The organism is Brucella pseudogrignonensis (assembly GCF_032190615.1).
GTDB lineage: Bacteria > Pseudomonadota > Alphaproteobacteria > Rhizobiales > Rhizobiaceae > Brucella > Brucella pseudogrignonensis_B.
Genome location: NZ_JAVLAT010000002.1, coordinates 555514 through 605000, shown reverse-complemented (window position 1 = coordinate 605000; position 49487 = coordinate 555514). Strand labels below are relative to the sequence as shown.

Genomic DNA, 49487 nt, shown 5'->3' with positions numbered 1-49487 from the left:
CGCGCAGCGGGATAGTTTGCAGGGCGCACTGGCATTGGCCCTGCAAGGCAACTCGGTTTGAAACAAAATACTCTTTGTGTCACCGCATGCGACGCGAAGGTAACTTGTCCCGCCCCGCTTTCCTGCCTAATTCTTTTAAAAGAGAGAAACAGAGTTTAGATCGTCCGCCGGATATGACAACAGGGATGCAATGCTAACGAAAAAAGGCAAATACGGCCTGAAAGCTATGGTGCATCTCGCAGGTGTCTCCGATGGCCAGTTGGTTTCAGCAAGCGAGATTGCTGAGCGTCATCATATTCCGCGCAAATTTCTCGATAATATATTCACCGAACTGCGCAATGCGGGCTTTGTCCTTAGTCGTAAAGGCAAAGGCGGGGGGTTTTGTCTGGCGCGTCCAGCCAATGAAATTCACATTGGCAATATTATCCGTGCGTTGGACGGTGCGCTTGCGCCGATCGCCTGTGCCAGCAAGACCGATTATCAACCATGTGACGACTGCGATGAGACGGAATGCGAAGTTCGCCACATGATGCTGGATGTGCGTGAAGCTATCGCCAATGTGCTCGATCATCGTACACTTGCCGACAGCAGGGCCTCGGAACTTGCCATACTTTCGGCTGAGTAAGATTTAAGCTGCAGCAGACCAACTCGGAAACGGATCGTTGAGTCGTCGCCAGCTTTCCGGCTTAAACACCTCTTCCGTCACCAGACAACTATCAAGCTTGGCAATGATCGACGCTTTATCCATGGGATCGACGCCGATAAAGACAATCTCCTGCCGACGATCACCCCATTCAGCGTCGAGATAGTCCTGCATCGCACGATGCCATTCGGGTTCCTGAGGCCAATAGCTGCGCGGAATTGCCGACCACCAGCGCCCGCGCTTGTTTGTTCGAACCAATGCACCGGCCTGGCTCAGTTCACCCACATAATCAGGACGCGTTGCCAGCCAGAAAAAGCCCTTGGTGCGGACAACACCCGGCCAACTTTTGTCGATGAAAGCTTGGAAACGTGCCGGATCAAACGGTCGCCGCGCCCGATAGACGAATGAGCGAACACCATATTCTTCTGTTTCGGGAATATGGTCATTGAAGCCGTATAGTTCTTTATACCAAAGTGGATGCTCATGTGCGCGATTGAAATCAAAGCGCTTCGTATTGAGAATAGCATCCAGCGGAATCTGGCCGAAATCGACTTCTTCAATCCGGGCATCAGGATTAAGCGAACGGATCACTTTACGCGCTAGGTCGAGTTCTTCTGTGGACGCAGTCGAAACCTTGTTAAGTATCACGACATCCGCAAATTCGATCTGCTCGACCAGCAGATCGACCAGCGTGCGCTCATCTTCGTCACCAAGCGACTCGCCGCGATCCCGCAGAAAATCGCTGGAGGAATAGTCTTTGAGCAAATTGGCGGCGTCAACGACCGTGACCATCGTATCAAGACGCGCGAGATCAGACAGGCTTTCGCCCTTCTCATCGCGAAATTCGAATGTGGCGGCAACGGGTAAAGGCTCGGATATGCCAGTCGATTCGATCAGCAGGTAATCGAACCGATCTTGTGCAGCAAGTTGCGCCACTTCTTTGAGAAGATCATCTCGCAAGGTGCAGCAAATGCAGCCATTGGTCATTTCAACAAGCTGTTCTTCAGTGCGTGACAGGTCGGCCCCACCTTCGCGGACCAATGCTGCATCAATATTGATTTCGCTCATATCATTGACGATCACTGCAACACGGCGATTCTCACGATTATTGAGAACATGATTAAGAAGTGTCGTCTTACCGGCACCGAGAAAGCCGGATAAAACAGTGACGGGAAGCCTTTTCATGACAAATCCTTCGCTGGCGTTTGTAAGATCAGCTGCGCTTGCAGCATTGCTAGCTAATTTAATGTTATATCATTACATCAGTTTAGCTGAAAAGAGGCAGCAAAGCCACCTTTAAGCATGATATTCAGCAATCGAACCAAACTCGATGCGCCCCATGGAATGAACGCAAAATAAGTTCCTTATTGGTTTAATCAGCTTTCACTGATCAGTTATGCCGGACCATCATTTAAGACGGTCCGGCACAACAACTGGCCACTTCCGGGTGGGGTCCCGGAATGAAGGTGTGACCAGTGCTATTTCGACAAACAATTTTTCAGTGAGTCAGCCAGATTACGAATAAGCTGCGGATAAAGGTCCGGGCCGTCTTTCAATTCCGCACCAAGCGGATCTAGAACGCCCGTCTTTGCGTCTGTTCCATCAATAACGGTATTGACCAGCTTGGGTTCGAATTGCGGTTCAGAGAAAACACAGACAGCACCCAGCGATTTGATTTTCTCGTGAATGTCTTTGATGCGCGCCGCACCCGGTGCCTTTTCCGGGCTGACCGTGATTGATCCAGCTGCCTTAACGCCAAAACGATTCTCAAAATACTGGTATGCATCGTGGAAGACGATGAACGGCTTGTCTTTGACAGGCTGAAGTTCCGTTTCAATATCCTTATTCAACGCATCCAGCTTGTCGGCATAATCAGCAGCATTCTTTTCATATTGCGCTGCATGTTCCGGATCGCTCTCGCTCAAAACCTTGGCGATATTACCAACCAGCACCTTGCCATTCTGCGGATCTAGCCAGAAATGCAGATCAAACTCGCCATGGTGATGATCATGGCCCTTTTCAGCGGCCTCATCGGCGTGATCATGCTTATGATCGTGCCCGTCATCATGCTTGTGATCATGACTGTCATGGGAATGCGCTTCAGCACCATGGTCATGTCCGTGATCGTGTGCCTCAAACGGTCCACCTTCACGGAATTTTAGCTTCGTCAAACCATCTGTTTCACCAAGCGCGACCACTTTTGCGCCTTCGCCCAGTGTGTCGATTGGCTTATCGAGAAATGTTTCCATCGAAGGGCCTGCCCAGAAAATAACTTTTGCGCCCTCAATCGCCTTCGCATCAGAAGGCTTGAGACTATAAGAGTGCTCCGATCCCGCCCCCTGAACGATCAATGTCGGCTCGCCGACACCCTGCATCACTGCAGAGACCAGCGAATGCAGCGGCTTTATCGACACAACGACGCCTTCGCGCTCGGCGGCAAAAGCCGCTCCGCTCAGAACAGTCATAAAGGCAGATGCTAAAAGCAGGGATTTCAGGTGTTTCATGATAGCTTTCTCAAAATCTCTCTTGAACGTCCGTTGAAGCGCAACAACATATGTGAGTGATATGTTATTTTATTACATCGTTTGCGTTATGCTATAACGTCTGCAATAAGGAGACACAACCTCTTTTTGGAGAATTGTTCACAGTACGAAAGCGTCAGACGCAAATGATCGCGAATCGGCATATCGTTCACGCATCTTGAGACAAGAATTTCGGGAGCAGCTATTTATCGGCAGATAAACAGGCTCATACTCTCAAAAAGGCAGCGAAAGCTCATTTTATATGGCCCATAAGACCGCACTCCCCGCAGATGCCACGCGGGAGCCACTGATAGAATTAAAAGGTGCCGGCGTTCATCGTGACGGTCGCTGGCTGGTGCGCAATGTCGACCTGACGATTCATCGCGGAGAAATTGTCACGCTCATTGGTCCCAATGGTGCGGGGAAAAGTACGACGGCCAAAATGGCACTTCGTATTCTGAAGCCCGATGAAGGTGAAATCCACCATCTCAAAGGCTTGCGCATCGGATATGTGCCGCAGAAGATCAATATTGACCGGACTATGCCGCTGTCTGTTGAACGCCTTATGACGTTGACCGGACCACTTTCCAAAGCCGATATTCTCCACGCGCTTAATGCAGTCGGAATCGCGCATCTTCTCAAGGCTGAACTTGCAAACCTCTCTGGCGGCGAGTTTCAGCGCGCACTGATGGCGCGCGCCCTCGCCCGCAAACCAGATATTATGGTGCTCGATGAGCCCGTACAGGGCGTCGATTTTTCCGGTGAAGCTGCCCTTTATGAACTGATCGCGAAGCTGCGAGACGATACCGGCTGCGGCGTGTTGTTGATTTCGCATGATCTGCATTTGGTGATGGCTGCAACCGACCGCGTTATTTGTCTCAATGGCCATGTCTGTTGCAGCGGCACACCCCGCGACGTGACAACAAGCCCCGAATATGTGCGCTTGTTCGGAAGCCGTGCCGTTGGTCCATTGGCCGTTTATGAGCATCACCATGATCACACGCATCTGCCGGATGGCCGCGTTATGCATGCCGATGGCAGCGTGACAGATCATTGCCACTCTGATGACGGTCATCATCATGATGGTGAGCACCATCACCACCATGAGGGAGATAAGCCACATGCTTGACGATTTTTTCACTCGCGCCCTCATTGCCGGTATCGGCCTTGCACTGACCACAGGTCCGCTCGGCTGCTTTATAGTGTGGCGACGTATGGCCTATTTCGGCGATACGATGGCGCATTCGGCCCTGCTGGGGGTTGCTTTAGCGCTGATCCTCGACATCAACCTTATGATCGGCGTGTTTGCAGTCGCAGTTGCAATCTCGGCGATCCTGCTTCTGCTGCAAAAGCGGCATTCGCTTTCGGCAGATTCTCTTCTGGGCATTCTGTCCCACGCAACTCTGTCACTTGGGCTGGTCATCGTAGCCTTTATGACATGGGTGCGTGTTGACCTGCTATCGTTCTTGTTCGGCGATCTGTTGGCTGTCTCGCGACTGGATATTGCCTTTATTTATGGCGGCGGCATTCTGGTGCTCGCAGTACTGGCGTGGCTTTGGCGACCGCTGCTTGCTGCAACACTGAGCGAAGATATTGCGCGCGCTGAGGGCCTTAACCCGGCCTTATCTCGCATTATCTTTATGCTTTTGCTGGCAATCGTTATCGCAATTTCTATGAAGATTGTCGGAATCCTGCTGATTACATCGCTTCTGATTATTCCTGCTGCCACCGCACGGCGCTTCGCATCGACACCGGAGCAAATGGCCATTATGGCATCCGTCATCGGCGCGCTTGGCGTTATCGGCGGGCTTTATGGTTCGGTAGAATTTGATACGCCTTCCGGCCCATCAATTGTCGTTGCTGCACTAGCTATTTTCATTTTAAGCCTCTTACCACTACATAAGAGACAGGCTTCACCGAAACGGACCGCTGGACAATGAGCAATCATCACGATCACAACCATGCCCATACGCACGCAACGCATGACCTGACGCGCAATCAGTCGCTGGTTTTTGATGTGCTGTCCAAAGCGGATGGCCCGCTCAGCGCCTATACGATCCTTGATCAGCTACGCGATGATGGCTTTCGCGCACCGTTGCAGGTCTATCGTGCACTGGAAAAGCTACTGGATTACGGGATGATTCATCGTCTCGAAAGCCTCAACGCTTTCGTTGCCTGCGCGCATCCACAATGCCATGAGCATGGCTTGATTGCTTTCGCCATTTGCGAGCAATGTGGGCAGGTGACGGAGTTCTCCGATTCAGCGATCGAGAACCTTGTGAGCGCCTGGAGCGTGCAGAGCGGTTTCAAATCACGCAAAACGACGCTGGAATTGCGTGGTTTGTGTGAAAAATGCGGCACGCACTGAAGTTAGGTAACGCTTACTAAAGCGATCCCTGCTATATTTCTTCTTCAAGGGGAACAAGCAGGCAAAAACCTATGGTGCGCAACAAGCCGTCTCATGAGCGACGTAAGGAGGAGCGACAGCGCACGCGTTTGCGATCCGGGAAAATTATTGATCTTGATGGTCGTTTCATTATCGAATGCCAATTTTGCGATATTGCTCCGCACGGAGCGCGATTGCGGGTTATAGAGGTTCCAAATCTTCCTGAACGGTTTTGGCTCTTCGACGATCATTATGCACGGGCGATTCTGGCGCAGATAGTCTGGCGTCAAAAACGTGAAATTGGCGTTCGTTTGATAACCGATGCATTAATTCCAGAGCTTGATGAGGAACGCCTCAATCAGCTCGCAGGAAAATATTACTCACTATGAGCTGTGGCTTGTTTGCCGGAAGCTTGCTCCGGTGGTGCACTGCTGCCACGCATATTCATGGCGCGGATTTCTTCAGCGGAAATATAATTGAATTGTTCGACAAGCAGGTCCTTTATGACCGGTTCCGGAAAGCGTGCATTTAAGTCAGTGATAATTGATGCCCGAACATCCTCGAACTTCACCTTCTCGACGTCTTTCGTATCCGAATAGCTGCCATAGAATTTACGAAAAATCTCGTCACTGATGAAAAATTCGAGCGGAACCGTGATCTTTTTCCGGATATTCGAATCAATCGTATAAACCAGCTGCGTCACGACATAGCCCGCAACGCTACCATTGGAGATGATCGGAACGCTCATCACATCCGTTTTGACGTAATCGAGCCCGCCGAATCCTCCTGCCTCCGCTTTCACCTCACCAGATGAGCCATCATTCTGGCGAACGGCGAAAAACAGCGAGCCCAAAGCGACTGCACAGATCCAGAGACCGATTACGATTGTGCGGATCATCTTGCGTGACCGAGCCTCGCGCTCTGCATGCTGTAAGTGCCGTCGGCATCCTGCGTTTCAAGCGCGCCGCGAATAAGATCGGCCAGCTCGCCAACAGCGCGCAGATGCAACTGCAGCGCTTCGCAATTCTTCTCAAGCTTCTGCTTGAGGCTATCCAGCAATGGCTGCAATCCCTTCATCGTCGCTGGCTCTGCAAGGCTTGCAGCCTTTTTGATTGTCTTGTTGAACTCGTACAGGCCCCGGCTCTTGCGTGAATTAATCTCAGCGAGATCCGGATGTCCGCCTTCAAGCAGAAGCCGAGTTTCAGTATCAATGACCTCCTCAAGACGCTGAATTGCACGCACGACCGGCGATAGTACAGGCTGCTGTTCCAGTTCCTGAACCGGGTCTGCCTCCAGTGCTGCTTCCGCCACTTGCGGCAACAGGCTGATTTCGGAGCTTGTGTCAGTCATTTTCGGGTTCCTCAATTATACGTATAAGCAGGTCGCGATGTTATTCGCCGGTCAGGCCTTGGAAGGGTTTGCTGTCCTGACCGCTCGATTCTGCGCTTGGTGTTCAGCATCAGCTACGAGCGCGATCTCCACTTTCATTGTTTCCCAGTTGTTTCTGAATGAGCTGCCGTTCAAATCCGTGAACGATATCTTTTGAAACTGCGTCTGTGTTCATTCCCTGTCCCAGATCGTCGATCACGCCTCCTAAGGCCAAGGTTGACGCGTTTTCCGCGCGCACCTTTTGCGCTGCCTGCGCTTCAAGCATTCTAGCGATACCAACGCCGCCGGTATCAGCCATCTTGTTCGCCATCGCTTCGGCCATCATCGATTTCCAATATTCGCCTGCGATGCCCTTGCCGAAGGTAGCTGTCGTATCGCTGGTAAACATCGACTGAACGAAAGATTGCAGCATGAAAGCTTCAAACTTCCGATAAGCCGGATTGACCGTGTTCGCCCCTTGCGGATTGAACCGAACGCCTGAAGCCAGGCTTTCAGAAAAACTGACGAAGTTTGATCCCGTATCCGTATCAGCGCTCACCGGACCAGTGCTTGCCGATATAGATTTCAGACGCTCTGCCGCAAGGCGATAGGCCTGCGGATCAGCCGCACGCGCCACGTCCATAACCAGATCTGACGGCGGATTAATCGCCATACAACTTGCCTTTCTTCATCTCTTGATTGCACATTAATCTGTCAAACTTGACTGAAGCTTGCGGTACGAATCAGTTTCAATTTTAAGACAAAGCCTTGGTCAACGCGGCTGGTGCAAACTCACCAGATTTATTTCAATTAACTGATTTTATTTACTATTTTTCTATTTTTGTCGCGACTTATAGCCTTACGACGCGGTGGTTTTCCGACTAACAAACTCTTCAATCAGGCTTGCAAGCTCTCGTCTTTCGAAATCATTGCGAACAGTTTCCAGCCGATCTTCCAAAAGTTCTACCCGACGTTGTTCTTTCAAAAGCCCGCTGCGTTCTGATTCGAGCTGCTGCTCAATCTGTTCAGTTGCGAGCGCATTCGCCCCCAGCCGTTTGATGAGCAGAGATGGATCGACAGTAAAGGGATCGCCGTCATAACGGCGATCCTGCATGGCGATCAGCGCGTCACGTTCTTCATCCAGAACAGTCTTGCGGTTGCTGGTAACAGCCAGCGAGGCTTCCAGCCGTGCAGCGCCGAGCTTCTGCAAGGTGATGAGCTTTTTCAGATTACGGGCATTGGTTTGAGCCATGCAATCCTCAGAACAAATCGCGTAACTGCGTTGCAGCTTCGCCGGTAAAAAAACGCAGCAATTCGGGCAGGATGAAGTAGACAACCAGAAGACCGCCGCCCAGCACGAAGGGCATCGACACAAAGTAGACCGGGATCGTCGGCGTCAGCTTATTGATAAGACCGATGGCGAAATTGACCAGAATCGCAAACACAATAAAGGGTGCTGCGATGCGTAACGTCGCCAGAAATGCTGCAGAAAGTGCATCGCTGATGTCGATCATCGCAGCATCAGGCCTGAAATGCCCCTCAACAGGAATAGCCGTATAGGAGCTCAGCAGCGCTCGCAGAATTTCAAGATGCATATCCGTGACGAAAAACAAGAATAGCGCGCTGAAAGTAACAATGGTCGCAAGCGTTGCCTGTGGTTCTGCTTCTGTAATCGCGTCTGCCGGGGTGCCCGAATAGCCAACAGCCATCGCCATCATGTTGGCCATGAACTGCAATGCCCAGAAATAGATATGCGCCAGAATTCCGATCACCCCTCCGACGAACATTTCGCTGAGCATCAGACGAAACAGCGCCAGCGGATGGCTGCCATTTAAGCTCGGAACAATATTCTGGATCACCAAAGGCAAGACTGCGAAAGAACAGGCCAGCGCGATAAACAATCGGACCTGCAAGGGAATGCGTCCGCTTGAAATGCCGGGCATCAGCATCAGACATGCGCCAACGCGGCAGAATGCAAGCATGGCCGCGAAGACAAGTTCATTGATCGGCAGTTGCGTGATGGGCAACGGGTTCACTCCCCCGTCAGGAAATCGCGCCGAGCGATTTCACTTCGACACCACGCGCAATCTCCACATGCGACAGCACGGGAAGCGTTGCAAACAGCCGCTCGATAATCATGCGAATGTAAGGGCGCGCTTCCGGCGAAGAAACGAGGACAAAACGCTCGCCGCTATCGAAATGTTTGCGGATCGCTGTGGTTGCTTCTGTGCCGAACTGCTCAAGCTGGCGCGGGTCGATATCAAATTCGACGATTTCGCCCTTATTGTCGCGCTTGAGGCTCTGGTGGAACACGAGGTCCCAACGATTGCCAAGACGAAGCACGTTAAGAACACCATTGTCTGAAAGATCGCCGCATATCTGCTGCGCCATCCGCATCCGAACATGCTCGACGATCATCTCAGGCCGGCGGACCAGAGGCGCAATTTCGGCGATGGATTCAAGAATAAGATGCAGATTACGGATCGAGACTCGCTCCGCAAGCAGCAGTTTCAAGACTGCCTGCAGCCCCGAATAGGAAATATTGGCCGGGCAAATATCTTCCAGAAGCTTGCGATATTCCAGACCAAGGCGGTCCAGCAGAATACGCATATCCTTGTAGGAGAGAAGCTGCGCCAGATTGTTGCGCACGATTTCGCTGAGATGGGTGAGCAGAACCGACAAGTTGTCGACAGTCATATAGCCGTCGCGGCGAAGATCTGAAGCAAAAGTCTCCGGCACGGAATAAGCACGCATACCGAAAGCTGGTTCACGTACTTCTTCACCCGGAATAGATGGCAATGGACGCTCGCCCAGCACCACGAGAATTTCACCAACCCGCAATTCATGGCTCGCAACGGCGGTACCGTGAATTTTGATGCGATAGCTCTTTGGCGGCAGCGAAATATCGTCAGTAACTTTGATCTCTGGAATGACGAAACCATATTCCTGAGCAAACTTCTTGCGCATCTTGGCGACGCGATGCGCCAGCTCCTGCTGCGAAGCGATGAGACGTGCGGAAAGCTGCTTGCCCAGGCAAAGTTCGATCTGTGTGGTCTCAAGCGAAGCCTTGACCGAGTTGCGCTCCTGCTCTTCTGCGTCACGCTGCTTCGACTGTGCTTCTGCCTCTTCCGCCTCGCGCTGACGCGCCTGACGGCGTGGCACGGCAATACCGACAAATGCCATCGCACCACCAAGCAGGAAGAACGGGAAAGCCGGAAGGCCTGGCATGATACCGAGAACGAACAGAAGGAAGGCAGCAATCAGAAGCGCCTTGGGATAAGCACCGAGCTGACCAAAGATTGCCTGATCAGCGGAACCGCGCGTCCCGCCTTTGGACACAAGAAGACCCGCTGCGAGCGAAACGATCAACGCAGGAATCTGCGTAACCAGACCGTCACCAACCGAGAGCTTGGTGAAGACGTCAGCAGCTTCCGAAATATCCATACCATGGCGGGTAACGCCAATGATGATCCCGCCGAAAATATTGACGGCGGTAATGATCAAACCAGCAATCGCATCACCGCGCACGAACTTGGACGCGCCGTCCATCGAACCGAAGAACGAGCTTTCCTCTTCCAGTTCACGACGGCGATGCTGTGCTTGCTTTTCGTCGATCAGACCCGACGAAAGATCAGCGTCAATCGCCATCTGCTTGCCGGGGATAGCATCGAGCGTGAAGCGGGCACCCACTTCCGCAATACGCGTCGCACCCTTGGTGATGACGAGAAAGTTGACGATGATGAGGATCGCGAAAACCACAAGACCGATGACAAAATCACCGCCCATCACAAACTGCGAAAAGCCATGAATAACATGGCCTGCAGCTAAATATCCTTCGTCACCATGAGTCAAAATCACACGCGTCGTCGCAATATTGAGCGATAGACGCATCATGGTCGCAATCAGCAGCACTGTCGGGAAGACCGAGAAATCAAGCGGACGTTGAATCCAGAGCGAAACCATGAGGATAAGGACGGAGAACGCAATCGAGAAAGCGAGGCCGATATCCAGAACAACCGCTGGAACAGGCAGGAAAAGCACTGTCAGAATAATGACGATACCGGCAGCAAGACCCATGTCGCTACCGGTCAGAATTCCGCGTTTTGTCAATGGCTTAGCTGCTGCCTGCTGCACGTCCGTCTCCTGTTGTCAGACGCAACATATACGACGAAGCTTGCGCGAGGGCTGCGTTAGAGCAAAAGTCTTATCGGAGTGAACCGAAGATCGATAAGATTATGCGTCAAATTAAAAGGCTTACGGCGCCGATCTGATCCAATCAGATCGAAACGCGCTCTAGAAACCCTTTTCGATGCGCGAATAGGCAAGCAGCGTGAAAGAGTTGATCTGCGCACCAACAAATGGCGCGGTGAAGGCAAGCACCACGAAAATAACGATGATCTTCGGCACGAAAGTCAGCGTCATTTCCTGAATCTGGGTCAAAGCCTGAAAAAGCGCAATGCCGATACCTGCAAGCATCGCCGCAAGCACGGCTGGTCCGCTTGCCATAAGCACGGTCCAGATCGCCGAATTGACGATATCGAGCGCATCAGCTTCGTTCACAGGTAAGGTCCTCAGCGCACAGCGCTTTTGCACAGTTTCGGTTCAGTTAAACTATCGAAACTGCGTCTCAATCCATATTTTAGCACATGCCATTGTCTCCAAACCCGCACCCGGCTTTGGAGACATCGTTTAACTGATCTTGACGCCCTGACCGATCAGCATCGTCTTGCCGTCTTCGAGTTCAGCAAGCATCCCCGACGACTGAATCGTGACAGACTTGACCACACCCGTAACTGTACCGTCAGCACTGGTCAGCGTGCGGCCAATCCAGCCTTCAGCCTGCGAAAGCGAGGAATTGGCGATCAGTGTTTCGAGCTTGCTGTTCATCTGCACCGCCTGTTCGACATTGGAGAATGTCGCAAGCTGCGAGACATATTGCGTCGCATCCATCGGCTGTGTGGGGTCCTGATTCTGCATCTGAGTGACGAGAAGTTTCAGAAAGGAATTGTAATCCACACTCGCCTTTGCGGCAGCAGAACTGCTGCTTGATGACGAATTTGCCGTGTTGTTGGTCGTATTGTTGGTGCCGACTGTCGATGTTGTCGTCATAGACTTGCCCCTTAGAGCGCTGTTTGTCCCAAAAGACGCTCTAGAGCATTTCCTGTTGAAACTGAATCATAGGAAATACTCTATCTGTTTGTTTTTACGCGGATCTGGTTCCAAAAACCGACTTAGATTCTTGGGCCGTTGCCATAGGCTTTTCTGTTTGTATGGCAGGCACCGACAGGTCTTTTTCACCCATCAGCTCTGCCTCACGCTTATATTGCGTGCGAATTGTTTTCAGTGCATCGAAGACGCGCCCGTTATGCACCAGCTCATCAACGAGCTTGAGCGCATTGAGGATTTCCGCATCCTTGAACGTCGCAAACATGCCCTTCAGCATCTGTGCAAACGTGTTGCGCGCCTGTTCCCTCAGAGCCGGCTCAATCAGGATCATCTGCGCCGCAAAATAGAGCTGGCGCAGCGGGGATGTCGTCTCTTCCGGCTGCAAAACATGGTTTTCCAGAAGGAATGTCGCGTCGTTCAAAAGCTCCAGCGAAACCTTGCGGTCAGCTTTCAAAACCGCGCCGTTGATATAAATCTTTTCGCCTGCGCGCAGCGAAAGACGGATCGCTGATTTGCCGTTCGTCGTCATGTCACAGACCGTCACGGATAGATTGAGTAATCTCGATCAGCGTGTCGTAATCGGTGCTTTCACCCTGCCGAATTTGCTCGATCTCTTTGAGAATGAAGATTCCAACCGAAATGATTGCGGCTTTCAGTTCTTTTGGAAGCACATTCTCTTCCGAACCAAGATCTTCAATGATTGTCGTCCACAGCTTGGTTGTGAAATAGGAAGCGTCAATGCCTTCGCGCGATCCGGCACCATGGGCTTTCGCGGCGGCGAGCATTTCAATCGAGCGATCAAAGAGCATCCGCTCGCGTTCCTTGGCGCTCGCCATATCATCATTCATGACGTCTTCATAGCGCAGCTGATACATGTAGTCTCCGTTTTCCGGCACCATCAATACGAACCGCATCATGCTGCCCGATTTGTGATGTTCTTCTTCGAGCGCGAACAGCACCCAAATGGTCTTACTTCAGATAATTAAGCAAACTCATATTCTGCAATTGGACCGTTAGTGCATATGACGTCTCAATCTGCGACATCAGTGCGTTGACGCGTGTTGCAGCCTCATAAGGATCGACCGATTCAAGATCCAGAACCGATTCATTGAGGATCTTCTGCTGTGCGCCAATCCGGATTGTCGCGGCATTGGTGCGCTGCTGAGCCAGACCCAGCGTTGTCTGTTCAGACGTCGTCTCGGTAATTGCCTGAGTTGTGGTCTGCATTGCCTGACTTGTCAGCGCCTGAAACGCTGAATTACTCAGACCAATCGTTGCGAACTCGGACACCATCACTGCAGACATGATGGTCTTGCGGAAACCATCAGCATTTGCCGAAATGGAGGTCGAAGCCGTTTCAGTCGGCGAAATACGGCTCTTGATCACCGTATCGGAAGCATTCGACCAATTGGCATCCCAGTTGGCATCATTGAACTGCTCGGCGAAATCACCTTCGAGGAAGGACTTCATCTGGTCGCCAGTGATATTGGCAACCTGCGGATCATTCATGGGAAAACCGAAATGATCTTCAAATGCCTGGCGAACCGCATTCTGTGCCTGGCTGCCTTCCGTGTAGTCAGCAATCGGCTTCACATCCGTATTCACGCCTGAGAAGATATATTCGCCGTTATAACTGGTGTTGAGCAGGCCCGTGACTGAATCCAACAACGACTTTGCCGTCTTCGCAGCAGTCTGCGCACTTTCAATAGTGCTGTTTGCGCCCGTCAGATCACCCAGAAAATCCTGCGTTTTTTCGATAATAGTTGTCGTTGCGCTCTGCGTTGTCGTCATGCGCTGCTGCACCAGCTTGTTCATGTCGGTCAGAACGGTAAGGCGATCATATTCCTTGCGCAGCGATATGGTCTGTCCAGACTTGGAACCAAGCGACAAACCAACATCGAAAACCGTACCTGTGGTGGACTCCTGCTGCGCCTTTGCAAGCTCGGCCTTCGTCTTTGCGACGAGAACCTTGAGGGCTGAAGCTGCACCATATGTAGAAATAGATTGCGCTTTCATAAGCCTCACACCGCTCTGAGAAGTTCGTCAAGCATGGCGTTGACCGTCGTCAGTACCCGGCTTGATGCCTGATAGGAATGTTCCAGATCGAGAAGCAGTGCCATCTCGGTGTTGATATCGACACCGTTGGCATTGGACAGAGCCTGATCCGCCTGCGTTGCTAAAGTCTGATTGTAATAGAAATTGGCATTCGCAGTCTTGCGCTTGCCTTCAAGCCAGCTGATGGACGATGCACCGTAATCAATCAGGCTCGCATTTGAGCTGAGACCTGCTGAAGAAGCGAAAGTCAGCGGCTCGGAGAACGCCTCATTCAACGCGCGCAGACGATCGCTAAAGCCGCTGGCGCCGGTTGAATTATAGTTGTAATTCGCGCCGTTTGCACCGCCGTCACGCAGCAGCAGCGAGCTGCCGCCTTCGGTTGCAACAAACGCAGATGACACATTGATGGTGCCTGCGAGGCCAGCTGCCACACCCGCACCTGGAACGGTAGGCGAACCTGACCAGCCGAAAAGGCCTGTTAGTTTTGGACCTGCACCAGTCTGGTCGGCTTCTGCAAACATCGACACCAGGCCGCGAGCAATCTCGTCGAGCTGCATCTGATATTGCGGCGCAAGCTGATCGCGCAGCTGCAGAAGTCCGCTCAGACGGCCTGTGCCATAAGGTTGATCGAATGTATCATGCGTAAGCGGGACACCATCGACGAGAACCGCATTGCCAGCAACACCAGCCGCCAGACCGCCGGAAGATTCGAAGCTGATCTTGCGCGCTGTGGTTTCAAACAGCGTCACACCATTTTCCGCAAAAATGACCATGTCATTATCGCCGCGAACCATGGTTGTGATTCCCAGTTCGCCGGAAAGCTGCTTCAGCAGTGAATCGCGCTGATCAAGAAAATCAGACACATCGTTGCCAGCGCGTGTGCCGCTGACGATCTGCTGGTTGACCTTCTCGAACTTCGACAACACGTCGTCGATATTGGCAACGGAGTCCGCGATTTCATTATCTGCATCGGTACGCAGAGACTGGATCTGCTTCGAGCCTGCGTTCAATGCATTGGCCAGCGACTGCGCCGTCGAAACAACGCTATCACCAAGGGCCGAATTGGATGGTGAGGCGGCAAAAATCTCGAGCGAATCTCGAAGATCGCCGACCAACGCCGAAGGCGAACCTGAGAAATTATCTGCCGAATAAAGCGATGAAAGGCGGTCAAGTCCGCCTGCAAGAATAGACGACGACGATGCCGTGCTGCTCGACTGGATAAAGCGGTTGAATAAGGCTTCGTCAGCGGATCGGCTTATATTGACATAAAGCGAACCATACGACCCCGCAGCGAGCGACGCAGTACGGCGCGAGTAATCAGGATCATTGACCCCCGCAATATTGCGAGAGACGACTGACGTCTGCTTGGACGTTGCCGCAAGCGAACTTTTGGCCGTCAGAAGAGCAGAACTAAGCGACATCTTATCCCCATCCTACGTCGAACCGTTTTTGTTGCGAAAACAGTCCAGTTTTAAAACTGCAATTCCGGGGAGAATGACCACCTCACCGAAACCGCTTCAATTTATCTTTTCAGGTTAACCAGCACGTCCATCAATTCGGAGCCGGTCTGGAAGACCTTGGAATTTGCGGTGTAGCTGCGCTGCGCTTCGATCATGTCGGTCAGTTCTTGCGCAATGTCGGCGTTGGATTCTTCCAGCGCGCCGGAAGAAATTTTGCCCATGCCGCCGCCTTCAGGGAAGCCAAGCTGGATATTGCCGGATTCCGCACTCGGCGAGAATACGTTGCCGCTGATTACCGACATACGATCCGGACTTGCTACCGTTCCCAGCGGAATACGATAGAGTAACTTCTGCGCGCCATTTTCATAGAGCGCGACAACCGACCCGTCTTTGCCGATGTCCACGCCCTTGATGGACGAAGGAGCCTGACCGTTGATAACGGCTTCACTGATCGTATAATCTTTTGCGAGCTGCTTGGACGAACCGAGATTAAGATCCAACGCCTGGCCATTATAGGCTGTAAGATCGACAGCAACATCACCGCCAGAAAGCAGCTTACCGTTTGCACCATCAAAATTCAGCGTTGTTGCGCCGACTTCAACACCGTCTGCGGCGTTCTTAATCGAAACATCCCAGGTGTTGTCAGCCGTCTTGGTAAAATAGACGTCCAGTGTAATCTTGCCGCCGAGATTGTCGTAAGCGATCAGCGATGTCTTGTGATTAAATTCGCCCGCATCTGCAACCGAATCCGTTGAAGGTAGGTTGACCGTGAAATTGCCTGAAGTGCTTGGTGTAGCCACAAGATCAGATTGCTTGACGTTCACACGTTCCAAACCATCAAAGCTATTGGCTACTGTATTGACATTCCCATTAGCATCCGCTGGATAGCCCATCAGGTAATAACCCGACGTATTGACGAGATTGCCGAACTGGTCCGGCACAAACGAACCTGCGCGCGTGAGATAAGGTGTACCATCAGCATTGCTGACGACGAAATAGCCATTGCCGTCGATTGCAAGGTCGGTCGCGGAGGCTGTTGAGCGAATGCCGCCCTGATCCGAAATGCCGTAGCGGATATTGGTCGCGACACTACCGGAGTTATACTGGGCTGCGGTGTTGGGCAAGACGAGCGATGAGAACTGCGCATCGGCGCGCTTATAGCCGACCGTGCTTGCATTCGCGATGTTATCTGCGACTGCCGACAAGCGGTTAGCCTGCGCGTTCATACCTGAAACGCCGGTCCGCATCATACCGTAGAGGCTCATTGGCAACTCCTGAGAATTTGAGAATTCGCAGATAAGCTATCGGGCCATGCTTGCGTGAAACTGTAGCCTGAAGAATTTTTACGCTTTTACTGAAGACACAATCAGTTTCAGTGGCTGCTCGGGCAAGACTACCTTAAAAAACCGCAAATTACTGGATTTGAGCTTTTGAAAGCTCGATAGAAAGGACACGAATCTCAATCGATGTTGATTGAGTATCCAAGAAAACGTTTTGAATCAACAGGATCAAAACCAAGCTTTTCACGCAGTTTTTTGCGGAGCTTGCTAATATGACTTTCGATCACATTTTCTTCGACTTCACTGTCAAAAATGCCATAAATCGCGCTGAAAATCTGCGCCTTATTCAGGCGACGACCACGGTTTGCAATTAGATATTCAAGGATCCGGCGCTCGCGACGCGGCAGAGGGAAATCCACACCATTTATCTGTGGATCACGGCCATCGGAGAAAACGCGGATCGGTCCAAGCTCGGTTCCATCATCGCCTGATGCTGCCGAGGCACCTGTGCGGCGGCGAATTGCGTTGATGCGAGCGAGGATTTCGCGGACGTGAACTGGCTTACGAACGACATCATCAACCCCAGATTGAAAAAGTTCCAGAGTGTGTTCCAGTGAAGGACGATCGTTTACGGCAATAACAGGCGCCTTGCAGCGTTCACGAATACGCGCGGGCAGACCGTTCTGAGCCTCGCACTCGCCAATCAGGAAGGCTTCTACAGCCATAATATCCTGATGGGGGACGCTTTCGACCCATTCATTGAAATCGGATGGTGTGAACCCGGTTGTCGTGATGCCTTCTCGGCTGAACCAAGAGGAGTAGCCCTCAGTCACAATATTCCGCTCATCTACGACTACGATCATCGGCCCGCCTTCCGAATCAATATGTTAACCCCAATAAGGCAGAAGTAACTGGCAGGGGGAGTCAGCGGCAACCACACAAAATTGCCCGCAATAAATTGGGAGGCATTTAGCAATATCTAATTTAAGAGGAATCGCCATGATTGTATCGGCCTGGCACTCTTGATCTGAAAATATTAACAATTCGTTAACGTGCTCACGAAATTTAACGATTCTTTACAAGGACTTAAAAATCTGCCCTCCAAAATATACTATCTAGCTACATGCAATTACAGGCTGAATATCTACAAGCTGCGTGTATACGACATTGCTCTACAACCCGCAATTTTGTGGGATTTCCGATTAACCAGCGCAGAAGTTTTTTGCCTGAGGCGTCCAATTTCCGAAGCCAGTTGCGATCATATTTGTCATCACCCGACACACATATCGCTTCTGTGCAGGATCGTTATTTGGACCTGCGTGATAACGCGCGACTGCCATTGTCCAGTTGCCTTCGCGCTCACGCAGACGCTTTAGGAAGCGCGCAGCATAATCAACATTGAGGCTTGGTTGCAGCATCGCGCCGACAGACGGAAATTCGCTGGAATGATAATAGTGATTGATCTGCATGCAGCCCAGATCAATCAGTTTTGCACCTTCGGCGTGTACTTGGGTGAAACGTCTTAAAGCGGCCGCTTGAGATGGGAAAAACTCTGCCTTTCCTTCAATGTTCATCGCATAGGGCTGGAGCGAGTTTTTGCGCCCGGTTTCGGTCAGACCAACAGCATAAAGAATACCGAGTGGCACATCATAGCGGGCGGACGCTCGATGCATTTCCCGTTCGCAAATATTCTCTGCTTTAGCGCCTGCTAAACTAAACGACGAGGCCGCGATTCCGGCCCCCAGAAAGAGCAGAAATTTCGCGCTCATTGGCTTCAGACGATGAGCGAGTCCGTGCATTATTGCTGTCTGCCTGGCCAGATTCGCCATTCTGCCTGCCCTCACCACCCATAAATTGCGCCTGCGCATTTCCCCGACCATCCGAGCCATTTTGCATGTCAAAAGTCTGCTGGCCTTGCTGTAGAGAGCTGGCCTGCTGTTGCCCCGCACTATGGCTTGCGGAGCTGTGCTGAACTGCACTGACTGCTCCGCGTTCAGTCACCGTGACCGAAATTTTCGTGTCGTCCGTAATGCCTGCAACTTTCAAAGCTTTTTCGATCATTGAGCGATCAGCAGCCAGCGCCTCGGCAGCATGGGCTTTGTCAGCCACCAGATGTACTTCCACGCTGTCGGCAATCAGACGAATACGAGCAGTCACTGCACCAAGCTCCACCGGATCAAGCCTGATCTGCAAGGTTTTCACAGCACCAAAGCTGCGTTCAGAGAGGACTTGGATATCCGCGATACGTGCAGCAGCAGTTGGAGCTGCTGGTGTAGGCGCTTTTGCATCGGCAACAGGTGCAGACTTTCCGATTTGCTGCTGCGGCTGAACATTTGGACGATCAGCTTCTGCGGCATTGCTGGATTGAAGTGTAAGCTCAGGCTTGGGTGATGCAGAAGATCCGTCTGTGGCGCTTTCAGTCTGCTGATCTTTCGTTACAGCAGGTGGAGTGTGGCTGGCCAAATTCTCAGGCTTTGCGGCACCCTTGGAATCTGCTGTTGCTTGCGTCTGCTTGTTTGCCTGAACGTTTTCCTTCTGATCCTTCTTTGGCTCTGCATCAGGCATAGGCAGGTCAGCGGCAACGGCAACGGCAGTCGTCAGTGCAGGATCTGCAGCTTCAGCCAGCGCCGATACATTCATCGACTGCTTGGTGGCATTATCACACGCAGCAAGCTGATCCTCATCTTTTGGGTTGTTGAACCCTGCAGCAAGTGCAAGCAGGCTCTGCGACACACCATAGACCGAAGATTGAGCAGGCGTATCGCGATCCGCTTTGTCGCTATCTTCCGACTGCGTCTCATCCTTCTGCTCGCCTTCAAGCGATAGCTTGTTTTGAGACTTTTCCAGCAATGCGCCAAACAATTTTGCCGGTTCAGACTGTTCCTGATTTTCGCCATTGGCTTTTGCCACAGCGCCCTGTTGGGCGCCTGTACTTTTGGCAAGTGAAGCCAGTCTTCCAGCCGTAGTGAGCAAAAGATCTACGCTCATTGAACAGTCTTTCCTAGCAAGGCATCAATTTCCGCAAGCTTGCGCCGCGCATCATCCATGGTCTTCTGCACATCATCTTCCGGCTTTGCAGGCTGGGATGGCTTCCAACCCGCAGCAGGCGAAGGGGTCGCTGGGGCCTTGGGCACGACGGGCGCCTCATCACCGTCAGCAATCGGCATTGTCGGAAAGTCAGTTTCGCTTCTGACAGGCTTTCTTGCGCCCTCAACGGGAGGCTGTTGCGTCACCACCGAGCCAACAGCTTCTGCCGCCTGCAGAAGTTGCCTGTCACGTTCCTGCAAGCGATCAGGCGAAATTTGAGACAATTCACGCAATGCATCTTTGGCGGAATCCGAAGCAACATCACTTGCCGCGGCATAAAGATTGGCTCTGCTTGGGTCAGCTTTCAGATGATCGGCAAGCTTTCTTGCCTCGGCCGACATGAAGCGCGCGCGCTCCGTCTGCCCATCCACCAGAGCGCCGCGCGCAATCTGCAGATAAAGCGAATATTGCATGACCGGATCAGCTGTACCGATCAGCTTGACCAGTTCGGCATTGCCGATGCGATCATTGAGTTTCAACGCTGCATCCACAAATTGCTTGATGAAATCACGCATATAGGGCGAGCGCGGGAAGCGCTGCAGGTAATTGCGCGATAGCATCCTGATCTTGTCTGCGTCACCGAGCTTGGCTGCAATCGGCATCGAACGACGAATAGCCGCTTCTTCAAAAAGCGTACCCGGACTATCGAGCCGCACCTGATCAAGTCGCAGAAGTGCCGTTGCAGGATCAAAAGCCGTCATCTGGCTGGCCGTTACCAGCACGATGGAAGAGCGCAGCTCGGCTGGCAGCTGTGATGAGAGCGGCACTGAGAACAGCTTTACCACCTCAATATTCTGACCCGATGCATAGGCAAGCGCGCCTTTGACGAGTTCTTGCGGAACTGTCTCGCCATCAAATCTAGCAAGCACCTTTCGCACAGCATCAGGATTGCCGCCGTTAAACAGATAGATGATTGCCGCATAGATATTCTCAGGCTTGTCCCAGAATTCCTTTGGAGCGCGCTCCATATCAGCGCTCACAAAAATCAGCAGCCTGTTGAGCATCACAACGGCTTCAGGCTTTCCGGAAACCAGCTGATCCTGCAACATGCGCAGTGAGCGGACGAGCTTATAAGGCTCAAGCACCGGCAAACTGCGTGGCTCTTCAGCTGCTTGCGTCTGCCCATAGGAAACCGCTCCTCCGCTTGCCAGCGGTAGGCTTGCAACAAGTGCCAGCAGGGAGCGCTTTACCAGTTTCTTCATGGGTTGGACTTGAGGAAGATGTCGATGCGACGATTTTCGGCTGCATTTGGATCGGCGGCGTTCTTTGGCTGGCGGTCGGCATAGCCTTCAACACGCAGCACACGTTTTTCATCCAGCCCGCCACGCACCAGCATGTAATAGGCCATCTGCGCACGAGCCGAAGACAAGCGCCAATTGTCATAGGTCGCACTCTTGAAAGGTCGGGCGTCAGTGTGACCGCTGATGACAACCTCCCCCGGCTGACGCGCGATAACCTGCGCAATGCGTTCAAGCATCTGCACAACACGCGCATCCGGCTTGGCGGAGCCAATCGTAAACATGCCAAAGTCGACTTTATCAGTCAGCTGAATCATGACGCCGCCATCGACCGGGACGACTGTCACATCCGGCATAGGCTCAGCCTTTGCCGCCTTGCTGCCATCGGTCGATGCGTCTCCGTCTGCTGCCTTCTTCAAATCAGAAATCAGCTTTTCCTGGTTCTCTGCTGGCTTTTCGGCTTCTTCGGGCTTTGCATCGGTTTTTGCTTCCGCTGTTTGCTGTGGCGGCGTTGCAGGGGCAGCTTCCGGCGGCGTCAGCTCTTCCGCAGCCTTGCTTGACCAATAGTCAGGGCTGAACGGATCGCGATAGGCATCGCCGCCGTCAGCGCCTGTCTGCGTGCCAGCCTGTGCGCTGCCGCCATCGCCCTTCGTGGATTGGTTCTGCAGAACGCCCGTTTCATGCGCAAGTTCGGATAAGACGGCATATGGCTCGCGGAACATGCGGATTTCTTCCTGCTCAATCGGCGGGGAAGCAGCGCTATCGTTGATAACCTTGGTGCTGTTTTCAATCTGCTTGTCGCTCTCAAAGCGAACTTTGCCGTTCTGTTCGTCAATATCCTGCACGCCTTTTGGGCTTGAATGACGATCCATCAGCTTAACGGGATTGAAGTAGCTGGCGACAGCCGCCTTGCTTTCTTCGTTGGCCGCATTGATGAGCCACATGACGAGGAAGAACGCCATCATCGCAGTCATGAAGTCAGCGTAAGCGATCTTCCAGACACCGCCATGATGACCGTCATGATCATCGTGCTTGCCACGGCGGACAATAATGATTTCGCGCTTGGTTTCCGGATCGATGCTCATCTGGCAGTAGCCCTTAGTTCTTCCAGAACCGGCGCGACGCGTGTTTCAAGCGCACGATCGCCAAAGGAAAATGAGAGTTCGCTGGACGCGTTCTCAGTAAAACGGCATCCAGACGGCAGAAGGTCGGCATGGTCCTTGAGCGACTCAAGCAGATGCGCTGGACCGAAGATTTCAGGTGCTTCGCCTTCCAGAGCCAGCTTGCTGATCCGCTGCGCGAAACCCGCAATCGCGTCCTGTTCGATTTTGGCTGCCAGCAACGGTGCGAGAATCTCGGCAATCTGCGCGGACATGGATTGTTCAAGCCCGCTCACAGCTTCCGTCAAGGCACCAGCCAGGAGATTGGCCTGCTCACGAGAGAAACTCGCACGCAGTGCTTCGATCTCCGCTTCATGCTCACGCAGCAGTCTGGCCTTCTCGGCCTCATAAAGCGCTTCTGCTTCCTTGTGACCGTCTTCGCGACCGGCCTCAAATGCAGCCCGCTTTTCCTCTTCAATGGCGATGATGCTTGCGACTTCCGCCCGCTCTGCAAATGGAGGCTTCTCCGAAGCCTCAGCCATTTGCGGATCGGTGTGCGGCAAGAGCTCCGACAAAGGCTGCGGCTGTGCAGGGGCCGCAATGATTTCAACCGCTTCGTCGGCGATACGATGCGTCGAGAAATCAGGAAGGTAGCGGCTGAGTGCGAGCGTGCTCATAATCAGGCAGCCTCAAGCTCCGGCATTACAGATCGCTGGTTTGATGCTGCTTCCTGCTTGATGGCGGTTTCGTGGATCCACTGCTTAAGAACTGCAGCAACGCGCTCTTCATCCATCTCGATCATCTGTTCGAGGCGCAACTTGGCAGGCATGCGCATACGCTGACGCAAATCGCTGAGGCTGGTCTTCATCTGATCGGCATAGGCTTCTGGTCCACCGATCACTGCCTTAGCACCCTCACCAGCGATGGCCTGCTGTGTATCACCAACAAAGTTTGGCACAGCGACATCACCCGGTTCACGCAGTGCAACTTCTGTTCCGGATGGCTTCGCGTTCTGATCGCGGAGCAAAGGACGAACACCGAACCAGATCAGGAGCGCAACAGCGGCAAGAATTGCCAGTGCATTGACGTAGGAACCGCTCTGACGCATCAGCTGCTCGGACCACGGCGTCGAAACCGGCTCCATATCTGCGCCTGCCGGGCTGAGAAAATTGACAGCCGTTACGTTGATCACATCACCACGATCTGCATTGAGACCGGCGGCAGTTGCAACGAGGTCGCGGATTTTCAGGATCTGCTGATCGACGAAATCGGCAGGCGGCGGCGTGGTGCCCGCCGTTTCAAGCAAACGCGCCTGATCGATGACGACCGCAATCGACAGACGCTTGACGGTGTAGCCATCGCTGACTGTGGACACCGTCTTGGTGTTCATTTCGTAATTGGTCAGTTCTTCGCGGCGATCAGTCTTTTCAGACGAGTTTTCGCCGTTGCGGTTCTGAATTTCTTCCTGCGGAATGTTCTGCTCAACGCCGGTGGCATTGTCGTTACGTGCGTTGCGGGAGTCTCCGCTTTCACGCACAACACGAACAGAACGTTCAACGCGCGATTCAGGATCGAATTGCGTTTCATTGGTCTGACGGCGGTCGGTATCAAGCGTTGCCTGAACACTGCTCTGGAAGTGACCAACACCGAGATATGGAGCAAGCGCCTTGCGGATGCTCTCATCCACATTGCCAGCCACCTGCTGTTCAAGTGATGCGGTCAAAAGAGCAGCACCATTCGCAGCTTCTCCCGCAGATGCGAGTAGACGACCATTGGTATCAAGAACCGTAACGGACGAAGCATCCAGCGATGGCACAGCGGCAGCAACCAGCTGGCGGATCGACTGCGCGGATTCAGCGGCAAAGCCGCCTTCAGCGCGGATCACAACCGAGGCAGATGGCTTCTGATCACCGCGACGGAACGAGCCTTTTTCGGCCATGACGATGTGAACGCGCGCAGCTTTTACGCCACGAATGGCCTGAATGGTACGCGCGATCTCGCCTTCAAGTGCGCGAACATGCGTGATTTCCTGCATGAACGACGTCAGGCCAAGCGAGCCCATATTGTCGAAAAGCTCGTAACCGGCGTTGTTGGACGTCGGCAGACCTTTTTCAGCCAGATACATACGCGCCTGTTCGGCCTTGCCGACAGGAACAAGGATCGATGAACCGTCGGACTTCACGTCGAAAGCAATGCCAGCTTCACCGAGTGCCAGACCCATACGATTCACGTCATCGCGCGAAAGGCCGACGTAAAGCGTCTCATAGGAGGGGCGGCTCAGATAGACGCTCGTATAAAGAATAGCGCCCATCAGTGCAGCTCCGACAAGTCCGAGCGCTATAAGTTTTCGCGCGCCAAGCTTGCCGAGCGTTCCCTTAAGCTGTTCGAGTAATTGCTGGAAATTCTGCTGCATCGATACCACCGCCATCCTAATGCGAACAAAATAGATCGCGAAGCTTGCGCGAAAGTGTCGGCTTGAATGCGGAGGCGATTTTTTAGAAAAGAAGAAGGACGCGGAATAAATTCCACGCCCCTCAAAGTATCAACTGTATCAGCTAAGTGATTAGCCGCGGAACAGCGACAGGATCGACTGGCTCGACGAGTTAGCGATCGAGAGAGCCTGAACGCCCAGCTGCTGCTGAACCTGCAGAGCCGACAGACGAGCCGATTCCTTGTTCATGTCGGCATCAACGAGCGTACCAACGCCCTTTTCAACCGAGTCGCTGAGCTTGGAAATGAAGCTCTTCTGGGTGTCGATACGTGCCTTTGCAGCACCAAGTGAAGCTGCACCAGTGGTGAGCTTGTCCAGAGCGGTTTCAACCGATTCCAGAGCAGTCTTGATTGCAGCGTCGTCAAGCTTTGCAGTCGATGGATCGAAGAAAGCATCAGCGACCAGATCACCAGCGATACCGCCGGTGCCCGCAGCGTCAGCAAAAACCTGTACGTCAGCAGCAGCAACGTCAACGGTGTCGATCGTTACAGTGGTGCCGGTCCGGTTATACGATGCAACAACCTTAAGGTCCGAAGTTGCAGCTGCGTCGTTCACGAGCAGGTTGGAACCAGCGTAATTCGCGTTGCTGGCAGACGACTTGATCTGCGACTGGATTGCTTTGAGTTCGGTCGCGACCTTCTTCTGGTCTTCCTGGCTGGCGCCCTGAGCGCTAACCAGAAGCGACTTCATCTTGTCAACCTGGTCCTTGATGTCGTTGATTGCAGTGTATGCAGTGTCAACCTTGCCGGCGCCGAGGCCAAGAGCGTCCTGAACAGCCGAGTTGGCCTTGTTGTCGGACTTCATCGAGGTTGCGATCGACCAGTAAGATGCATTGTCAGCAGCTTCACCGATGCGCAGGCCGGTCGAAATACGGTTCTGCGTGGTTTCCAGCGACTTGTTGGTCGAGGAAAGGGTCTGAAGAGCGGTAAGAGCTGAAGAGTTGGTAAGAATGCTAGACATTGTATTGCCCCTTGGGAAAACAAACTGAGGGACAGGCCGGATTGAATATTACCGGCATAGGAGAGCGGCATCATGCCTGTCACCACGAACGCGTGGGACCTCCTATGGAAGCTAGCATTATAACCCAATTGTTAAGAATATATTAATAGGATGTGTTGGTTTTTACTCAACGGTATTTTCGGGGTGGTACCTAGTCAGAATGCTTGACACGCAATTGATGGGTTACACCCGATTTTACGCAAATGACCGTATCAGGCTTCCAACCAGAATATTCCAGCCATCGATCAGTACGAAGAAGAGTATCTTGAACGGCAGCGATATCACCGTCGGCGGCAACATCATCATACCCATAGACATGGTCAGTGTTGCGACCACGAGGTCGATCACCAGAAACGGCAGAACAATCAGGAAGCCGATCTCGAACCCACGCCGCAATTCCGAAATCATGAAGGCCGGAACCAGCACGCGGAAATCAACAATGCCGTCTTCACCCGTGCGGAATGCCGGATCTGCCAGATCTTCAAACAAGCGCAAATCTTTGTCGCGCACTTCGCGCATCATAAATTCGCGAAACGGATTCGAAATTTCACGAAATGCCACGTCCTGCGTGATCTCGTTGCGCATCAAAGGCTGCACGCCATTGTTCCAGGCACGATCAAACACTGGTGCCATGACATAGAAGGTCATGAACAACGCCAGCGAGATCATCACCATGCTTGCGGGAGCCGTCTGAAGCCCAAGCCCCGAACGCAAAAGCGAGAACGCAATGGCAAAACGCGTGAAGCTTGTGACCATGATCAGCAAGCCGGGCGCCACCGACAGAACTGTCAGAAGGCCAAACAGCTGAACGATCTGTCCACTGGCTGCACCACTTCCGGCTGGAAGAAGATTATCCAGCGACAAGGCTTGTGCATGGGCAGCAGAAATAAAGGCCAGCGTCAGCAAGCCACTCAGGGCGAAAATTTTCTTCATTCTACTACCAGCGTCGAAATGAAAACGCGATCAACCGCGCCTTCCGAACGCATCCGCGCCCGCTCTTCAAGATCGGCACGCAAATAGGCCAAACCAGCGGCCCCCTGCAACTGCATGAGATTGACGCTCCGCAGGAAGCTCATGAAATCATCGCCCACACTTGCTGCAACTGCAGGCGGAATTTCACGACCCGGCTTTGCAACAAGCGCCGCCTCAAGTCGGACCCATGTGGTCTGCGGAATGCCAAGATTGGTCACAATCGGCTGAAGGGGAATGATTGTACCAATGGAACGCGATTCAAAATCACCCTGTTTCGGCTTGTCTTCCTTCGTCGTAGATTTCACTGCGACTTGCTGGTCTGCGGAGATAATGCCACCCAGATACCATCCGCCACCGCCCGCGATTGCGGTCAAAACTGCAACAGCGCCTAAGAGGCCCGCGATAGAGCCTTTTACCTTGCCGTCCTTATTGATTGCCGTAACGCTCATGCCTGCTCAACTTCAGAACGGAGAAATCTGATCGAGAATCTGCTGGCCATAAGGTGGCTGCTGAATTTCGCTCAAGCGACCGCGTCCACCGTAAGAAATACGCGCCTCAGCAATCTTGTCGTAGGAAATGGTATTGTAACCGGAAATATCACGCGGCCGCACAACACCGACAACGTTGAGCACACGCAACTCATTGTTCACGCGCACTTCCTGCGAACCTTTAATGATGAGATTGCCGTTTGGTAGCGTGTCCGTCACGATAGCAGCAATCTGCAGACGAATGTCTTCGCTTCGTTCGATTGTACCTTTGCCCTTAGAAGCACTATTAGAACGGGTGTTGACCGAAGCGTCCATTGAACCACCGCCAAAAGAACCAGACAGGCTGCTGGTGTCAAACGAAGCGCCGCCGCCATAAAGACCCTTTGAAACGCGTTCGCGGTCAGTTTTATTATCCATGTTTGCGCGATCATTGATCGAGATAATAACAGTCAAAACATCGCCCGGCTCCTGCGCACGAGGGTCCTTGAAGAAGTTCGTCGAGCGTTGGTTCCAAAGCGAATAAGAGGCTTTGCTGGGGCGGACCGGATATCCGCTATATTGCGGATTGTTCTGCACACCTAGATTGGCCGCGACAGGGGAAAGGTCGGGTGCGCGACCGATTTCTTCTGGTTTGGTGGCGCAGCCTGCCAGAAGAACCAAAGTTGCTGCTGCAAAGAGCGCTTTGTTCATGCTTTTCGTCATTGCACAGAATTCCCGGTTTCCGCCTGCGCGCGCTGTTCCCTGGTGGGCGGCGGCGTTGCGGTCGTGCGCTGCGAGCCAACGATGACGCGCGCGAGCTTAGCTGCCTTTTCAGGCGGCATTTCATTGAGGATTATGCTGGAAACACGCGGATTGAGCTTGAGTATCAAAGCTGCGGCGGCTTCATCACCGATCAGCGACATCTGCGCTGCAGCCGCATCCGGCTTCATCTTGGAGATAATATCGACAAGAGAATCCTGTGCCTTGTTGACAAAAGCATCGCGACGCTTCAGCCACATCTCATATTCTTTGCGCTTGGCTTCCAGCGCGCGCATGCGTTCGTCGACATCAGCCTTGAGTTCAGCAAGTTGCTTAGCCTGCAAAGAATATCGCGCATCAGCGGCCTGATCGTCGATATTGCTGCAAAATTTGCGAATTTCATCAAGGTTGCCAACCGGCGCAGACGCAGACAATTGTTGTGCGGCAGTCGTTGAGGCCGGAACAGGTGGCATGGGCTGTTGCGCAAGAGCAGGTAAGCCCGCGCCAAAGAGCACTACAATGACCGAACCAAAGCGAATGATGTTACCAGCCAATCTCATTGCACCACCAACTCTGCGTGAAGAGCACCTGACGTTTTAATCGCTTGCAAGATTGCTATGATACCATTGGGTTTTACCCCCATCTGGTTGAGGCCCTTAACCAGATTTTCAAGGTTCGCACCTGTAAGGATACCGATCTTGGCATCTGCTTGATTAACGGCGATGTCGGTATTCGGTTCGATTTCCGTTTCACCATAGCTAAACGAATCTGGCTGCACGACCATCGGTGTTTCGGTGACGCGCACTGTCAGACTGCCATGGCTAATTGCAACTTTGGAAATGCGAACCTTATCGCCGATAACCACAGTGCCCGTACGCTCATCGACAACCACACGCGCCACTTCATCAGTGACAATTGGCAAACCTTCCAGCTCAGCAAGGAAGCGCGCTGGTGTCACATTCTTAGGGCGCTGAATCCGAATTGTCTTTGCATCGCGTGCGATTGCAACACCGCGCCCATAGCGACGTTTCGCGAAAATATTAATCGTATCAGCAGCGCGAACCGCAGTTGTAAAATCTGGATCGCGGAGTTCGACAATCATTTCAGCATCTTTTCCGAAACTGCCAGGTACTTCCTTTTCAACCAGCGCACCGTTTGGAATTCGACCCGATGTTGGCACACCCTGCACAACGCTTGCAGCCTGACCTTCTGCGGAAAATCCAGATACTATCATGTTGCCTTGTGCAACCGCATAAACTTCGTTGTCAGCACCCTGCAAGGGCGTCATAACAAGTGTTCCGCCCTGCAAAGATGTTGCATCGCCAAGCGAGGAAACTGTTACATCAATGCGGGAACCCGCACCGGCAAATGGAACCATATTTGCTGTCACAATCACCGCTGCGGTATTCTTTGAACGTGTCGAATTGCGTGGCGCATTAATACCGAGATTTTCAAGCATGGCGCGCATGGATTGCTCAGTAAAAGGTGAGTTGCGCAGGCTATCGCCAGTACCATTTAGGCCGATCACTAAACCGTAACCTACGAGTTGATTTTCACGAACGCCTTGTATGGTAGCGATATCTTTCAGGCGCGCTACCGCGCTGCCCCGTCCAAGTTCAGCATAAGCCATTTTTGACGGATCACCGCCAGAGCCCAACCAGTCGGCATCAGCATCGACGGCTGAGCTAAACTCGCGCGCATTTTTAGCAGCTTCGTCGGCCAAGCCGGTCGTCGGCTGAACCAGAAGTGCGATACAAGCAAAAAGGGCAGCGCATGTTTTTCTCACTGCATACCCACCTGAATACGACCGTCAGCCAACACTGTTCCTGATACGATAATGCCGCTATCCATATTACGAATTTTTATGAAGTCTCCCACCGCGCCAGATTCAAGCGGCATACCTGTGGCAGTAATTGTCAAAGGGCCAGATGTAAAAACCATCGAAGCGGGTACGCCGCGCGTAACCAGCGAAGGCTCAGAAAGTGCCGCCATAAGAATAGGTTTGCCGGACAACAAGGTTTTACGTGCCACTTTGCCTGTGACCTGATCTGGTGAAAGGACATATTGCGTTGCCGCCGGCCGACTGATGTAAAATTTCTTTTCGACCAATGAAACGTCACTTACAACCTGTCCGGGATACACTGTCGCCGAAGGCACGAAGAAAGCCATATGCTCGGCGGCGTTGGCACCCCAGCATGCGGACAGAAACAGGCCTGCAGCAAATGCGAGCCTTAATTTCCGGGAATATGCCTTCGCGTATATCATCGCTCTCACCGTCAGCGCAGATTCTTCGATACAGTCGCGGCCATTTCGTCAGCTGCCTGAATGACCTTGGAGTTCATTTCATAGGCACGCTGTGCCGTAATCAGATCGGTGATTTCCTTCACCGGATCGACGTTCGATGCTTCGAGATAACCCTGCTTGATCGCGCCATAGCCCGGATCACCCGGGACGCCGACCAACGGGCCGCCAGAAGCTTCCGTTTCGCGGTAGAGATTGCCGCCCAGTGGCTCCAGACCCGCTTCATTGGTGAAGTTGGCAAGTGTCAGCTGACCGAGATCGACCTGGTTGACCTGATCCTGCAGCTTGGCAAAAACCTGACCGGTCTCTGTAACCGTGACCTCAATGGCGTCAGGTGGAATGGTGATCGCAGGTTCGACCGGATTACCATCGAGCGTTACCAGCTGGCCGTCGGCATTCTTGTTAAATGCGCCAGCGCGCGTGTAAAGCGTTTCGCCCGTTGGGCTCTGGATCTGGAACCAGCCGCGACCCGTCAGCGCCACGTCATAGGGATTGCCGGTTTGATTGAAGCTGCCCTGAATATGCAGATTGCGCACAGCCGCTGTCTGAACACCAAGCCCGACCAGCGCGCCTTCGGGAACAATTGCCTGATTGGCCTGATTTGGCACGCCGGCGGTCCGTTCCGATTGATAGAGAAGATCGGAAAACTCGGCGCGGGCACGCTTGAAGCCTGTCGTATTGATATTGGCGATGTTGTTGGCAATCACTTCCAGATTGAGCTGCTGGGCGTTCATACCGGTTGCGGCAATCGTCAGGGCTTTCATAGCGGGTCCTTATTCAGTGAGAGCACTCAGACCGGCATACGGCTGATTTCGAGATAGGCCTGCACGATCTTGTCGCGGATCGCGATTGCCGTCTGAAGCGACTGCTCGGCCTCCATAACGGAACTGACCACATCACGCAGCGGCGCATCGCCTTTGATGCCCTGGATCGAGTTGGCTTCCGCTGCCTGCAGCTTCTGACCAACGGAATCCGTCATCTGCGACAGCACTTCCCCGAAGGAAGCACCGGGCGTCGTTGGAATAGCCTGCGGAGCCGTGGTCGAGCCGACGCTCTTTTCAGCAACCGTTTCAGAAAGACGCGACAGGGCGTTGCGCGCCGAAACACTCATGATTGAGTCGTACATTATGTGCTCCTCAGGAGATCGATGGTCATTGAAATCAGCTCGCGGGCCTGTTTGACGACCTGCAAATTGGCTTCGTAAGAACGGTTGGCTTCACGCATGTCTGCCATTTCGACGACCATGTTGACGTTTGGATATTTCACATAGCCACGCGCATCCGCTGCCGGATGGCTTGGGTCATATTGTTCGATAAAGGCCGAGGTATCCTTGCCGACTTCAGCAACTCTGACTTCGGCAGCGCCTGTGCCCTGCTCGACTTCCGTGCGGAAGGATACAGTCTTGCGGCGGTAAGGATCGGCATCGGCAGTCTTGGCAGTCGCCTGCGCATTGGCGAGGTTTTCAGAAACGATGCGCAAACGGGTCGACTGAGCCGAAAGCCCCGACGCTGCAATCTTGAGGGTATTTTGCAAGGCATCCGACATGGCTTACCCTTTCGCCACAGACAGCATCATGCGGTGAAACGCTTTGACGATGCTGGTGTTGAGCGAATACTCACGCGAAATCTCGCCCGCCTTCATCATTTCCCGCTCGACATCGACCGTATTGCCCGAATGGGTCTGCTCGGTGATATCCTCCGGGCGCAGCCGGGTGCCTACGATGCCATTCGCCTCGACTTCCAGATGCTGCGGACTTGTTGCAGCCATGGTGAGCTGGGTCTTGTCCAGCACATCAGCGAAGGGCTGAACGTCGCGCGCCCGGAAATCTGGCGTATTCGCATTGGCGACATTGCCCGCAACCGTGGCCTGTCGTACCGACAACCACTGCGCCTGCCTTGAAGCCAAATCGAAAAGATGAATGGAGCTCATTGAGATTCCCGCCTTTACCTTTCGTTAACTTAAAGGCCGGAACTTGCGTCAAGCTTGCGTGGAGCAAGGTTTAGCAAAGGTAGAGCATTCCAACATGCGGATAACGCTCATAAAATATATTTAAATCAGATACTTATATTAGCAGTGGTTTTGATTCTGAAAAATGAACCAAACTGTTTGCAAGCCGGACTGATGCAAGCTTCATAAAGGTCAGCTCATGGCCTCATCTGCGCATTTCAATCACATCGCCGGATGATGTCGTCAGCTTCCACGTACCGGCCTGATTGCCGCGACCGATAGAAACCAGATGGCTGCCGTCGGGAAGGAGCGACCCCTTTTCGACGAACCAATAGCCCGACGTATCTTCGATCATCGCCATACCGCCGACCACTTCGCGCAATGCGAATACCGGCTTTGGCAATGCCTGCCCCTCGCCGCTTTTACCGCCATTACCCGCTCCTGTTCCCGGCAAGCCTTTGCCGTTCGACATGACCGAACCAGTCGTGGTGGTGTCGATATCCTCGCTCGGGGCGACCTGATCATTCGGGCGGAAGGACGGAAAATGACGCACGGTCTTCTGCTCGGAGCGGTCAAGCGGATCAACAATCTTGCTGTCGGCCTTCTTATCCGGGCTCAGATCGACACGTTGCAAATAGGTGACGAAGGGAAGCATCGCACAGCCAACAGCAAGTGTGATTGCTGCAATCTTGAGATAGCGGTCAACCTGACTTTGCGGCTTTTTGGTTTCGCTCACAGTCGCGGCTTCCACCTCTGCTGCCAGATCAGCGAGAATGGCCTCTTCCATGGTTTTGCGCGAACCCGTCTTCATGTTCTTCATGCCTGTTTTTCCCCGCGCAGTGCCGCGGCAAGATCGTGATAAGGGTCAGCCGACAGGCCTGTCTCGGGCGACTGCTGCAGCGCATCATAAATGCGCGGAACAAAATCGACAGCCTGATCCAGCAATCCGTCATTGCCTTTCTGATAGGCGCCAATCGCACGCAGATCGCGCGTCTCTTCAAAACGGGCGACCATACTGCGCAGCTGGGTGGCAAGTTTGCGCTGTTCTGGCGTCCAGTTATGTTTTGCCAGTCGTGAAACCGACGCAGGAATATCGACCGCCGGAAAACGTCCCTGAGCCGCAATTGCGCGATCAAGAACAATATGCCCATCGAGCGTACCGCGAATGGTATCGGAAACCGGATCATTGTGATCATCGCCATCGACCAGCACCGAATAAATGCCCGTGATACTGCCACCCGCCTCGGTAATGCCGGGGCCGGCGCGCTCAAGCAAACGCGGTAACTGACTGAACACGCTTGGCGGATAACCCCGCGATACCGGCGGTTCTTCCGCAGCAATAGCCACCTCGCGCGCAGCATGGGCAAAACGTGTGACGGAATCCACAATCAGCAGGACATTCTGTCCAAGATCGCGGAAATACTCGGCAATTGCTGTTGCAGTATTGGGAGCAAGGCGGCGCATCATCGGGCTTTCGTCGCCCGTCGCAACCACCGTTACCGTTTTATCGAGATGCCCCGCCATGGTCTCTTCGAGCATCTCGCGCACTTCGCGACCGCGTTCACCGGTCAGCGCCAGAACGACGGTATCGAAATCGGCAGCGCGGGTCATCATGGCGAGCAAGGTGGATTTGCCTACACCTGAGCCTGCAAAAATGCCGATACGCTGCCCAAAACAGAGCGGCGTGAAAATATCGATTACATTGACGCCGGTCCGCAATCCGCGATCCACGCGTGCGCGTCGCAAGGCGGCTGGCGCAAGGTTTTCCGATGCCATGGGGCGCAAACCGGGTTGCAATGCGCCTTTTCCATCCACCGCCTCGCCCAATGCATTGATGACCCTGCCACGCCATTCCGGCGCAGGTCGAATGCGAAGCGGCCCTACTTCAAAAACAGCGGCGCCAAGTGATGGAATTATGCGATCATCAAAAGGTTTCACCAGCACCTGATGATCAGCCACACGAATGATCTCGGCTAGGCTCTGACCACTGTCGGCACGGATAGCCACCGCATCACCCAAACGCGCATTGCGCGACAGACCCCGTACCGCAATCGCCGAACGCGACACATCGCTCACCGTACCGCCAATACCTGTCAGGGACTTTGGCGCTATCGATTGTTGGCGTGCAAAGGCGGCGAGCCGCGCGAGCGGTAAATCAGGCGTCATCCGTTTTTGGAGCCCAGCGTCCTGATGGCTTCAGCCACCGTGCTTTCCTGTTGTGAAAGCAGATTATTCACCTGCTCAAAAGCCCGGCTGACGCTGATCAGACGGGTCATTTCCGTCATGCCATCAACATTGGAACCTTCGATCATCCCCTGCACAACGCCGACACTCATATCGTCAACGACAGCCTGTGCAGGCTTGCTTGGCACGACACCGGAATTGCCTGCATAGCTGAGATCGGCATCTGCTGGGATCGAGAACAGGCCAATTGCACCGATCTGTGCGCCGTTCTGGTAGACCGCACCGTCACTGGAAATCTTCGGCGCGCCGCCATCCGGATTGAGAACGATAGGCGCACCGCCCACATCCAGAACCGAATTGCCTGTGACAGACACAAGTTCGCCGGTTGGCATCATCTTCATGCGGCCGTCGCGGGTATAGACAACACCCTGCGGGGTGTTGACCGACATCCAAGCATCGCCCTTAACGGCAACATCAAAAGGATTGCCGGTTTCCAGCATTGAGCCTGCTTCTGTGCGAATATAGCTCTTGCCTGCGGTCGCGAAGTTCACGTCTTCGCTGGCCTTGTTCGAGACGATTGTATTGAATTTCGTGCCTTCGCCGCGAAAGCCCGGCGTCGAAATATTTGCCACATTATGCGCAATGGCATCCATCCGCCGTTCAAGTGTGACGAGGGAAGACAGACCTACATAGATGGAATTATTCTGCATCGATCAGCGTCCGCCCGGCTTGAAGTTCTGCAAAGTGGTCAGAATGCTCGACGATATGCCGACCGACGACGTGCCACCGAGCAACAGCGAGGCGATTGATGCCGGGCTGCTCGTGGTTGGATTGTTCATTTCGTACATGGCTGTGAAACGCGAGATCATCTTCGATACATAGTCAGGGTCTGACATTTTCGAGAAATCGACCTTGGCCTCGATCATCTTGGCCTGCTTGTCGATGTCAGCATTCGACATCACCGAGGGCCAGCCAAACGTTGTCTGCATAACGGTCAGCAATGCCTTATCGCCAAGGATTTCATATGCATTGGTAATGGTGGATGCCTTGCGCTCGAAATAGAGCGCCAGACGGACACCCTCGTTCTGGCTGCCAGCCTCGGTCTCCAGTGTCTGACGGATATATTTATCCATCACACCTTGCTGGGCAGCCGTGCTTTCGGTGGCTTTTTCACCCTTGCCTGCAAAATCGAATGTCGTCGCAAATTCTTTATACCGCTTGTCGGTCAGCTTGTTCGCCATCGCGTCATCATCTTTGACGCCTTCGGTCAGGATCTTGCGAACGAATGCCTTGGCATAGGCCATGTCTTCCAAGCCGAATGCCTTCATCGCGTAGTTATAAAGCCGGGTATCGGACATGAAATCATCAATGGATTTCACCTTGCCGATATTCTCTTTGTAATAGGCGGTTTCTCGCTCGACCAGCGGTTCCTTCGAAACGCGCTGCAACGACCGCGTCATATCGGACGCGATCAGCCGATAACTCATCATCGTGTTGACCATGCGAGAACCCCCTGCGATTTTTCACATCCTTTATGCGGTCTCAAGCTTGTCCGAAGCTGATGCATTTTGGAGCGCATCCCCAAAAGGGTGTAAGGTTTTTGGAACAAGACGCGTTAAAACAAATGATTTGAGCACCACCCTGATCCAATCAGACCCAAACGCGCTCTAACACTTTATATTTGCAGCATAATTTTACCTTAAACTGATTTAAGTTTAAGGAATTATGCCTTAGCGTCATGCGACAAGCTTCGCGCAAGGCGCATTCCCTACAGTGTAAGAACAACTTCGAACCAACGGGAGTCTTGCGCTTTGGGTATTCTCATCGGCCTCGCCATCACACTGGGCTGTATGCTCGGCGGTTTCATCGCCATGGGCGGTCACGTCGGCGTGCTTGTTCAGCCGTGGGAATTCGTCATTATTCTGGGCGCAGCCCTTGGCACATTCTTCATCGCCAACCCGTTTTCACTTGTGAAAGATACGGGCAAGGCGTGCGTTGAGGCCTTCACCAATGCAGTGCCCAAGCAGCGTGATTATCTCGATCTTCTCGGCTTGCTTTATAGCCTGATGCGTGAGCTGCGCGCCAAGTCGCGCAACGAGGTGGAAGTCCATATCGACAACCCCAAAGAATCCTCGATCTTTCAGGCATATCCGAACATCCTGAAAAAAGACGACCTCATCCACTTCATCTGCGATTATTGCCGCCTCATCATCGTTGGCAATGTTCGTTCGCATGAAATCGAAGCGCTTATGGATGAAGAAATCCACACGCTTTCGCGCGACAAGCTCAAGCCTTATCAGGCGATGGTCAGCATTTCCGAAGCGCTGCCTGCCCTCGGCATCGTCGCGGCTGTTCTTGGTGTTATTAAAGCGATGGGTGCGCTCAACCAGTCCCCGGAAGTGCTCGGCCATCTGATTGGTGCGGCCCTTGTTGGTACTTTCGCAGGTATCTTCTTTTCCTATGGTGTCGTTGGTCCGATTGCTACCAAGATCAAGTCGACGCGTGATAAGAACAACCGTCTTTACACCGTCGTCAAGCAGACCCTGCTTGCATATATGAATGGTTCGCTGCCGCAGATCGCCGTTGAATACGGCCGCAAGACGATCTCCGCTTATGAACGTCCAAGTATCGACGTTGTCGAGCAGGAAACCATGGCGACAACGCCGATCCAGCAGGCAGCCTGATATGACCACTCTGGGCCAGAACCGCAAAAACGACGTGCTCGCTGAAAATCTGTTGCGGGCGGCAGGATTGTCGGGCGACGATCTGAAGTCGCTTGCGCATGTGTTCAAGGATGCATCCACCCATTTTTGCGGTCGTCTCAAACAGGGCAGTGCTGCTGCATTTGATGCGGAAGCAGGCCAGGTTGAGGCTGCGGACGATGCGGCATTCAATGCCATCATGGACAAGGCTGCGATTATCGCGCCGCTTAAAGCCGATCGCTGGGGTTGCACGCTCTATGTAACCGCTGATGCGACACTGGTATTTTCCGTGATTGAAGCCATGTTTGGTGCACAGGGAAATCTTGGAAGCTTCGATCTGGAACGCCCTTTCGGTCTGCTGGAGCGCAAAATATCGAACCTGCTGATATCCCACATGGCTGCAGCGCTCGATCAGGTTTTCTCAAACACCGCCCAGGCGCTGTTTGCTGCAGGCGAATGCACTGACGCGGCTGAGTTCAATAGCGAGGAATTCGAGCGTTCGCGCCTCTTCGTTTGCCGGATTGATGTGGTCGCGGCAGGCAAGACAGGGGCTGTGCATCTTCTTCTGCCCCGCAGCACGCACAAGCCAATGCAAGATGCCGTGGCTGCATTCCTGCGCCGTCCGATGGATCAGGCAGATCCTGCCTGGAGCAAAAGAATGCGCAGCGAAGTCAGCCGCGCACGGATCGAGCTGGAAGCCTTCATTCAGCAGGGAAGCCTGACGCTCGACGCTCTTTCAAAGCTTGAAATCGGTCAGGTTCTGAAGCTCCCGATGGACGCCATGGAACAGGTACGTCTGCGCGCTGGCGATCAGCAGCTTTTCAAATGCACGCTCGGCAAGTCCGGCATTCACTTTACAGTCAAGGTTGGCGATCCGGTCAATCAGGAAGAGGATCTCATCGATGAGCTTGTTGCTGGCTAACATACTTTCCACGCTGATGGCTCTCGGCTCGCTTGGTGCGCTCATCATCGTCGGGCGCAAAGCCAATGAGACGATCAAGCTCGGCAAGCTGCTGACGCTTCGCGTGGCTGCGGCTTCCAACGGTCTGGAGCGCGTTGCAAAATCTTTGCAGAACCAGCGCACCGATCTTGCCGATGAAACCGTCCGCCTTGGAGCCCGTCTCGCTGAAACCGCCCGCGTTCGTCGGGAAATGGACGAAGCGATTGAAGAGCTGAACCGCGTGCGCAAGGCTCTTTCCCGTGATGTGCGTCAGGCACGCAATGTTACGGCAACAGTCGCCCGTATTGAGGAGCAGGCTTTCGCTCCCGTAAGCGAGCCTGCGCCAAAAGAAAAGAACGCACTACCTGTCTTCGTACGTCGCGCCGTCAAGAAGGCGACCGTTGAAATTGCGGGGCAGGCATGAGCAAGAAAAGCAAGGATGAAGACATGCAGCATGAGCTCAACGAGGCAATCGAAGAATTGCAGGAAGATAAGCCACGCGCTGCAAAGACAGGCGCAGCGAAGCCCAATCTCGAGCTCATCATGGGCATACCGGTCGACGTGCAGGTCGTGCTGGGCGGAACGACCATGCCTGTTGCCAATCTGATGAAGCTTGGTCGCGGTGCTGTTATCACCCTCGACAAGCAGATCGGTGATCCGGTCGATATCGTCGTCAATGGACGTGTGATTGCGCGCGGTGAAGTGATCGTTCTTGAAGACGATTCCTCCCGCTTCGGCGTCAGCCTCACCGAAATCATCGGTAAGTAACGGATCGACCATGGCCGATAATGAATCGCAGAAGTCTCTCGATGACAGCGTAAGCGGAGTGATTGACACTCTTTCCGGTCCGCAGAAAGCGGCTGCGATCCTCGTCGCAATCGGCCGTCCTTCCGCCTCACGGCTGCTCAAACACTTCAACGCCGAAGATTTGCGGAAGCTTGCAGGCCATGCCCGCACGCTTGAACCCATTTCTCCGCTCGACTTTGAACATCTGGTGAAGCAGTTCGAAGATTCATTTGCCGAAGGCGCGCCCGTTTCAGAAGCAGCACAGCGCTTTGAAGGCCTGCTGCGCGAAGCCTTGCCACAAGACGAAGCCGATGCCGTGTTTGAAGAGCGCGTTCAGCCGCAGCTCGTGCAGGAATCCGTCTGGGTACAGCTTGCGAGACTGCCGATCGAGAGCCTGCAGGCCTATCTCGCCGATCAGCATCCACAGATCATCGCCTATATCGTCTCCAAACTGCCGTCGGACCTCGCCGCCCGCATGTTTGTAGGTCTGCCGCCACAGCTGCGCAGTGCCGTCGTTCAGCGCTCGCTGCATATTGGCAATGTTGCGCCAGCTGCAGCCGATCTTCTGGAAGATGTATTGCGTCGCGACCTCCTTGGCCGCAGCGATGCAGGCCCGGTCAAAGCCCATCACGGGCAGATCGCCAACATCTTCAACCAGCTCGACCGACAGGAGATGGAAGAGCTCATGTCGAGCCTCAAAGATCTCAGCCAGGACGACATCGCGCGCATTAAATCTAAGCTGTTTAACTTTGAAGATGTGGAACGGCTTCCACAACGTGCACGTCTTCTACTCTTCGATGAAGTACAGACAGAGCAAATCGCAACGGCTCTTCGTGGTGCTGATGCAACACTTCAGGAAATGGTATTGTCATCACTTTCTACACGCGGTCGCCGCATGGTCGAAAGCGAACTGGCCGCCGAACAAGGCAACATTACCAGCCAAAACATCGCAGACGCACGACGTGCAATCGCACGCATCGCCATCGATCTCTCAGAACGGGGTATTATCACCCTCGATTCTGGTGACGACGCAAAATAGCACTGCGTGTGATAGATGTCCGACGATACCGATAAAGAGAGCAAAACTGAGGACGCGACAGAGAAGAAGATCCGCGACGCATTGGACAAGGGTAACATGCCTTTCTCTCGCGAAACGCCGATCCTCGCTGGTATCGCGTCCTTTCTGGTGATTGCAGTCTTCGTCGCGGCACCCGCAACAACCAAACTGGCTGTCTTCTTGCGCGAACTGATGGACCGCCCGGAAGATTGGACCCTTAACAGCGCAGAAGATGCAAGCCATCTGTTTGGCATTCTGGCTCTGTCTGTCGGTGCAGCTCTCATTCCGGTCTTCATCATCATTCCACTTGCGGGCATTGCTGCATCCGCCTTCCAGAATGCACCGCGATTTGTCGGTGAGCGTATTCGCCCACAAGCATCGCGCATTTCCCTGCTCAAAGGCTGGTCGCGCATTTTCGGTCGTGCCGGTCAAGTTGAGTTTCTCAAATCATTGGCGAAATTCATTGCCGCAAGCGTGATCGTGTTCTTTGTCTTCTTCAAAGGCAACAATCTCTTCACCGAAGCGGTAGCGACCGACCCAAGCGCATTACCCGAGTTTTTGCGTGAAAATCTGGTGCGGCTTCTGGTGGCCAATGTTCTCGCGATCACCGCAATTGCTGGCTTCGATCTTGCATGGTCGCGCATTCACTGGAAGCAGGAACTGCGCATGACCAAGCAGGAAGTGAAGGACGAGCTTAAGCAGTCGGAAGGCGATCCACTGGTTAAAGCACGCCTACGCTCGTTGGGGCGAGACCGCGCCCGGCGCCGCATGATCAACGCTGTCCCAACTGCCACGCTGATTGTCGCAAATCCAACCCATTTTTCTGTAGCATTGCGCTATCGCCCCAATGAAGATGCGGCGCCTATCGTTGTTGCAAAAGGGCAAGATCTCATTGCGTTGAAAATAAGAGAAATAGCAACTGCTAATTCCATCCCGGTATTTGAGAATGTTCAACTAGCACGTGCCCTCTATAAGCAGGTTAATGTCGATCAGATGATTGCTCCAGAATTTTATAAAGCCGTGGCAGAATTGATCCGAGTGATCAACTCTCGACACTCTGTTCGTTGATAGGTTTGAAATGATTTTATATCGCTCTATTCTTATATTTCTTGTTTCTGCAGATCGGTGGTGACTGGATGAAGAGTTTACAATTCTCAAAGGAACGCGAGGCAATAATTGCCGAAAATATTAGCGAAGTCGTTGCAGAACTGCGACTAGTCGACCCAGCTGATTACATCGCTTTTATCCGCTGTGAACTTTTTGCCAATATCGCTGATCTGGTTAGTTCAGCGACAGAGCTCTATTTCTTTCCGGGCACACTTTCGCTCGGACACGGAGGTGAGCTAAATTGCGACTGGTTTTCCCCACCATCAATTATATTGGACATGGAATTTCGCAACATGGGGGTTTACGCATATTTTCGCCTAACCTTATCAGGTAAGCGCGCAAGCGTGGAAATGAATCATATCGTGTTCGATGATGCTGATGCTGACGCCGCTAAAAATACTACTCGTTTAGCCGACGCGATGGCAAATGCGCGTATACAAATGAGACGCAGCGCCTAATACTATAAAAAAATATAAGGCCGGATATTTTCATAGCCGGCCTCTTTTTAGATTTGATCAATTTTTATCTGGGTTACGGTACTGTTCGTTCAGATAGCCAAAATGCGCCATCACACGGCCCAACCCGATATGAATGAAGTACATGCCAACAGGCGCGAAACCTGCGGCAACGCCTCTTCTCACAGCCTTAATTGGCGAGTAAGCCAGCAAAGCAAGGCTTTTCAGAAATACGCGCAGCTGTCCAAGTGGATCATCCTTGCGCTTGCGTTGTTCAATAAGCGTCGAAAGAACGCCATTACGCAGGCCCCGCGAACGAATCCAGTCATTTTCCAATCGGCGCTCTGGAATTGTTTCGCGAACGATGCCTTCAGCGCACCAAGCAACTTTAAAGCCTTTGGCAATCGAGCGAGACAGGAAGTCAGAATCGCCGCCGCCGGTAAAGTTAAACTTGAGATCCATAAACGGATAGCTATGGGCTTCAATGACCGCACGGGCGATCAACAGGTTGCCCGATGAATAGATGATCGGAACCGGGCCAGTCTTGGTATAATGCGGAAGAAACACAGGATGCTTCGCCCACTGCTCCGAATTGGGCTTTTCGAAAATCGGATATTGCGGACCGCCAACGAGGCTTACGTCATAACGCTCAGCCGTCGAAACCATGTTTTCGATCCAGTCCGAATCTGCCAGTTCGTCATCATCGATGACGATGATATATTTGAAGTTTGGGAAATACTTCGTCGCGGTCAGCCAGCCAGCGTTATAGGCATTGCAATTGCCGCGATGCGATTCACCGATCAGCATCCCATTATATTTGCCAGCTTCGAAAAGTGGGGCTGCAACAGTTGCACCCTCCTTCTTTTCGGTCTCGTTCTCAATAACAACAACAGCCCATTTGCGCTTTGTTGTCTGCGCATTGAGTGTATCAAGGGTTCTGATAAGGTGCTCAGGCCGCTTGAATGTCGGAAGCGACACAACAATATCGATCTCGTCATAAGCAAGGTCGGGCGTTTTAGCGATTACTTCTATATGATCTGGTAAATCTGACATCTCGGCTTCCGATTTATTTCAGAGTTTTATATTTTATATTTATCTTTCCACTATAGATAAACGCTTAAAGAAAAGTTCACTGCATGGCTGTAGAGACTGTCAAACACAGTCATTCATAATGATTGGTCAAGCGTTTAAATTTGTCAGGAGCTGAATTGCAACCGTTTCGTCTTGTCTTCGTAACATCACTTGTTCCGCACGCTGTCGCTTCGACAGGTTACGAAGTTGCAAACGCAGCCGTCATTGACGGCCTTCGTCGCGCGGGCGCGCAAGTAACTGTTTTGGGTTTCACATGGCCCGGTCATAAGGCCGCTAAAAGCAAAGAAACAGTTGTGCTTGGCGAAGTGGAAGTGCGGACCGAAGGTGCGGGGATCAAGCGCAAAGTCGGATGGGTGCTAAAATCATTTTTGACCGGGCTTACAGTATCCTCCGCAAAACTACGCGTGATCCCGGCGGTAGAAATCCGCGAAGCGATTGGCGATCTTGGCGACTTCGACGCCTATGTTCTGAATGGCGTCACGCTTCCTGGTGCATTTGAAGATGTTTTCAAAGACAAGCCTTCGATATTCATCGCGCATAATGTCGAACATCGTTCGGCAGAAGAGAATGCCGCCGATACCCAGAGTAAAATTCAGAAAATCTTATTTGCGCGCGAAGCGCGTGTTCTCAAGAAACTAGAAAACCGGCTGTGCAAACAGGCTAGCTTTGTTTTCACCTTTGCGGAAGAAGACGGCCCGGCACTCGGCCTGACATCAGAAAAGTTTGCGACATTACCGCTGGTTATGCCGGACAATGGCGCGACACCTAAGACGCCGACTGCAAAATATGATCTTGCTTTAATCGGCACATGGACATGGCACCCAAACCGTATCGGCCTTGAATGGTTCCTGCGTGAAGTGAAACCGCTGCTGCCACAAGACATTTCGATTGCGATTGCTGGAAGCACACCCGCTGATCTGATTGCAGCATGGCCCGGCGTAAATTTCGTCGGCAAAGTTCCCGATGCAACGAAATTTGTAGAAAGCTGCAAGCTTGTACCGCTGATCAGCCGCGCAGGCACTGGTGTTCAATTAAAGTCGATCGAGACATTTGAACTCGGATTGCCAAGTGTCGCGACAGCCCATTCGGTTCGCGGTATTGGAAATGTTCCGGCAAACTGCACCATTGCCGATAAGCCCGCAGAATTTGCTGCCGCCGTTATTGAGAGACTGAAAAAAATCAATGACGGTGATAGTCAAAAACTCGACGGAAAAGCCTTTAAACAGGCACAAATCGCAGGCATGGGCAGCGCGATCTCACGGGGCCTTAAAACACTTCAGGACGTGACAGGAAAAGCAAACTGACATGACGACTATTTCCCCCGAAAAGCTTGAATATAAAAATATTCTCGGTATCAAAGTTGTCTGTTTCGACTGGGATAGCTCATTCGCTTATTTTCAAAAGCGTATTGAAAACAAAGAATTCATGAAACAGGGTTGGCTGAATGCCAACAATGCCAATATCGCGCATGAAGACCCTGTCTATATGGCCGCACTGAAGGATTTCCTGATCCTGCCTGACGGTATCGGCGTTGATATTGCCAGCAAAGTTGCCTACGGCGAAAAATTCCCGGCCAATCTTAACGGGACGGACTTCATTCCTGGACTGATGCAGCATATCAAGCGCCCGATGAAAGTAGCGCTTTTGGGCGGCGGTCCTGGCGTTGCCGCAGATGCAGCCCAGCTGTTCAAGAAGCAGATACCACAGCATGATTTCCGCGTCATTTCAGATGGCTATTTCAAGCCTGCCGATCTTGACGGTATTCTGACACAACTAAAAGACTATCATCCGGACATGCTGCTCGTCGCTATGGGTGTTCCGCGGCAGGAGCTGTTTATTGACAAGCATATCACAGCAGAGCATTGCACCATTGCGAGTGCTGTGGGAGCGTTGTTCGATCTGCATACCGGCCGCGTTCAGCGTGCTCCGCACTGGGTCCGCACAATCAAAATGGAGTGGGTGCATCGTCTGCTGCAAGAACCACGGCGTTTGGCAAAGCGTTACCTTGTCGGCAATCCGGTTTTCCTCTGGCGCGTGGTGAAGGAAAAGCTCTTGAGGAGTAAGCCTTGAAGACAGCAATTGTTACCGCCAGCTGGGATCAGGACTTTGAGCGCTGCAAGCTCTTGTGCGAAACCATGGACAAGCATGTCACTGGTTTCACCAAGCATTACATTCTTGTCGACAGCAAAGATATAGCCCTTTTTAGGCATATCGAAAGTGCAAACCGCATCGTTATCGATGAGCGTGATTTGCTGCCTTCATGGATTCGCGCATTTCCAGATCCCACCTATCTCGGTCGCCGCCGTGTCTGGCTTTCTTACAAAGCTAAGCCGTTGCGTGGCTGGCATGTGCAGCAATTGCGTCGCATTGCGCTGGCCAGCAAGGTCGAGGAAGAGGGCCTTCTTTATACTGATTCAGACACCGCTTTTGTGAAGCCTTTCGATTGCAGCACGCTCTGGCAGGGCGATAAGTTGCGCCTGTTCTATCGGCCCAATGCACTTGCCAATCCCGAATGGCCGGAGCATCCGGTATGGGCGGAGAATGCCGGTAAACTGCTTGGCGTCAAAAACGGCAAAAGCGCGCTGAATGATTATATCGGCCAGCTTGTTTCATGGCGCAGAGATTCAGTCGTCGGCATGTGCGAACGGATCGAAAAGCACACCGGCCAGCATTGGGTTGCCGCAATCGGCAATGTCCGTCGCTTCTCTGAATGCTTTATTTATGGCCATTACGTTGATGATGTTCTGGAAGGCGCAGGCCATTTCCACGATACCCACGATCTCTGCCGTATGCAGTGGTTTGCACCACCGCCGAGCGAAGAAGAATTTCGAACCTTCATTGCCGAGATGGAACCGCATCAGGTTGCCATTGGTATGCAGTCATTCCTCAGCCTGTCGGTGGCAGATATTCGCCGCATCATCGGCGCCTAGCTAAATAAATTATCCGGCCCGAAGCCCAACTTCGGGCTTTCTATACCCGTTTGGCAGGCCGGCGAAGGCTGGTATAGGTGAAAACCAGCGACAAAATATAAATGCCTGCAAAAACAAAATTCAATCCGGCGATCCAATCATTGTTATCACCAAAATTGAGGAGAAGCAGCCAGACGAACAACGCTTTTGCCGCCGTCATCAGCACCATGCTTATTGTCCGCAGACCTGACTGGCCACGCGCATAAAGAATTTCTGTCTGATACTCGATGAGATTGCGAAAGCCCGGCACTGAAAGAACCAGTGGCAGAAGACCGACAATCGGCGCCACGCTTGCACCAAGTGCTGTCGGGAAGAACTGCAGAAAAATCGCCATCGCACCGAGGCCCGCAACCGACACCGCAAAAACCGCAAGTTCCAGCCCTGCCCTGATGCGCAGCGACGCCAGCATATCCGGGCTACGCATAAGCTTCTGAACCAGCATCATATTGAAAGAGCGGATCGGCAATGCGGTCAGATCAACCAATCGCATGATGATCGCATAGATACCCGCCGTGGTCGGCCCGCCAATGCTCAGAACCAGAAGCTTGTCGAGTTCGCTCTGAATATAAAAGAGCAGTTCCGCACCCATCACGGCGAAAGAATCAGACACACGCCGCATATAGAGTCGCGGCTCGAAACGAAGCTTCACCTTCGGGTAAAAGCGCAGAGCAACAGTCAGCGCCACTGCGTTTGCTGCCAGATACCACCATGCCCAATGTGCAATATCGTGAGTGGCAGCCAAAAACATAAACAACACAGCCGCAATCGCGCGTGTGGCGGTGCCAAAAATCACCAGCAGCGCAGTGATTCCAAAACGGCGCAGCCCATTATTGACGATCATGATCATTTCAGTGGAGCGCCACAAAAGCGCTTCCGCAATCACCACCACGGCAAAGGGTAGAAACGAAATGTCGCGACTAAAAAAGATGAAATAGACCAGCCAAGAACAGATGGCGAAAAGCGGTAATGACAACACAACTGCCGCGAGATAACCCGCCGTATAAGTGCCAAGCAGCAACGGTTTAACCGTTGAAATGCGATAGAGTGGCGAACTGAACCCCAGCGAGACGAGGCGCGACAGCACGACACCAGTTCCTGATGCAGTGGCAAAAATACCAAAGTCTCCGGTGGGCAGCGTGTTTGCAAGCGCTATGAAATAAAGAAGTGAAACCACTAGTCGCCCAGCGGAACCTGAAAAGAGCGAGAAATAATCCCTCACCACGGTCCCACGGCTACCCAACAATTTCTGGACTGCTTTCGCGAACAAACACGGGCCTCGTCATTATATTGTGTTTTACTTAATTAGTCGCGCATACCGACGCTAGACCAGAACTTAGCGAAAAAGACTTAATTAATAAGCACTAGAGCGCCGTGCGCCCTGTTGGGCGCACAAAGGTCGCTCTAAATTGTTAAATTTACAGCATAACTTTTACCTTAAACCGAAGAAAGTTTAGGGAATTATGCTGTGGGACAATTATCGATCCGCAAATTAACCATTTGTTCTGCACAGAAAACATATAGTCGGGTTTAGATAAGCCATTTCGGGGTACGGACATCTTTGACGATGAGCGGTGACGACCAGCGCAATAAAGGAAGAGAGGATAAGCCTCTTCTTGCATTCTCGGACTCGCCGCAGACAAGCCGCGAAGAAGCTGACGCGCGTTCAGACGAGCAACCGTCAATAATCCCACCATGGACCCCTCCAGCAACGCCAAAAGAACGCACCGAATTTTTCCGAAACAAACAGGAAAAAAAGGCTGCTGATGAACACGAAGTTTCTGAGCTACGCTCGCGCATGGCTTCTATTAAAGCGGAACTTGAGCGCAAAATTGCAGAGCGCGAGAAGGCTTCAAAAGTCAAAGCAGAAGCAGCCGATAGTGTGGAGCCACCAGTGAGTGTCTTCGAAGAAAAGCTGCCAGTACGACAGGCCGCGCCTGATAATGAATGGAGGCCGCTGATCGATCCGCGCGTGGCGATTGAACTCGTTCGCGGGTCCCGTAGATTGCTGCTAGCGACAACGTTGCTCGGCGGCCTTGTTGCAACGCTTTATGCGCTGACCATTCCGCAGATGTATGTCGCTTCAACGGATATTCTGGTCGATCCACGCAACATCAAAACCGTCGGCACCGAGCTAACCCCGGGACAGTTGCCAACCGATGCTTCGCTGGCAATTGCTGAAAGCCAGGCCCGATTGCTTGATTCGAGCAGCGTTCTGCTCAAAGTCATAGATGAGGCGGATCTTACCAAAGACCCGGAGTTTAACGGCACCTTCGTTCCGACCGGTGTAGCAGGGTTTTTCGCGCAGCTTAAAAGCATGGTGAAGCCCAGGACAGTCGCTGATGGCCAGGCGCTTGAGACGCGCGTTCTTTATAATCTTTATGACAGTGTGACTATCGGGCGCGATCCAAAAACGTTTATCTACTCTGTTGCCGTCAAAACCCGCAGTTCGGAAAAATCGGCCGAAATCGCCAATCTGATCGGTTCGGTGTTCCAGAAAGAACTCGATTCTCTGCAATCGGATGCGGCACGCCGCAATGCGGCTGAGCTTTCAAAGCGGCTTGCAGATATGCGGGCAAATGTTGAAGCCGCAGAAAAAGCCGCAGCAGACTTTCGTACATCACGCGATTTGGTTGATGTCGATGGCAAGCTTATCAGTGACAATGATCTGTCGCGCCTCAACGATCAGTTGACCAATCAACGCGCTGAAACCATGCGCCTTCAGGCGCGGGTACAGGTGCTCAACGATGCAAATACAGGCAGTGTTATTTCCGGCACGTTACCAGAAGACCTGCGCTCGAACACGCTGACGGCCTTGCGTGCGCAATATGCACTGGCGAGCCAGAATGCCAGTGGCGCATCCACTCAGCTTGGGCCACGTCATCCGCAGTACATCCAACTTCAGTCACAGAAGCAGACGGCGCTTAATGATATTGATGCGGAACTGCGCCGCATCCGTGCGTCGTTGCAAGTTGAGGTCGCGCGTTCGATGCAGCAGGAGCGTGACTTGAGCTCCCGCCTCGCGCAGCTCAAGTCTCAGCAGGCCAACAGCAACAATGATCGTGTGAAACTGCGCGAATTGGAGCGCGAAGCCACCACGCTTCGTTCCGTTTATGAAGCATTTCTGCTGCGCTCGCGCGAGACGAGCGAACAGGAAGGCATCACCACCACCAATGTTCGCGTGATTTCTGCAGCCCGTCCGCCGCTTGAACCGGCTGGCTCGTCCCGCAAACTGGTTGTCATTGCCGGGCTGATTGCTGGATTCTTGGCAGGGCTTGCCATAACAGCCGTCCGCAACTTCGGACGGCTGGTGCGTATCAGTTAGAGCGCATCCCGAAAAGTGTGAAACGGTTTTCGGAGCAAGATGCGCGCAAAACAAAACGATAGAGAATTTCCAAAGGTTCAATGAAAACTGGAAATTCTCTAGGCACGCGCGACTTTACGTCCGCTGGCGCGCAATATTCCCTGTGTCGCGTCGAGCTGCCCCACCTTTAATTCCAGCGCCAGAAAACGACGTTTTTCAAATGGGCCAGGCATGGCAAGGTGGCCAGTCTTCTCGGCAGTAAAGCCGAAGCGAGAATAATATTCCGGATCACCAACCAGCAGAATGGCACCATGATCAAGCCGCTTTGCCTCGGCAATTGCGTGCTGCATCAAGGCCGAGCCAATACCGCGACCGGCGGTCGATGGATCGACTGCCAGAGGGCCGAGCAGTAGCGCCGAAACCGGGAATCCAAATGCGTCAAGTCCTGCGTGAACGTTCCATAGCCGGACAGTGCCCACCAGCATTCCATGGTCATCAATCGCCGAAAAAGCCAGACCTTCCGCGGGCAGACGACCACGGCGAAGCTTTTCCGACGATTTCCTGCGACGGCCCTCGCCCATCGCCCGATCAAGCAGAGCTTCGCGCGCAGCAACGTGCTCTGCCGCCTCGACCGAAACCGTGAAGGCCGGAAC

56 protein-coding genes and 1 pseudogene (2 of these 57 only partly in view) are annotated in these 49487 nt (G+C 52.9%); 17 read left to right on the top strand and 40 right to left on the bottom strand.

The features are described from left to right. Positions 1–61, top strand: the end of a protein-coding gene (locus tag RI570_RS14190; RefSeq protein WP_313829202.1) for a BadF/BadG/BcrA/BcrD ATPase family protein. It extends 803 nt beyond the left edge of the window; 61 of the gene's 864 nt are visible here — the last part of the coding sequence; its start codon lies off the left edge, out of view; its stop codon occupies positions 59–61. A 129-nt stretch (positions 62–190) separates the two neighbouring features. Next, positions 191–625: an Rrf2 family transcriptional regulator gene (locus RI570_RS14185; RefSeq protein ID WP_313829201.1), complete on the top strand. Its 435-nt coding sequence runs from the start codon at positions 191–193 to the stop codon at positions 623–625. 3 nt (positions 626–628) lie between these two features. On the opposite strand, the gene zigA is transcribed toward RI570_RS14185, so the two are convergent. Next, entirely contained in the window at positions 629–1828 is a 1200-nt protein-coding gene (gene zigA, locus RI570_RS14180) for a zinc metallochaperone GTPase ZigA (RefSeq protein ID WP_313829200.1), read from the bottom strand. Positions 1829–2121: 293 nt separating this feature from the next. Next, the gene (gene znuA / locus RI570_RS14175) at positions 2122–3147 is read right to left on the bottom strand and encodes a zinc ABC transporter substrate-binding protein ZnuA (protein ID WP_313829199.1); all 1026 of its coding nucleotides are present in this window, start codon (positions 3145–3147) and stop codon (positions 2122–2124) included. A 280-nt stretch (positions 3148–3427) separates the two neighbouring features. Between znuA and RI570_RS14170 the strand changes: the two genes are divergently transcribed. From RI570_RS14170 to RI570_RS14155, 4 genes are all read left to right on the top strand, one after another. Continuing rightward, positions 3428–4294 carry a metal ABC transporter ATP-binding protein gene (locus RI570_RS14170; RefSeq protein ID WP_313829198.1) on the top strand — a complete coding sequence of 289 codons (867 nt, stop codon included), beginning with the start codon at positions 3428–3430 and terminating at the stop codon, positions 4292–4294. Beyond that, positions 4245–5105, top strand: a complete 861-nt coding sequence (gene znuB / locus RI570_RS14165) for a zinc ABC transporter permease subunit ZnuB (RefSeq protein WP_409558695.1) — start codon at positions 4245–4247, stop codon at positions 5103–5105. Before RI570_RS14170 ends, znuB begins: the two co-directional genes overlap by 50 nt. After that, complete coding sequence (locus RI570_RS14160; RefSeq protein ID WP_313829197.1) at positions 5102–5533, top strand: Fur family transcriptional regulator; 432 nt, start codon at positions 5102–5104, stop codon at positions 5531–5533. The genes znuB and RI570_RS14160 overlap by 4 nt, the downstream gene beginning before the upstream one ends. Positions 5534–5604: 71 nt before the next feature. Continuing rightward, the gene (locus tag RI570_RS14155; protein WP_313829195.1) at positions 5605–5940 is read left to right on the top strand and encodes a PilZ domain-containing protein; all 336 of its coding nucleotides are present in this window, start codon (positions 5605–5607) and stop codon (positions 5938–5940) included. Here RI570_RS14155 and RI570_RS14150 read toward each other — a convergent pair. The 35 genes and pseudogenes from RI570_RS14150 to RI570_RS13980 all read right to left on the bottom strand — a co-directional run bounded on the left by RI570_RS14150 (position 5928) and on the right by RI570_RS13980 (position 35927). After that, positions 5928–6449: a hypothetical protein gene (locus RI570_RS14150; protein ID WP_313829194.1), complete on the bottom strand. Its 522-nt coding sequence runs from the start codon at positions 6447–6449 to the stop codon at positions 5928–5930. The two genes, RI570_RS14155 and RI570_RS14150, sit on opposite strands and share 13 nt — an antisense overlap. After that, entirely contained in the window at positions 6446–6901 is a 456-nt protein-coding gene (locus RI570_RS14145; protein WP_313829193.1) for a flagellar protein FlgN, read from the bottom strand. Before RI570_RS14145 ends, RI570_RS14150 begins: the two co-directional genes overlap by 4 nt. Before the next feature lie 109 nt (positions 6902–7010). Continuing rightward, on the bottom strand, positions 7011–7592 hold the full coding sequence (locus RI570_RS14140; protein ID WP_313829192.1) for a rod-binding protein: 582 nt from the start codon (positions 7590–7592) through the stop codon (positions 7011–7013). A 186-nt stretch (positions 7593–7778) separates the two neighbouring features. Continuing rightward, complete coding sequence (locus RI570_RS14135) at positions 7779–8171, bottom strand: hypothetical protein (RefSeq protein ID WP_313829191.1); 393 nt, start codon at positions 8169–8171, stop codon at positions 7779–7781. 7 nt (positions 8172–8178) lie between these two features. Continuing rightward, positions 8179–8946, bottom strand: coding sequence for a flagellar biosynthetic protein FliR (fliR, locus tag RI570_RS14130; RefSeq protein ID WP_313829190.1), 768 nt, complete (start codon positions 8944–8946; stop codon positions 8179–8181). Positions 8947–8962: 16 nt separating this feature from the next. After that, positions 8963–11053, bottom strand: a complete 2091-nt coding sequence (flhA, locus tag RI570_RS14125; protein WP_409558674.1) for a flagellar biosynthesis protein FlhA — start codon at positions 11051–11053, stop codon at positions 8963–8965. A 159-nt stretch (positions 11054–11212) separates the two neighbouring features. Beyond that, on the bottom strand, positions 11213–11479 hold the full coding sequence (gene fliQ, locus RI570_RS14120) for a flagellar biosynthesis protein FliQ (RefSeq protein WP_064321443.1): 267 nt from the start codon (positions 11477–11479) through the stop codon (positions 11213–11215). A gap of 129 nt (positions 11480–11608) precedes the next feature. Beyond that, positions 11609–12028: a flagellar hook assembly protein FlgD gene (gene flgD, locus RI570_RS14115; RefSeq protein ID WP_313829189.1), complete on the bottom strand. Its 420-nt coding sequence runs from the start codon at positions 12026–12028 to the stop codon at positions 11609–11611. Positions 12029–12122: 94 nt separating this feature from the next. Beyond that, complete coding sequence (flbT, locus tag RI570_RS14110) at positions 12123–12614, bottom strand: flagellar biosynthesis repressor FlbT (RefSeq protein ID WP_313829188.1); 492 nt, start codon at positions 12612–12614, stop codon at positions 12123–12125. A gap of 1 nt (position 12615) precedes the next feature. After that, positions 12616–12960, bottom strand: coding sequence for a flagellar biosynthesis regulator FlaF (gene flaF / locus RI570_RS14105; protein WP_007877021.1), 345 nt, complete (start codon positions 12958–12960; stop codon positions 12616–12618). A gap of 94 nt (positions 12961–13054) precedes the next feature. Then, entirely contained in the window at positions 13055–14101 is a 1047-nt protein-coding gene (locus RI570_RS14100; protein WP_313829187.1) for a flagellar hook-associated family protein, read from the bottom strand. 5 nt (positions 14102–14106) lie between these two features. Then, positions 14107–15561, bottom strand: coding sequence for a flagellar hook-associated protein FlgK (flgK, locus tag RI570_RS14095; RefSeq protein ID WP_313829186.1), 1455 nt, complete (start codon positions 15559–15561; stop codon positions 14107–14109). Positions 15562–15662: 101 nt separating this feature from the next. After that, positions 15663–16865 carry a flagellar hook protein FlgE gene (locus tag RI570_RS14090; RefSeq protein WP_313829185.1) on the bottom strand — a complete coding sequence of 401 codons (1203 nt, stop codon included), beginning with the start codon at positions 16863–16865 and terminating at the stop codon, positions 15663–15665. 194 nt (positions 16866–17059) lie between these two features. Continuing rightward, positions 17060–17743 carry a flagellar transcriptional regulator FtcR gene (gene ftcR / locus RI570_RS14085; protein ID WP_313829184.1) on the bottom strand — a complete coding sequence of 228 codons (684 nt, stop codon included), beginning with the start codon at positions 17741–17743 and terminating at the stop codon, positions 17060–17062. A 339-nt stretch (positions 17744–18082) separates the two neighbouring features. Further along, entirely contained in the window at positions 18083–18553 is a 471-nt protein-coding gene (locus RI570_RS14080; protein WP_007877033.1) for a transglycosylase SLT domain-containing protein, read from the bottom strand. A gap of 40 nt (positions 18554–18593) precedes the next feature. Next, on the bottom strand, positions 18594–19868 hold the full coding sequence (locus RI570_RS14075) for a flagellar hook-length control protein FliK (RefSeq protein WP_313829183.1): 1275 nt from the start codon (positions 19866–19868) through the stop codon (positions 18594–18596). A 229-nt stretch (positions 19869–20097) separates the two neighbouring features. Further along, positions 20098–21169: pseudogene (locus RI570_RS14070) on the bottom strand (chemotaxis protein); the annotation flags it as partial. After that, complete coding sequence (locus RI570_RS14065) at positions 21166–22290, bottom strand: flagellar motor protein MotB (RefSeq protein ID WP_313829180.1); 1125 nt, start codon at positions 22288–22290, stop codon at positions 21166–21168. The pseudogene RI570_RS14070 and the gene RI570_RS14065, both read right to left, overlap by 4 nt. Next, positions 22287–22982, bottom strand: coding sequence for a hypothetical protein (locus RI570_RS14060; protein ID WP_313829178.1), 696 nt, complete (start codon positions 22980–22982; stop codon positions 22287–22289). Before RI570_RS14060 ends, RI570_RS14065 begins: the two co-directional genes overlap by 4 nt. Positions 22983–22984: 2 nt before the next feature. Next, on the bottom strand, positions 22985–24733 hold the full coding sequence (gene fliF, locus RI570_RS14055; protein WP_313829176.1) for a flagellar basal-body MS-ring/collar protein FliF: 1749 nt from the start codon (positions 24731–24733) through the stop codon (positions 22985–22987). A gap of 135 nt (positions 24734–24868) precedes the next feature. Beyond that, positions 24869–25756, bottom strand: coding sequence for a flagellin (locus RI570_RS14050; protein ID WP_313829175.1), 888 nt, complete (start codon positions 25754–25756; stop codon positions 24869–24871). Between the two features lie 234 nt (positions 25757–25990). Further along, complete coding sequence (gene fliP / locus RI570_RS14045) at positions 25991–26728, bottom strand: flagellar type III secretion system pore protein FliP (protein ID WP_064321433.1); 738 nt, start codon at positions 26726–26728, stop codon at positions 25991–25993. Then, the gene (locus tag RI570_RS14040; protein WP_313829174.1) at positions 26725–27216 is read right to left on the bottom strand and encodes a flagellar basal body-associated FliL family protein; all 492 of its coding nucleotides are present in this window, start codon (positions 27214–27216) and stop codon (positions 26725–26727) included. Before RI570_RS14040 ends, fliP begins: the two co-directional genes overlap by 4 nt. A gap of 12 nt (positions 27217–27228) precedes the next feature. Then, complete coding sequence (gene flgH, locus RI570_RS14035; protein WP_313829173.1) at positions 27229–27957, bottom strand: flagellar basal body L-ring protein FlgH; 729 nt, start codon at positions 27955–27957, stop codon at positions 27229–27231. Beyond that, entirely contained in the window at positions 27954–28553 is a 600-nt protein-coding gene (locus RI570_RS14030) for a MotE family protein (protein WP_313829172.1), read from the bottom strand. The genes flgH and RI570_RS14030 overlap by 4 nt, the downstream gene beginning before the upstream one ends. Next, the gene (locus RI570_RS14025) at positions 28550–29779 is read right to left on the bottom strand and encodes a flagellar basal body P-ring protein FlgI (RefSeq protein ID WP_313829171.1); all 1230 of its coding nucleotides are present in this window, start codon (positions 29777–29779) and stop codon (positions 28550–28552) included. The genes RI570_RS14030 and RI570_RS14025 overlap by 4 nt, the downstream gene beginning before the upstream one ends. Next, the gene (flgA, locus tag RI570_RS14020; RefSeq protein ID WP_313829170.1) at positions 29776–30258 is read right to left on the bottom strand and encodes a flagellar basal body P-ring formation chaperone FlgA; all 483 of its coding nucleotides are present in this window, start codon (positions 30256–30258) and stop codon (positions 29776–29778) included. The genes RI570_RS14025 and flgA overlap by 4 nt, the downstream gene beginning before the upstream one ends. Positions 30259–30269: 11 nt before the next feature. After that, positions 30270–31058 carry a flagellar basal-body rod protein FlgG gene (gene flgG, locus RI570_RS14015; RefSeq protein ID WP_007877058.1) on the bottom strand — a complete coding sequence of 263 codons (789 nt, stop codon included), beginning with the start codon at positions 31056–31058 and terminating at the stop codon, positions 30270–30272. A 26-nt stretch (positions 31059–31084) separates the two neighbouring features. Then, positions 31085–31420, bottom strand: a complete 336-nt coding sequence (locus RI570_RS14010; RefSeq protein ID WP_313829169.1) for a flagellar hook-basal body complex protein FliE — start codon at positions 31418–31420, stop codon at positions 31085–31087. After that, positions 31420–31839 carry a flagellar basal body rod protein FlgC gene (gene flgC / locus RI570_RS14005; protein WP_007877060.1) on the bottom strand — a complete coding sequence of 140 codons (420 nt, stop codon included), beginning with the start codon at positions 31837–31839 and terminating at the stop codon, positions 31420–31422. The genes RI570_RS14010 and flgC overlap by 1 nt, the downstream gene beginning before the upstream one ends. Before the next feature lie 3 nt (positions 31840–31842). Then, positions 31843–32223, bottom strand: a complete 381-nt coding sequence (gene flgB / locus RI570_RS14000; protein ID WP_313829168.1) for a flagellar basal body rod protein FlgB — start codon at positions 32221–32223, stop codon at positions 31843–31845. 223 nt (positions 32224–32446) lie between these two features. Beyond that, the gene (locus RI570_RS13995) at positions 32447–33052 is read right to left on the bottom strand and encodes a hypothetical protein (RefSeq protein ID WP_313830048.1); all 606 of its coding nucleotides are present in this window, start codon (positions 33050–33052) and stop codon (positions 32447–32449) included. Positions 33053–33057: 5 nt separating this feature from the next. Beyond that, positions 33058–34407: a flagellar protein export ATPase FliI gene (gene fliI / locus RI570_RS13990; RefSeq protein WP_313829166.1), complete on the bottom strand. Its 1350-nt coding sequence runs from the start codon at positions 34405–34407 to the stop codon at positions 33058–33060. After that, entirely contained in the window at positions 34404–35135 is a 732-nt protein-coding gene (gene flgF, locus RI570_RS13985; RefSeq protein WP_064321431.1) for a flagellar basal-body rod protein FlgF, read from the bottom strand. Before flgF ends, fliI begins: the two co-directional genes overlap by 4 nt. A 3-nt stretch (positions 35136–35138) precedes the next feature. Further along, positions 35139–35927: a DUF1217 domain-containing protein gene (locus RI570_RS13980; RefSeq protein ID WP_064321430.1), complete on the bottom strand. Its 789-nt coding sequence runs from the start codon at positions 35925–35927 to the stop codon at positions 35139–35141. A gap of 309 nt (positions 35928–36236) precedes the next feature. On the opposite strand from RI570_RS13980, the gene motA reads away from it, so the two are divergent. From motA to RI570_RS13945, 7 genes are all read left to right on the top strand, one after another. Beyond that, complete coding sequence (gene motA, locus RI570_RS13975; RefSeq protein WP_313829165.1) at positions 36237–37109, top strand: flagellar motor stator protein MotA; 873 nt, start codon at positions 36237–36239, stop codon at positions 37107–37109. Between the two features lies 1 nt (position 37110). Continuing rightward, entirely contained in the window at positions 37111–38049 is a 939-nt protein-coding gene (locus RI570_RS13970; protein ID WP_313829164.1) for a FliM/FliN family flagellar motor switch protein, read from the top strand. After that, the gene (locus RI570_RS13965) at positions 38030–38491 is read left to right on the top strand and encodes a BAB2_0123 family type IV secretion system effector (protein WP_313829163.1); all 462 of its coding nucleotides are present in this window, start codon (positions 38030–38032) and stop codon (positions 38489–38491) included. The genes RI570_RS13970 and RI570_RS13965 overlap by 20 nt, the downstream gene beginning before the upstream one ends. Continuing rightward, on the top strand, positions 38488–38835 hold the full coding sequence (fliN, locus tag RI570_RS13960) for a flagellar motor switch protein FliN (RefSeq protein WP_039860233.1): 348 nt from the start codon (positions 38488–38490) through the stop codon (positions 38833–38835). Before RI570_RS13965 ends, fliN begins: the two co-directional genes overlap by 4 nt. Positions 38836–38845: 10 nt before the next feature. Continuing rightward, positions 38846–39892 (top strand): flagellar motor switch protein FliG, encoded by a 1047-nt coding sequence (locus RI570_RS13955; RefSeq protein WP_313829162.1) that lies wholly within the window; start codon positions 38846–38848, stop codon positions 39890–39892. 15 nt (positions 39893–39907) lie between these two features. After that, entirely contained in the window at positions 39908–40978 is a 1071-nt protein-coding gene (locus tag RI570_RS13950; protein WP_313829161.1) for a flagellar type III secretion system protein FlhB, read from the top strand. 68 nt (positions 40979–41046) lie between these two features. After that, positions 41047–41475: a hypothetical protein gene (locus RI570_RS13945; RefSeq protein WP_313829160.1), complete on the top strand. Its 429-nt coding sequence runs from the start codon at positions 41047–41049 to the stop codon at positions 41473–41475. Positions 41476–41532: 57 nt separating this feature from the next. Here the strand turns inward: RI570_RS13945 and RI570_RS13940 are convergent, their stop codons facing one another. After that, complete coding sequence (locus RI570_RS13940; RefSeq protein WP_313829159.1) at positions 41533–42525, bottom strand: glycosyltransferase; 993 nt, start codon at positions 42523–42525, stop codon at positions 41533–41535. A 155-nt stretch (positions 42526–42680) separates the two neighbouring features. Here RI570_RS13940 and RI570_RS13935 point away from each other — a divergent pair, with 155 nt between their 5' ends. Genes RI570_RS13935 through RI570_RS13925 form a run of 3 tightly spaced genes read left to right on the top strand, consistent with a single transcriptional unit; the run spans position 42681 to position 45494 of the window. Further along, positions 42681–43868, top strand: coding sequence for a glycosyltransferase family 4 protein (locus RI570_RS13935; RefSeq protein WP_313829158.1), 1188 nt, complete (start codon positions 42681–42683; stop codon positions 43866–43868). 1 nt (position 43869) lies between these two features. Next, the gene (locus RI570_RS13930; protein WP_313829157.1) at positions 43870–44634 is read left to right on the top strand and encodes a WecB/TagA/CpsF family glycosyltransferase; all 765 of its coding nucleotides are present in this window, start codon (positions 43870–43872) and stop codon (positions 44632–44634) included. Continuing rightward, on the top strand, positions 44631–45494 hold the full coding sequence (locus tag RI570_RS13925) for a DUF6492 family protein (protein ID WP_313829156.1): 864 nt from the start codon (positions 44631–44633) through the stop codon (positions 45492–45494). Before RI570_RS13930 ends, RI570_RS13925 begins: the two co-directional genes overlap by 4 nt. Before the next feature lie 40 nt (positions 45495–45534). On the opposite strand, the gene RI570_RS13920 is transcribed toward RI570_RS13925, so the two are convergent. Continuing rightward, the gene (locus tag RI570_RS13920; RefSeq protein ID WP_313829155.1) at positions 45535–46800 is read right to left on the bottom strand and encodes a lipopolysaccharide biosynthesis protein; all 1266 of its coding nucleotides are present in this window, start codon (positions 46798–46800) and stop codon (positions 45535–45537) included. Positions 46801–47097: 297 nt separating this feature from the next. Here RI570_RS13920 and RI570_RS13915 point away from each other — a divergent pair, with 297 nt between their 5' ends. Then, complete coding sequence (locus RI570_RS13915; protein WP_313829154.1) at positions 47098–48855, top strand: GumC family protein; 1758 nt, start codon at positions 47098–47100, stop codon at positions 48853–48855. Between the two features lie 98 nt (positions 48856–48953). On the opposite strand, the gene RI570_RS13910 is transcribed toward RI570_RS13915, so the two are convergent. Continuing rightward, positions 48954–49487, bottom strand: the 3' portion of a protein-coding gene (locus tag RI570_RS13910) for an N-acetyltransferase (protein ID WP_313829153.1). Its footprint extends 57 nt past the window's final position; the window shows 534 of its 591 coding nt (coding positions 58–591); its start codon lies beyond the right edge, outside the window; the stop codon is at positions 48954–48956.

Excerpts from the sequence above, each read along its gene's own strand:
- RI570_RS13955 (WP_313829162.1), top strand. The coding sequence starts at position 38,846 with ATGGCCGATAATGAATCGCAGAAGTCTCTCGATGACAGCGTAAGCGGA.
- RI570_RS13970 (WP_313829164.1), top strand. The coding sequence starts at position 37,111 with ATGACCACTCTGGGCCAGAACCGCAAAAACGACGTGCTCGCTGAAAAT.
- RI570_RS13945 (WP_313829160.1), top strand. The coding sequence starts at position 41,047 with ATGAAGAGTTTACAATTCTCAAAGGAACGCGAGGCAATAATTGCCGAA.
- flaF (WP_007877021.1), bottom strand. The coding sequence starts at position 12,960 with ATGTATCAGCTGCGCTATGAAGACGTCATGAATGATGATATGGCGAGC.
- RI570_RS14150 (WP_313829194.1), bottom strand. The coding sequence starts at position 6,449 with ATGATCCGCACAATCGTAATCGGTCTCTGGATCTGTGCAGTCGCTTTG.
- RI570_RS14090 (WP_313829185.1), bottom strand. The coding sequence starts at position 16,865 with ATGAGCCTCTACGGTATGATGCGGACCGGCGTTTCAGGTATGAACGCG.
- RI570_RS14040 (WP_313829174.1), bottom strand. The coding sequence starts at position 27,216 with ATGAGCGTTACGGCAATCAATAAGGACGGCAAGGTAAAAGGCTCTATC.
- flgC (WP_007877060.1), bottom strand. The coding sequence starts at position 31,839 with ATGTCGGATGCCTTGCAAAATACCCTCAAGATTGCAGCGTCGGGGCTT.
- flgB (WP_313829168.1), bottom strand. The coding sequence starts at position 32,223 with ATGAGCTCCATTCATCTTTTCGATTTGGCTTCAAGGCAGGCGCAGTGG.
- RI570_RS14075 (WP_313829183.1), bottom strand. The coding sequence starts at position 19,868 with ATGAGCGTAGATCTTTTGCTCACTACGGCTGGAAGACTGGCTTCACTT.
- flgH (WP_313829173.1), bottom strand. The coding sequence starts at position 27,957 with ATGACGAAAAGCATGAACAAAGCGCTCTTTGCAGCAGCAACTTTGGTT.
- ftcR (WP_313829184.1), bottom strand. The coding sequence starts at position 17,743 with ATGATCGTAGTCGTAGATGAGCGGAATATTGTGACTGAGGGCTACTCC.
- RI570_RS14140 (WP_313829192.1), bottom strand. The coding sequence starts at position 7,592 with ATGGCGATTAATCCGCCGTCAGATCTGGTTATGGACGTGGCGCGTGCG.
- RI570_RS14030 (WP_313829172.1), bottom strand. The coding sequence starts at position 28,553 with ATGAGATTGGCTGGTAACATCATTCGCTTTGGTTCGGTCATTGTAGTG.
- znuB (WP_409558695.1), top strand. The coding sequence starts at position 4,245 with ATGATGGTGAGCACCATCACCACCATGAGGGAGATAAGCCACATGCTT.
- fliF (WP_313829176.1), bottom strand. The coding sequence starts at position 24,733 with ATGGCGGTGGTATCGATGCAGCAGAATTTCCAGCAATTACTCGAACAG.
- fliN (WP_039860233.1), top strand. The coding sequence starts at position 38,488 with ATGAGCAAGAAAAGCAAGGATGAAGACATGCAGCATGAGCTCAACGAG.
- zigA (WP_313829200.1), bottom strand. The coding sequence starts at position 1,828 with ATGAAAAGGCTTCCCGTCACTGTTTTATCCGGCTTTCTCGGTGCCGGT.
- RI570_RS14160 (WP_313829197.1), top strand. The coding sequence starts at position 5,102 with ATGAGCAATCATCACGATCACAACCATGCCCATACGCACGCAACGCAT.
- RI570_RS14065 (WP_313829180.1), bottom strand. The coding sequence starts at position 22,290 with ATGAGCATCGATCCGGAAACCAAGCGCGAAATCATTATTGTCCGCCGT.
- fliI (WP_313829166.1), bottom strand. The coding sequence starts at position 34,407 with ATGACGCCTGATTTACCGCTCGCGCGGCTCGCCGCCTTTGCACGCCAA.
- flgD (WP_313829189.1), bottom strand. The coding sequence starts at position 12,028 with ATGACGACAACATCGACAGTCGGCACCAACAATACGACCAACAACACG.
- RI570_RS14145 (WP_313829193.1), bottom strand. The coding sequence starts at position 6,901 with ATGACTGACACAAGCTCCGAAATCAGCCTGTTGCCGCAAGTGGCGGAA.
- flgF (WP_064321431.1), bottom strand. The coding sequence starts at position 35,135 with ATGCAGAATAATTCCATCTATGTAGGTCTGTCTTCCCTCGTCACACTT.
- RI570_RS13965 (WP_313829163.1), top strand. The coding sequence starts at position 38,030 with ATGAGCTTGTTGCTGGCTAACATACTTTCCACGCTGATGGCTCTCGGC.
- RI570_RS14050 (WP_313829175.1), bottom strand. The coding sequence starts at position 25,756 with ATGTCTAGCATTCTTACCAACTCTTCAGCTCTTACCGCTCTTCAGACC.
- RI570_RS14060 (WP_313829178.1), bottom strand. The coding sequence starts at position 22,982 with ATGAGCACGCTCGCACTCAGCCGCTACCTTCCTGATTTCTCGACGCAT.
- RI570_RS13995 (WP_313830048.1), bottom strand. The coding sequence starts at position 33,052 with ATGAAGACGGGTTCGCGCAAAACCATGGAAGAGGCCATTCTCGCTGAT.
- RI570_RS14135 (WP_313829191.1), bottom strand. The coding sequence starts at position 8,171 with ATGGCTCAAACCAATGCCCGTAATCTGAAAAAGCTCATCACCTTGCAG.
- flgK (WP_313829186.1), bottom strand. The coding sequence starts at position 15,561 with ATGTCGCTTAGTTCTGCTCTTCTGACGGCCAAAAGTTCGCTTGCGGCA.
- RI570_RS13980 (WP_064321430.1), bottom strand. The coding sequence starts at position 35,927 with ATGGTCAACACGATGATGAGTTATCGGCTGATCGCGTCCGATATGACG.
- RI570_RS14185 (WP_313829201.1), top strand. The coding sequence starts at position 191 with ATGCTAACGAAAAAAGGCAAATACGGCCTGAAAGCTATGGTGCATCTC.
- RI570_RS13930 (WP_313829157.1), top strand. The coding sequence starts at position 43,870 with ATGACGACTATTTCCCCCGAAAAGCTTGAATATAAAAATATTCTCGGT.
- RI570_RS13940 (WP_313829159.1), bottom strand. The coding sequence starts at position 42,525 with ATGTCAGATTTACCAGATCATATAGAAGTAATCGCTAAAACGCCCGAC.
- RI570_RS13950 (WP_313829161.1), top strand. The coding sequence starts at position 39,908 with ATGTCCGACGATACCGATAAAGAGAGCAAAACTGAGGACGCGACAGAG.
- znuA (WP_313829199.1), bottom strand. The coding sequence starts at position 3,147 with ATGAAACACCTGAAATCCCTGCTTTTAGCATCTGCCTTTATGACTGTT.
- flgG (WP_007877058.1), bottom strand. The coding sequence starts at position 31,058 with ATGAAAGCCCTGACGATTGCCGCAACCGGTATGAACGCCCAGCAGCTC.
- RI570_RS13915 (WP_313829154.1), top strand. The coding sequence starts at position 47,098 with ATGAGCGGTGACGACCAGCGCAATAAAGGAAGAGAGGATAAGCCTCTT.
- RI570_RS14100 (WP_313829187.1), bottom strand. The coding sequence starts at position 14,101 with ATGAAAGCGCAATCTATTTCTACATATGGTGCAGCTTCAGCCCTCAAG.
- RI570_RS14080 (WP_007877033.1), bottom strand. The coding sequence starts at position 18,553 with ATGCATCGAGCGTCCGCCCGCTATGATGTGCCACTCGGTATTCTTTAT.
- fliP (WP_064321433.1), bottom strand. The coding sequence starts at position 26,728 with ATGAAGAAAATTTTCGCCCTGAGTGGCTTGCTGACGCTGGCCTTTATT.
- RI570_RS14155 (WP_313829195.1), top strand. The coding sequence starts at position 5,605 with ATGGTGCGCAACAAGCCGTCTCATGAGCGACGTAAGGAGGAGCGACAG.
- flgA (WP_313829170.1), bottom strand. The coding sequence starts at position 30,258 with ATGATATACGCGAAGGCATATTCCCGGAAATTAAGGCTCGCATTTGCT.
- RI570_RS14010 (WP_313829169.1), bottom strand. The coding sequence starts at position 31,420 with ATGTACGACTCAATCATGAGTGTTTCGGCGCGCAACGCCCTGTCGCGT.
- flbT (WP_313829188.1), bottom strand. The coding sequence starts at position 12,614 with ATGACGACGAACGGCAAATCAGCGATCCGTCTTTCGCTGCGCGCAGGC.
- RI570_RS14170 (WP_313829198.1), top strand. The coding sequence starts at position 3,428 with ATGGCCCATAAGACCGCACTCCCCGCAGATGCCACGCGGGAGCCACTG.